The 54,781-nt window shown below is 60.2% G+C and carries 57 protein-coding genes and 1 riboswitch (1 of these 58 cut by a window edge); of the genes, 26 read left to right on the top strand and 31 right to left on the bottom strand.

What is annotated here, in order from left to right; genetic code table 11:
* Positions 1 to 79: 79 nt before the first annotated feature.
* Positions 80 to 487 (bottom strand): RNA-binding S4 domain-containing protein, encoded by a 408-nt coding sequence (locus DVJ77_RS11895; RefSeq protein ID WP_114845750.1) that lies wholly within the window; start codon positions 485 to 487, stop codon positions 80 to 82.
* Positions 488 to 555: 68 nt separating this feature from the next.
* Between DVJ77_RS11895 and DVJ77_RS11890 the strand changes: the two genes are divergently transcribed.
* Positions 556 to 822, top strand: coding sequence for a hypothetical protein (locus DVJ77_RS11890; RefSeq protein WP_114845704.1), 267 nt, complete (start codon positions 556 to 558; stop codon positions 820 to 822).
* Position 823: 1 nt separating this feature from the next.
* On the opposite strand, the gene DVJ77_RS11885 is transcribed toward DVJ77_RS11890, so the two are convergent.
* A complete protein-coding gene (locus DVJ77_RS11885) occupies positions 824 to 1,726 on the bottom strand; it encodes an AEC family transporter (protein WP_114845703.1) in 903 nt (300 codons plus the stop codon).
* 94 nt (positions 1,727 to 1,820) lie between these two features.
* On the opposite strand from DVJ77_RS11885, the gene DVJ77_RS11880 reads away from it, so the two are divergent.
* From DVJ77_RS11880 to pnuC, 3 genes are all read left to right on the top strand, one after another.
* The gene (locus tag DVJ77_RS11880; protein ID WP_114845702.1) at positions 1,821 to 2,960 is read left to right on the top strand and encodes a phosphotransferase enzyme family protein; all 1,140 of its coding nucleotides are present in this window, start codon (positions 1,821 to 1,823) and stop codon (positions 2,958 to 2,960) included.
* Between the two features lie 78 nt (positions 2,961 to 3,038).
* Positions 3,039 to 3,136: riboswitch (TPP riboswitch) on the top strand.
* Positions 3,137 to 3,191: 55 nt separating this feature from the next.
* A complete protein-coding gene (locus DVJ77_RS11875; RefSeq protein ID WP_380038216.1) occupies positions 3,192 to 5,372 on the top strand; it encodes a TonB-dependent siderophore receptor in 2,181 nt (726 codons plus the stop codon).
* 3 nt (positions 5,373 to 5,375) lie between these two features.
* Positions 5,376 to 5,954 carry a nicotinamide riboside transporter PnuC gene (gene pnuC, locus DVJ77_RS11870; RefSeq protein WP_114845700.1) on the top strand — a complete coding sequence of 193 codons (579 nt, stop codon included), beginning with the start codon at positions 5,376 to 5,378 and terminating at the stop codon, positions 5,952 to 5,954.
* Between the two features lie 4 nt (positions 5,955 to 5,958).
* On the opposite strand, the gene DVJ77_RS11865 is transcribed toward pnuC, so the two are convergent.
* The 3 genes from DVJ77_RS11865 to htpX form a co-directional block, all read right to left on the bottom strand.
* A complete protein-coding gene (locus tag DVJ77_RS11865) occupies positions 5,959 to 6,609 on the bottom strand; it encodes a hypothetical protein (RefSeq protein WP_191983686.1) in 651 nt (216 codons plus the stop codon).
* 152 nt (positions 6,610 to 6,761) lie between these two features.
* A complete protein-coding gene (htpG, locus tag DVJ77_RS11860; protein WP_114845699.1) occupies positions 6,762 to 8,630 on the bottom strand; it encodes a molecular chaperone HtpG in 1,869 nt (622 codons plus the stop codon).
* A gap of 103 nt (positions 8,631 to 8,733) precedes the next feature.
* The gene (htpX, locus tag DVJ77_RS11855) at positions 8,734 to 9,627 is read right to left on the bottom strand and encodes a protease HtpX (protein ID WP_114845698.1); all 894 of its coding nucleotides are present in this window, start codon (positions 9,625 to 9,627) and stop codon (positions 8,734 to 8,736) included.
* Positions 9,628 to 9,826: 199 nt separating this feature from the next.
* Between htpX and gluQRS the strand changes: the two genes are divergently transcribed.
* Both gluQRS and phbB read left to right on the top strand, forming a co-directional pair.
* Positions 9,827 to 10,693: a tRNA glutamyl-Q(34) synthetase GluQRS gene (gene gluQRS, locus DVJ77_RS11850; protein WP_114845697.1), complete on the top strand. Its 867-nt coding sequence runs from the start codon at positions 9,827 to 9,829 to the stop codon at positions 10,691 to 10,693.
* A gap of 151 nt (positions 10,694 to 10,844) precedes the next feature.
* Positions 10,845 to 11,585 carry an acetoacetyl-CoA reductase gene (phbB, locus tag DVJ77_RS11845; protein ID WP_114845696.1) on the top strand — a complete coding sequence of 247 codons (741 nt, stop codon included), beginning with the start codon at positions 10,845 to 10,847 and terminating at the stop codon, positions 11,583 to 11,585.
* A 55-nt stretch (positions 11,586 to 11,640) separates the two neighbouring features.
* On the opposite strand, the gene DVJ77_RS11840 is transcribed toward phbB, so the two are convergent.
* On the bottom strand, positions 11,641 to 12,426 hold the full coding sequence (locus DVJ77_RS11840; protein WP_114845695.1) for a tRNA threonylcarbamoyladenosine dehydratase: 786 nt from the start codon (positions 12,424 to 12,426) through the stop codon (positions 11,641 to 11,643).
* A gap of 189 nt (positions 12,427 to 12,615) precedes the next feature.
* Here DVJ77_RS11840 and DVJ77_RS11835 point away from each other — a divergent pair, with 189 nt between their 5' ends.
* On the top strand, positions 12,616 to 13,005 hold the full coding sequence (locus DVJ77_RS11835; RefSeq protein WP_114845694.1) for a cytochrome c: 390 nt from the start codon (positions 12,616 to 12,618) through the stop codon (positions 13,003 to 13,005).
* Positions 13,006 to 13,047: 42 nt separating this feature from the next.
* Here DVJ77_RS11835 and DVJ77_RS11830 read toward each other — a convergent pair whose 3' ends face one another.
* The 7 genes from DVJ77_RS11830 to DVJ77_RS11800 all read right to left on the bottom strand — a co-directional run bounded on the left by DVJ77_RS11830 (position 13,048) and on the right by DVJ77_RS11800 (position 18,689).
* Positions 13,048 to 13,350, bottom strand: coding sequence for an Mpo1-like protein (locus DVJ77_RS11830; protein ID WP_114845693.1), 303 nt, complete (start codon positions 13,348 to 13,350; stop codon positions 13,048 to 13,050).
* A gap of 15 nt (positions 13,351 to 13,365) precedes the next feature.
* Complete coding sequence (locus tag DVJ77_RS11825) at positions 13,366 to 14,241, bottom strand: pirin family protein (protein WP_114845749.1); 876 nt, start codon at positions 14,239 to 14,241, stop codon at positions 13,366 to 13,368.
* Between the two features lie 5 nt (positions 14,242 to 14,246).
* The gene (locus DVJ77_RS11820) at positions 14,247 to 15,305 is read right to left on the bottom strand and encodes an NADH:flavin oxidoreductase/NADH oxidase (RefSeq protein WP_114845692.1); all 1,059 of its coding nucleotides are present in this window, start codon (positions 15,303 to 15,305) and stop codon (positions 14,247 to 14,249) included.
* Between the two features lie 102 nt (positions 15,306 to 15,407).
* The gene (locus tag DVJ77_RS11815) at positions 15,408 to 16,262 is read right to left on the bottom strand and encodes an alpha/beta hydrolase family protein (protein ID WP_114845748.1); all 855 of its coding nucleotides are present in this window, start codon (positions 16,260 to 16,262) and stop codon (positions 15,408 to 15,410) included.
* Between the two features lie 167 nt (positions 16,263 to 16,429).
* The gene (locus DVJ77_RS11810) at positions 16,430 to 16,645 is read right to left on the bottom strand and encodes a cold-shock protein (RefSeq protein WP_114845691.1); all 216 of its coding nucleotides are present in this window, start codon (positions 16,643 to 16,645) and stop codon (positions 16,430 to 16,432) included.
* Positions 16,646 to 16,924: 279 nt separating this feature from the next.
* Positions 16,925 to 17,134, bottom strand: coding sequence for a cold-shock protein (locus DVJ77_RS11805; protein ID WP_114845690.1), 210 nt, complete (start codon positions 17,132 to 17,134; stop codon positions 16,925 to 16,927).
* A 313-nt stretch (positions 17,135 to 17,447) separates the two neighbouring features.
* Entirely contained in the window at positions 17,448 to 18,689 is a 1,242-nt protein-coding gene (locus DVJ77_RS11800; protein WP_318530918.1) for a winged helix-turn-helix domain-containing protein, read from the bottom strand.
* Between the two features lie 200 nt (positions 18,690 to 18,889).
* Between DVJ77_RS11800 and DVJ77_RS11795 the strand changes: the two genes are divergently transcribed.
* Positions 18,890 to 19,261 (top strand): hypothetical protein, encoded by a 372-nt coding sequence (locus DVJ77_RS11795; protein WP_114845689.1) that lies wholly within the window; start codon positions 18,890 to 18,892, stop codon positions 19,259 to 19,261.
* A gap of 116 nt (positions 19,262 to 19,377) precedes the next feature.
* Positions 19,378 to 20,475 (top strand): phospholipase A, encoded by a 1,098-nt coding sequence (locus DVJ77_RS11790; RefSeq protein ID WP_114845688.1) that lies wholly within the window; start codon positions 19,378 to 19,380, stop codon positions 20,473 to 20,475.
* Positions 20,476 to 20,486: 11 nt separating this feature from the next.
* On the opposite strand, the gene DVJ77_RS11785 is transcribed toward DVJ77_RS11790, so the two are convergent.
* On the bottom strand, positions 20,487 to 21,671 hold the full coding sequence (locus tag DVJ77_RS11785) for an FAD-dependent oxidoreductase (RefSeq protein WP_114845687.1): 1,185 nt from the start codon (positions 21,669 to 21,671) through the stop codon (positions 20,487 to 20,489).
* Between the two features lie 104 nt (positions 21,672 to 21,775).
* On the bottom strand, positions 21,776 to 22,258 hold the full coding sequence (locus DVJ77_RS11780) for an FKBP-type peptidyl-prolyl cis-trans isomerase (protein WP_114845686.1): 483 nt from the start codon (positions 22,256 to 22,258) through the stop codon (positions 21,776 to 21,778).
* Positions 22,259 to 22,504: 246 nt separating this feature from the next.
* Here DVJ77_RS11780 and DVJ77_RS11775 point away from each other — a divergent pair, with 246 nt between their 5' ends.
* The 3 genes from DVJ77_RS11775 to DVJ77_RS11765 all read left to right on the top strand — a co-directional run bounded on the left by DVJ77_RS11775 (position 22,505) and on the right by DVJ77_RS11765 (position 26,856).
* Positions 22,505 to 23,785, top strand: coding sequence for an MATE family efflux transporter (locus DVJ77_RS11775; RefSeq protein WP_225427963.1), 1,281 nt, complete (start codon positions 22,505 to 22,507; stop codon positions 23,783 to 23,785).
* 108 nt (positions 23,786 to 23,893) lie between these two features.
* Positions 23,894 to 25,417, top strand: a complete 1,524-nt coding sequence (gene dacB, locus DVJ77_RS11770) for a D-alanyl-D-alanine carboxypeptidase/D-alanyl-D-alanine endopeptidase (protein WP_225427962.1) — start codon at positions 23,894 to 23,896, stop codon at positions 25,415 to 25,417.
* Between the two features lie 128 nt (positions 25,418 to 25,545).
* Positions 25,546 to 26,856, top strand: a complete 1,311-nt coding sequence (locus tag DVJ77_RS11765; RefSeq protein ID WP_225427961.1) for a hypothetical protein — start codon at positions 25,546 to 25,548, stop codon at positions 26,854 to 26,856.
* Positions 26,857 to 26,901: 45 nt separating this feature from the next.
* On the opposite strand, the gene DVJ77_RS11760 is transcribed toward DVJ77_RS11765, so the two are convergent.
* On the bottom strand, positions 26,902 to 27,384 hold the full coding sequence (locus DVJ77_RS11760) for a glutathione peroxidase (RefSeq protein WP_114845682.1): 483 nt from the start codon (positions 27,382 to 27,384) through the stop codon (positions 26,902 to 26,904).
* A gap of 106 nt (positions 27,385 to 27,490) precedes the next feature.
* Between DVJ77_RS11760 and DVJ77_RS11755 the strand changes: the two genes are divergently transcribed.
* From DVJ77_RS11755 to DVJ77_RS11745, 3 genes are all read left to right on the top strand, one after another.
* Positions 27,491 to 28,501: a methionine ABC transporter ATP-binding protein gene (locus DVJ77_RS11755; RefSeq protein WP_114845681.1), complete on the top strand. Its 1,011-nt coding sequence runs from the start codon at positions 27,491 to 27,493 to the stop codon at positions 28,499 to 28,501.
* Positions 28,498 to 29,208 (top strand): methionine ABC transporter permease, encoded by a 711-nt coding sequence (locus DVJ77_RS11750; protein WP_380038234.1) that lies wholly within the window; start codon positions 28,498 to 28,500, stop codon positions 29,206 to 29,208. The genes DVJ77_RS11755 and DVJ77_RS11750 overlap by 4 nt, the downstream gene beginning before the upstream one ends.
* 781 nt (positions 29,209 to 29,989) lie before the next feature.
* Positions 29,990 to 30,787 carry a MetQ/NlpA family ABC transporter substrate-binding protein gene (locus DVJ77_RS11745; RefSeq protein WP_114845680.1) on the top strand — a complete coding sequence of 266 codons (798 nt, stop codon included), beginning with the start codon at positions 29,990 to 29,992 and terminating at the stop codon, positions 30,785 to 30,787.
* On the opposite strand, the gene pncB is transcribed toward DVJ77_RS11745, so the two are convergent.
* Both pncB and DVJ77_RS11735 read right to left on the bottom strand, forming a co-directional pair.
* A complete protein-coding gene (gene pncB / locus DVJ77_RS11740; RefSeq protein ID WP_114845679.1) occupies positions 30,784 to 31,980 on the bottom strand; it encodes a nicotinate phosphoribosyltransferase in 1,197 nt (398 codons plus the stop codon). The genes DVJ77_RS11745 and pncB overlap by 4 nt on opposite strands.
* Before the next feature lie 291 nt (positions 31,981 to 32,271).
* On the bottom strand, positions 32,272 to 32,652 hold the full coding sequence (locus tag DVJ77_RS11735) for a YbbN family protein (protein WP_114845678.1): 381 nt from the start codon (positions 32,650 to 32,652) through the stop codon (positions 32,272 to 32,274).
* Between the two features lie 118 nt (positions 32,653 to 32,770).
* Between DVJ77_RS11735 and DVJ77_RS11730 the strand changes: the two genes are divergently transcribed.
* Positions 32,771 to 33,613, top strand: a complete 843-nt coding sequence (locus tag DVJ77_RS11730) for a c-type cytochrome (RefSeq protein ID WP_114845677.1) — start codon at positions 32,771 to 32,773, stop codon at positions 33,611 to 33,613.
* Here the strand turns inward: DVJ77_RS11730 and DVJ77_RS11725 are convergent.
* From DVJ77_RS11725 to DVJ77_RS11710, 4 genes are all read right to left on the bottom strand, one after another.
* Entirely contained in the window at positions 33,602 to 34,885 is a 1,284-nt protein-coding gene (locus DVJ77_RS11725) for a dicarboxylate/amino acid:cation symporter (protein ID WP_114845676.1), read from the bottom strand. The genes DVJ77_RS11730 and DVJ77_RS11725 overlap by 12 nt on opposite strands.
* 92 nt (positions 34,886 to 34,977) lie before the next feature.
* A complete protein-coding gene (locus tag DVJ77_RS11720) occupies positions 34,978 to 35,994 on the bottom strand; it encodes an aminopeptidase (protein ID WP_225427960.1) in 1,017 nt (338 codons plus the stop codon).
* 77 nt (positions 35,995 to 36,071) lie between these two features.
* Complete coding sequence (locus tag DVJ77_RS11715; protein WP_114845674.1) at positions 36,072 to 36,446, bottom strand: LptM family lipoprotein; 375 nt, start codon at positions 36,444 to 36,446, stop codon at positions 36,072 to 36,074.
* Positions 36,447 to 36,553: 107 nt separating this feature from the next.
* Positions 36,554 to 37,159 carry a rhomboid family intramembrane serine protease gene (locus tag DVJ77_RS11710; RefSeq protein WP_114845745.1) on the bottom strand — a complete coding sequence of 202 codons (606 nt, stop codon included), beginning with the start codon at positions 37,157 to 37,159 and terminating at the stop codon, positions 36,554 to 36,556.
* 155 nt (positions 37,160 to 37,314) lie between these two features.
* Between DVJ77_RS11710 and DVJ77_RS11705 the strand changes: the two genes are divergently transcribed.
* Both DVJ77_RS11705 and DVJ77_RS11700 read left to right on the top strand, forming a co-directional pair.
* Complete coding sequence (locus DVJ77_RS11705; protein ID WP_114845673.1) at positions 37,315 to 38,199, top strand: PhzF family phenazine biosynthesis protein; 885 nt, start codon at positions 37,315 to 37,317, stop codon at positions 38,197 to 38,199.
* Positions 38,196 to 38,666: a YaiI/YqxD family protein gene (locus DVJ77_RS11700; protein WP_114845672.1), complete on the top strand. Its 471-nt coding sequence runs from the start codon at positions 38,196 to 38,198 to the stop codon at positions 38,664 to 38,666. Before DVJ77_RS11705 ends, DVJ77_RS11700 begins: the two co-directional genes overlap by 4 nt.
* Positions 38,667 to 39,027: 361 nt before the next feature.
* Here DVJ77_RS11700 and DVJ77_RS11695 read toward each other — a convergent pair whose 3' ends face one another.
* The gene (locus DVJ77_RS11695; protein ID WP_114845671.1) at positions 39,028 to 40,221 is read right to left on the bottom strand and encodes a BaiN/RdsA family NAD(P)/FAD-dependent oxidoreductase; all 1,194 of its coding nucleotides are present in this window, start codon (positions 40,219 to 40,221) and stop codon (positions 39,028 to 39,030) included.
* A 98-nt stretch (positions 40,222 to 40,319) separates the two neighbouring features.
* On the opposite strand from DVJ77_RS11695, the gene DVJ77_RS11690 reads away from it, so the two are divergent.
* A complete protein-coding gene (locus DVJ77_RS11690) occupies positions 40,320 to 40,802 on the top strand; it encodes a YajQ family cyclic di-GMP-binding protein (RefSeq protein WP_114845670.1) in 483 nt (160 codons plus the stop codon).
* Between the two features lie 37 nt (positions 40,803 to 40,839).
* On the opposite strand, the gene DVJ77_RS11685 is transcribed toward DVJ77_RS11690, so the two are convergent.
* From DVJ77_RS11685 to DVJ77_RS11675, 3 genes are read right to left on the bottom strand one after another with little or no spacing between them, the layout of a single operon-like run.
* Positions 40,840 to 41,529 (bottom strand): DUF1345 domain-containing protein, encoded by a 690-nt coding sequence (locus tag DVJ77_RS11685; protein WP_114845669.1) that lies wholly within the window; start codon positions 41,527 to 41,529, stop codon positions 40,840 to 40,842.
* On the bottom strand, positions 41,526 to 41,846 hold the full coding sequence (locus DVJ77_RS11680; RefSeq protein WP_114845668.1) for a GNAT family N-acetyltransferase: 321 nt from the start codon (positions 41,844 to 41,846) through the stop codon (positions 41,526 to 41,528). The genes DVJ77_RS11685 and DVJ77_RS11680 overlap by 4 nt, the downstream gene beginning before the upstream one ends.
* A 57-nt stretch (positions 41,847 to 41,903) precedes the next feature.
* Positions 41,904 to 42,980 (bottom strand): 3-deoxy-7-phosphoheptulonate synthase, encoded by a 1,077-nt coding sequence (locus DVJ77_RS11675; protein WP_114845667.1) that lies wholly within the window; start codon positions 42,978 to 42,980, stop codon positions 41,904 to 41,906.
* Between the two features lie 243 nt (positions 42,981 to 43,223).
* Here DVJ77_RS11675 and DVJ77_RS11670 point away from each other — a divergent pair, with 243 nt between their 5' ends.
* The 3 genes from DVJ77_RS11670 (at position 43,224) to DVJ77_RS11660 (ending at position 46,937) form a co-directional block, all read left to right on the top strand.
* Complete coding sequence (locus DVJ77_RS11670; protein ID WP_114845666.1) at positions 43,224 to 44,147, top strand: oxygenase MpaB family protein; 924 nt, start codon at positions 43,224 to 43,226, stop codon at positions 44,145 to 44,147.
* A gap of 95 nt (positions 44,148 to 44,242) precedes the next feature.
* Complete coding sequence (locus DVJ77_RS11665; protein ID WP_114845665.1) at positions 44,243 to 46,117, top strand: 3'-5' exonuclease; 1,875 nt, start codon at positions 44,243 to 44,245, stop codon at positions 46,115 to 46,117.
* 154 nt (positions 46,118 to 46,271) lie between these two features.
* Complete coding sequence (locus tag DVJ77_RS11660; protein WP_114845664.1) at positions 46,272 to 46,937, top strand: SH3 domain-containing protein; 666 nt, start codon at positions 46,272 to 46,274, stop codon at positions 46,935 to 46,937.
* A gap of 19 nt (positions 46,938 to 46,956) precedes the next feature.
* Here DVJ77_RS11660 and DVJ77_RS11655 read toward each other — a convergent pair whose 3' ends face one another.
* A complete protein-coding gene (locus DVJ77_RS11655) occupies positions 46,957 to 47,418 on the bottom strand; it encodes a hypothetical protein (RefSeq protein WP_225427959.1) in 462 nt (153 codons plus the stop codon).
* Positions 47,419 to 47,450: 32 nt separating this feature from the next.
* Positions 47,451 to 49,010, bottom strand: a complete 1,560-nt coding sequence (locus DVJ77_RS11650; RefSeq protein WP_114845663.1) for a protein adenylyltransferase SelO — start codon at positions 49,008 to 49,010, stop codon at positions 47,451 to 47,453.
* Between the two features lie 414 nt (positions 49,011 to 49,424).
* On the opposite strand from DVJ77_RS11650, the gene DVJ77_RS11645 reads away from it, so the two are divergent.
* Entirely contained in the window at positions 49,425 to 50,015 is a 591-nt protein-coding gene (locus DVJ77_RS11645) for a DUF1415 domain-containing protein (RefSeq protein ID WP_114845662.1), read from the top strand.
* A gap of 56 nt (positions 50,016 to 50,071) precedes the next feature.
* Positions 50,072 to 50,407: a YkgJ family cysteine cluster protein gene (locus DVJ77_RS11640; RefSeq protein ID WP_114845661.1), complete on the top strand. Its 336-nt coding sequence runs from the start codon at positions 50,072 to 50,074 to the stop codon at positions 50,405 to 50,407.
* Positions 50,408 to 50,443: 36 nt separating this feature from the next.
* Here the strand turns inward: DVJ77_RS11640 and DVJ77_RS11635 are convergent, their stop codons facing one another.
* Both DVJ77_RS11635 and DVJ77_RS11630 read right to left on the bottom strand, forming a co-directional pair.
* Positions 50,444 to 51,157, bottom strand: coding sequence for a pseudouridine synthase (locus tag DVJ77_RS11635; RefSeq protein ID WP_114845660.1), 714 nt, complete (start codon positions 51,155 to 51,157; stop codon positions 50,444 to 50,446).
* Entirely contained in the window at positions 51,154 to 52,233 is a 1,080-nt protein-coding gene (locus DVJ77_RS11630) for a class I SAM-dependent methyltransferase (protein ID WP_114845659.1), read from the bottom strand. The genes DVJ77_RS11635 and DVJ77_RS11630 overlap by 4 nt, the downstream gene beginning before the upstream one ends.
* Positions 52,234 to 52,318: 85 nt before the next feature.
* Between DVJ77_RS11630 and DVJ77_RS11625 the strand changes: the two genes are divergently transcribed.
* Positions 52,319 to 52,729 (top strand): hypothetical protein, encoded by a 411-nt coding sequence (locus tag DVJ77_RS11625; RefSeq protein WP_114845658.1) that lies wholly within the window; start codon positions 52,319 to 52,321, stop codon positions 52,727 to 52,729.
* 6 nt (positions 52,730 to 52,735) lie between these two features.
* Here DVJ77_RS11625 and DVJ77_RS11620 read toward each other — a convergent pair whose 3' ends face one another.
* Entirely contained in the window at positions 52,736 to 53,602 is an 867-nt protein-coding gene (locus tag DVJ77_RS11620) for an RluA family pseudouridine synthase (RefSeq protein WP_114845657.1), read from the bottom strand.
* A 69-nt stretch (positions 53,603 to 53,671) separates the two neighbouring features.
* Between DVJ77_RS11620 and DVJ77_RS11615 the strand changes: the two genes are divergently transcribed.
* A protein-coding gene (locus DVJ77_RS11615; protein WP_318530917.1) for an NfeD family protein crosses the window boundary here: on the top strand, positions 53,672 to 54,781 show its 5' portion. Its footprint extends 303 nt past the window's final position; 1,110 of the gene's 1,413 nt are visible here — the first part of the coding sequence; it begins with the start codon at positions 53,672 to 53,674; its stop codon lies off the right edge, out of view.

Below are 54,781 nucleotides of genomic sequence, written 5' to 3'. Positions count from 1 at the left end.
TTTCTTTGAGCAAGCAAAGAAAAGTGACTCGACCACCGGCAGGTGGCCGAAAGCCCGCCGCAGGCGAACAACCCAGCCCTCACCCCTGATCCTTCAACCGACGCAACTCCCGACGCCCATGCTTATCCGGCTTCAACACCGGCCGCAAAACCCCACCCCCCATCAAGCGCCGCTGCTCCTGCCGCGCCAAGCGAGCAGCCACACTGGCTTCGCTCTCACGATAAAGCGTCTGCGCCACACTGGCCGGGCCGCGCTGTTCGGCCAAGGCCAACACCTCGACCTCCAACCGCTCCTCACCCCGCGTGATCTTCAACAGGTCGCCCATATGCAATGCCTTGGCCGGTTTGCAACCACCGCCATTGACGTCGATCTTGCCGCCATCAATGGCCTGCTTGGCCAGACTACGGGTCTTGAAGAAACGCGCAGCCCATAACCAGATGTCAGCGCGGACCTCCTTGGGCTGATTGAATCCAGGGTCATTGAACATTTTGCGGTTGAACCGAAAGTTGCCTGTCGATGGCATTATCTTGCCACCTTGTCTGGCAGAAACAGGTCATGGACTTTGTAACAACGCCCTCCGTCGCGTGGATCTTGCCTTTTGTCATCGGGTTTCTGCTTGCCCGTGGCATCTATCGAAAACCATACGACACTACGCCAGCACCTCAGCGAACCGACATCACCGACGCCCAGATCGAAGCCGAGGTACGCGCTAAGCGCCTGGTGGAAGCCATCAGGCTCTATCGCCAACGGAGCGGCTGCAGCCTTAAAGAGGCCAAATCGGCCGTCGAAGCCATGGCTCGCCAAATCCACCCGCACGGCTAAGCTAACCACCCAACCACAGGTTACCCAGCGGCACCGTCAACAGCGACAGCACAATGCCAGCCCCCAGTACCGTATTGGCCAGCGGCGGCTCCAGCCCATATTCGTCAGCGAGAATCGCCGCCGAAATCATCGGCGCCATGGCGGCCTGCAGCACGCCTATCGTCAGGGTCAGGCCACCTACCCCGGCGGCGCTGCCGATCAGCCAGCACAATAGCGGCGCCAGCAGCAACTTCCAGCCCAGGCCCAGCGTGATGGCTCCGCCCATCCGATGACCTGAGTGAAGCTTGAACTGCAGCCCGACCGAGAACAGTGCCAGCGGTGTCAGCGTGGCGCCTATCGGTGTAAAGACGCTATCCAGCAATGGCGGCCAACCACCCAGCGCGCCGACACCGATGCCGACGATCAGGGCTATAAAAGCAGGAAAACTCAGAATCCGGCGGACGATTTGCACCGGCTGCGGCCGCCGCCCGGCATATAACGAGGCCACCACGATTCCAGCCGATGCCAACAGCAGAAAACTGCCCAGTTGATCGGCGACCACGGCCAAGCTCAAGCCTTCTTTGCCGTGCAGTGCCTGCATCAACGGATAACCAATGAATGAGGTATTGCCCAGGCCGCAGACCAGGATCAACGCGCCGATGCGTTCGCGCGACCAGCCCCATCGCGGCCCCAGCAAGCCGAACAGCAGCCAGGCACCGCCGAATACGACCCACATCGCAGCCACTGGAAACCATAGCTGCGAATCAAACTTTACGCGCGGCATCAGTTCTAGCACCAAGGCCGGTAGGGCGACGTAGATCACCCACCAGTTAATGCCCGCAACGATGCCGACCGGCGGGTTCGCAAAGCGTCGAACCAACACACCCAACGCAAGACAGATAAACAACGTCAATAAAGCACTCATCGAAAAGCATCGCTCCATCGGTGGCGCTTATCGTCGCATAGCCACCGCAATCGTCGAGAATAGCGAGCATGTACCGCCAGATGACTCTCTCCCGATGACGGACTCCCCGCACCGCGTCCATGGCCTGGCTGCCGACCAGGTCGTACCCGATTGGCCGCCCCTGCTTGAAGCAGAGGTGGACATGCTGCTGGCAGGCTATCCACAGTTGGGGCCGGTCGATGGCATCGCCTGGCACAGCCCACGCCCGTTGTCCGCCGCTTGTCTGGCACACACGGGCGCGGGCACGGTTTTTATCAAACGGCATCATCAACGTGTACGCACACCCTCAAGCCTGAGCGAAGAACACCGCTTTCTGGAACACCTTTACCGCGCGGGCGCCGCCGTTCCACGAGTGCTCGCTAATGCGCAAGGCGCCACCGCCGTCGCCCTGGGCGAATGGACTTACGAGGTACACGCGCAAGCCGTTGGCCTGGATCTCTATCGCGATAGCGAATCATGGTCGCCGCTAGATGACCTTGCCCATGCACGCGCCGCAGGTGCCGCACTCGGTCGCCTGCATCGCGCCGCCACAGGCTATGACGCCCCGCAACGCAGCACCCATCTGCTGGTGGCACGCAACGAACTCATCGCGGCCAGCGACCCGGTGGCGACACTCGCCGCGCAACTTCCGCAGCGGCCGGGGCTGGCGGATTATCTGCACGCGCGCGATTGGCGCGCTGAACTCCGTGCTCTTATCGACACCCGGCACGCCACGCTGCCATCGCGGCTACAACGTGAGTCGAGGTTATGGACACACAATGACTGGCATGTCTCCAACCTGTATTGGAGCGATGCCGGCTCACAGGCATCGGTAAGTGCAGTACTGGACTTCGGCCTGGCCTCGCCGACCTGGGCGGTGTTCGACCTTGCCACCGCCATTGAGCGCAACGCCATTGCCTGGCTGACCTTGGCGCAAGGTCACGCCCTGGCCTATCCGCAAACCGCGCTGGCCTTGTTATCCGGGTACCGGGAAACCGCCGCTCTCAGCGCAGACCAAGTGCATTTGATCGCCGACCTGCTGCCTTTGGTTCATCTCGATTTCGCGTTGTCTGAAGTGGAGTATTTCCATGCCATCACTTGCTCGCCAGCAAATGCGGCAGTGGCTTACGACACGTTTTTGCGCGGTCACACACAGTGGTTCGACACGACGGATGGGCGCGCCTTGTTAGAGGCACTGCACGATGACGCGGTTTAGATGGCTCTTTGGCCGTGAACGGGAGGGAGAAAAGCACCCCATTTAGGCAGCCAGACCGTATCCGTGCTTCAATACGCGCTCTAGAAGCGGGGGTGCCGGGCTTTTTGCCTGGCTGAGAGAGTCCCTTGGAACCTGATCCGGTTAACACCGGCGTAGGGAGCTTTAGCAGTTGCGCGGAGCCTCGCTCCACGCCGCTCGCCGTCGCTTCGTTCTCTTTGCATAACGATGACGATGACCCGGCGATCCCACTCCCCTATCTTTCTCACCGCCCTGCTCTATGCAGTCGGCGTTGCTCATGCGCAAGATTCAACCGATACCGCACCTGCTAAATCCGTAGTGCTGGCACCCGTGGTCGTAAAGGCCGACGGCGGTGACGGCTATGTGGTAAGCCAGAGCCAGGCCAACAGTTTTGGGCAAGCCTCGCTGCAAGACACACCCGCGACGATCAACGTGCTTAGCCGTGATCTGCTCGATGACCGCCAGCCACGCAGCTTGAGCGAACTGGCACGCAGCGATGCCTCGCTGGGCGATAGCTATGCGCCTGTCGGCTACTACCAGAACGTGGCGATTCGCGGTTTTCCGCTAGATCTGGCTACGGGCTATCGCTTCAATGATTTGAGCATCACCGGCGAGCAGACGATGGCGCTGGAAAACATCCAGCAAGTGGACATTCTCAAGGGTGCAGCCGGACTTGATGCCGGGGTGCTCGCGCCCGGCGGAGTCATCAACTATGTCGGCAAGCGCGCGGCCAACGTGCAGACGGCCACACTCGGTACCGATTCACACGGCTCGCGTTATGGCGCATTGGATCTTGGCCGTTGGCTGACCCCCACTTTCGGCCTGCGCTTCAACACCGCTTACGAAGGCACCCATGCCTATGTGCAGCACTCGAATGGACGCCGCAATTTTTATGCGATCGCCGCGGATTGGCTGATTTCGCCCAAGGCGACCCTGCAACTGGACGCCGATTACCAGGCCAGCGCGCAGCGCTCGGTGTCCGGCTATCAATTGCTCGGCGGCTCGGTATTGCCGCTGCATCCAAGTCGCACGCTCATGCTCGGCTATCAGCCATGGCAACAGCCGGTGAGCATCCACGCAGCCAATTTCACCGCGCGTTTTCACTACCAGTTCAACGACGATTGGCAGGCACGCGTCGATGCAGGCCACAGCCGCAGCGTGATCGACGATAACGTCGCCTTTGCCTATGGCTGTTTCTATGCACCTGCCTGTGCCAGCGGCGCTACACCGGGTTACTTCTTTGCGCCCGATGGCAGCTACGACATCTACGACTACCGCAGCCCTGGCGACACGCGTCAGAACGATGAGCTGCGCGCGCAAGTGCAAGGCCACGTCGACACCGGCGCCGTCACCCACGATCTCACCGTCGGCGCCGATGTGCTGCGCCGTGGTATCGACCAGCGGCCGTATGTCTACGACTACGTGGGTACCGCCCCAGGCGATCAGTCCGAACCACCGTATTTCGCACCTTCGCCAAACCAGCCCGGCCCGTCGCAACAACGCTTGAGCAGTTGGCAGCGCGCCGTATTTGCACTGGATCGAGTGCGCCTGAGCCCGCACTGGCAGCTTTTGGCCGGCGGCCGTTTTGTACACATGGACGAGCGTGACTACGACGCCAGCGGCGCGCCGCAACGGCATACCCGCCTCAATCATTGGTTGCCGCAAACCGCCTTGTTATGGCAACCCGATGCCAAGCTCACCGCTTATCTGAGCTATACGCAAGGTCTGGCCCTGGGCATGCAGGCACCGTACTGGACCGCCAATGGCGGCAGCTTTCTACCACCGCAGTTATCCCGGCAGTGGGAAACCGGCCTGAAATATGCCGCCAGCAATGCGCTGCAATTGGACGCCGCGCTTTTTCGCTTGTCCCAGCCTTATCAGTACGCGCAACCGGACAGCACCACGCAAGGCTTCAGCTTCGTACAGCGCGGCCAACAGGTGCACACCGGTATCGAGCTACAGGCCAATGGCAGGATCAGCGAATCGCTGCATCTGGTAGCGAGCATCAGCATGATTCATGCGCGTGCGCAAAACACCGGCACGCCCAGCTACGAAGGCCATCAAGTGGTCAATGTGCCGAAGCTGCGCACCAGTGTGTATGCCGACTACCGGCTGCCCTTCGCGCCTTCGTGGGGCCTGCTCGGCGGTTGGCGGTATGCTGCCCAAAATGCCGCCACGCCCGACGGACATACTCATGTCCCGGCCTATCATTTGTTCGACGCCGGCCTGCGTTATCAAACGGTGTGGAACGGACACGCGCTGAGCTTGCGCCTCAGTATCGACAACGTATTCAACCGCTTCTATTGGCGCGATACCGGCAGCTCAGGCGGCGACAGCTATTTGTTCCCTGGTGCGCCTAGATTGGCGCGGTTATCGCTAAGCTATGCGTTGTAACCAATGACCGCGCTAGAACTGCTCGCCGCACTGCTCAGCGCCTGGGGTGTATGGCTCACTACACGCCGCAACCCCTGGTGCTGGCCGATAGGCTTGGTTTCCGTGCTGCTCTACGGCGGCATTTTCGTCGATGCCAAGCTGTATTCCGATGCATTGCTGCAAATGATTTTCGCCTTCTTTCTGGTTTATGGCTGGCAATGCTGGCGGCAGCATCTTGGCAACGATGGCCGTGTCCTGGTCGCATCGCTATCTCGACGGCGTGCCTTGTTGGAGCTAGCCATGGGCAGCATCGGCGCGCTCTTGCTGGGTGCCGCCATGCACTTCTACACCGATGCCGCACTGCCCTGGCTCGATGCCGCGCTGACCGCTTTCAGTCTGGTGGCGCAATGGTGGCAGGCGCGTCGTCATATCGCTGCCTGGTGGCTATGGATTGCGGTAGATGTGCTTTATGTCGGCGTGTATCTGTACAAGTCCTTGACGATCACGGCGGTGCTTTATGCCGGCTTCGTTGCCCTGGCTGCGCTGGGCTGGTGGCGTTGGCGGCAGGCTTCGATACAGCAAACCCAGGCAGGCTTCGGCTAAGCCTTCAACGGGTGGCTGCATCGACAAGCCGCGCTCGACTTGCGCGCAGCCGATGCCAATACATGATCGCCAGCACCAGCATCACCAACAGCCCCAAAGAGGAAGGCAGCACCTGGCTCCAAGGCTGCAGGTTTTTGAACAAATTGCCCATGCCCGCCGAGAACATGGCGAAGTAGCAGCCAGCCATTTTCAGCCCATGATCCAGCGGCCGAATACGTTGCAGCCAGACCTTCGCCCATAACGGGCGCGAGAGATCGTAGAGCGCAATACTCGCCAGATAGCCCGCTGTGGAATAGCCGATCATCGGCGACCACGAAGCGGTTCCGGCATTCATTGACGCAATCAGCGCCGCACAGCCCGCCAAGGCAGCCATGGCAAGTAAGGCATCGATGGTATTGGGGCCATGTGTGCGCAGGGCGAGTGCGCGCAGGCTGGCGATGTACTGATAACCGGCGGAAAGCGAAGCCGCCAGCAAAGCGATCGGCTGCCGGTACGCAACATCCGCGATCAGCGCAGTCAACAACACCATTGAAGCCAGCCCGACAAAAATCAGGCCGAATCGACGATGTACCGCAGCGCCTTTAATGGACAACAGCGGTACCAGACCAACAAGTAGCCCGCATACGCCCAGGCTGACATGCAGCGCAACATTCATGGCGTGCCCGTGCATGAAAGCCCCCGCTCTCGAAGTACAGGCAACTTAGCATGGCACCCACTCAAGTCCCGATGAGTGCCAAGAGTCTGACAATCCCCTTCTCCCCTAAGGCAAAAAACACAGGGAGAAGGGGATCGCCGTCCGGCTGGCAATCAACCCAGCAACACCCGGTTCATCCGCTGCACAAAAGCCGAGGGGTCGGGCAACGGCGCTCCGGCCGCGATCTCAGCCTGCTCCAACAGCAGCGTTGCAAGATCCTTGGCCTTGTCGGTATCGCCCTCGCCTTCGACGCGTTTCAGCAAGGCATGCTGCGGGTTGATCTCCAGCGTCGGCTTGCTTTCGGGCATGTCGTGGCCCGCTTCGCGCATCAGGCGGGCCAGATGCGGCGCCATCTCGTAGTCGCTCAGCGCCAGGCATGAGGGCGAATCGGTGAGACGGGGTGACACGCGCACGTCGGAGACGCGGTCGCCGAGCAGGTCTTTGAGTTTCTTCAACAGCGGCTCGGCGGCCTTGCTCGCCTCTTCCTGCTGCTTTTTGTCGGCCTCGTCCAACGGCAATTCGCCCTTGGCGACGTTTTTCAGTTTCTTGCCGGCGTATTCATTGAGGCTGCCCAGCATCCATTCGTCGATGCGATCGGACATCAGCAGCACTTCGATGCCCTTAGCCTTGAACGCCTCCAACTGCGGGCTGCCGATGGCAGCAGCGTGGCTGTCGGCGGTGATGTACCAGAGCGTGTCCTGGCCCAGCGCCATGCGGCCGATGTAGTCGTCCAGCGACACGGTTTGTGCGTTGCCCTCGCCCTTGGTCGAGGCAAAACGCAGCAGCTTGGCGATGCGCTCGCGATTGGCGTGATCTTCGGCAATGCCTTCTTTGAGTGTGTTGCCGAAGGCTTTGTAGAAGGTGGTGAATTTCTCCGGCTCATCCCTTGCCAGCTTCTCGATCAGGTCGAGCACGCGCTTGACGCAGGCGGCCTTGATGCGCTCCAACTGGCGATTCTGCTGCAGAATTTCGCGACTGACATTGAGCGGCAAATCATCGGCGTCGACCACGCCGCGCACGAAGCGCAGGTAGTTCGGCAACAGCTCTTCGGCGGCATCCATGATGAAAACGCGCTTGATGTAGAGCTTGAGCCCTTTGCGCTCATCACGTCCGCCCATCATCAGATCGAACGGCGGTTGCGCCGGGAGATAAAGCAGCGTCGTAAAGCTCTGGCTACCTTCGACGCGGTTATGCGTCCAGGCCAGCGCATCGTTGAAATCATGGCCGAGTGCTTTGTAGAAGCTCTGGTAATCCTCGTCGCTGATCTCGCTCTTGGGCTTGGTCCACAGCGCCGACGCGGCATTGGTGGTTTCCCATTCTTCGCCAGGCTTGCCATCCACCTCCTTGGGCATGCGGATCGGAAAAGCCACGTGGTCGGAATAACGCGTGATTAGCGACTTCAGCGTCCACGGCTTGAGGAATTCGTCCTCGTCCGCCTTCAGGTGCAGGATCACCGCGCTACCGCGCTCGGCCAGCTCCACTTGCTCCAGGCTGTAGTCGCCCTTGCCGTCGCTTTCCCATTTCACGCCCTCGCCCGCCGGCTGATCGGCACGGCGGCTCAGTACGGTGACGCGATCGGCGACGACGAAAGCCGAATAAAAGCCCACGCCGAACTGACCGATCAAGCGTGCATCGGTTTTCTGTTCGCTCGACATCGCTTCCAGGAAGCGCTTGGTGCCGGAGCTGGCGATGGTGCCGATATTGGCGATCACTTCATCGCGATTCATGCCGACGCCGTTGTCACGCACTGTGACGGTGCGGGCATCGGGGTCCCAGCTCACATCAATATGCAATTCGGCATCGCCGCTTAGCAGCTCCGGCTTGGCGATCGACTCGAAGCGCAGCTTGTCGCAGGCATCAGAGGCGTTAGAGATCAACTCGCGCAAGAAAATCTCCTTGTGCGAGTAAAGCGAGTGAGTGACCAGGTGCAGTACCTGGGCGACTTCGGCTTCGAACTTGCGGGTTTCGGTGGTTGCAGTCATGCGCTGAACTCTTGAGTGTATTGAATAGAAAACTAAAACAAGAAGAGCCGGTCAGACCGGCCCTCACCCCGCCCCCTCCCTCATCAGGGAGAGGGAAAATACGTTAGGCGTGCGGCGATGCGTTTTGCAACGCGGCGATGCGCTCTTCCAGCGGCGGATGGCTCATGAACAAGCGCTTGAAGCCGGTCGCCAGATGGCCGGAAATACCAAACGCAGCCATGGTTTGCGGCAGCGTGCTTTCGCCATGATTGGCTTGCAGTCGCTGCAGCGCGGAGATCATCGAGTTGCGGCCAGCCAGTTGGGCACCCGCCGCATCGGCGTGAAATTCGCGCCAGCGTGAAAACGCCATCACAATCATCGAGGCAAACAGGCCAAAGACCATTTGCAACACCATCACGGTCACAAAAGAGCCGATACCGCCGCCTTTGTCGCGTCCGCCGGAGAGCCAGCTATCGACCATGCGCCCGACCACTCGCGCAGCGACAATCACCAGCGTGTTCACCACGCCCTGAATCAAAGTCAGTGTCACCATGTCGCCGTTGGCGACGTGGCCGATTTCGTGACCGAGTACGGCCGACACTTGCTCGCGATCCATCTGCTGCAGCAAACCGGTACTCACCGCCACCAAGGAGCTGTTCTTGGTCATACCGGTAGCGAACGCGTTCATTTCCGGCGCGTCGTAAATAGCCACCTCGGGCATGCCGATACCGGCGTTCTGCGCATGGCGGCGTACGGTTTCAACCAACCAGCGCTCCGTCTCGTTCTGCGGCTGCACGATCACCTGGGCGCCGGTGGATCGTTTCGCCATCCACTTGGACATAGCCAGGGAAATAAAGGCGCCGCCCATGCCGAACACCGCGGCGTAGATGAGCAGGCCGCCCATGCCGCCATAGCCACGGCTGGCGGCCCACTGATCGACGCCGAACAAATGGCAGACGATGCTGAGCAGGAAAAGAACGGCGATATTGGTAAGCAGGAATAATGCAATGCGACGCATGGCTGTCTCTCGGGCAGTCACGAAAAGGGGTGCGGCAATGGCCACTGTTGAAGAATCGTGGTTGCAGGGCGCAGTTTCAAGGGCTGTTCTATCTATAAGGGCCTGTCTAAAAGCCCGCGAAACGTCGAAGCCGTAGCCACGATGACCCACAGCACGGGTTCTGTACTCAAAAACCCGGATCTATCCGTAAAATGCCTGAATGAGCTACCGCGGACGTTTCGCCCCCTCTCCGACCGGCCATCTGCATTTCGGTTCCCTGGTTGCCGCCTTAGGTAGCTGGCTATGCGCACGGCATGCCGGCGGCCAATGGCTATTGCGGGTAGAAGACATCGACCCACCCCGTGAACAGCCCGGCGCGGCGGCAAGCATACTCGCCGCCCTGCCCGCATTCGGCCTGGTCGCCGATACGTCGCCATTATTTCAATCGCAGCGCATTCCCGCCTATGACGCCGCCTTCGAGCAATTGCGTTCGGCCGGGCTGATCTTTCCTTGCAGGTGCAGCCGTCATGACCTGTCCCTGGCTACCGGCTTACATCGTGAAGGCCGGTGCGTAGCCAAGCCCGCCCCCGGACGTTCGCCGGCATGGCGTATGCGGGTACCGGACGCGGAGGTTTCGTTCGACGATGCGCTGCAGGGTCCGCAACGGCAGAACTTGCATGAGAGCGCCGGCGATTTCGTCATCAAACGTGTCGAGGGCTTTTACTCCTACCAGTTAGCCTGCGTGGTCGATGACGCCTGGCAAGGCATTACCGACGTGGTGCGTGGACATGACCTGCTCGACTCCACGCCAAAGCAAATCTGGCTGCAACGCTGCCTGGGCTTGCCGACGCCGACATATCGACACTTGCCGCTGGCACTGGATGAGAGCGGCAACAAGTTATCCAAATCCGCGCGAGCCTATCCGGTGGATCCAGCCCAGCCGTTGCCAGCGCTGCATCAGGCATTGGCCTTTTTGGATATCGCGGTACCGAGCGATATCCAAGACGTCGATGCATTACTGGCACAGGCGCTGATGTCATTTGATCCCGCTTTTTTGCCGCATTGCAGCGGTCGCTCGGCCGCATAACCGGCTATAAGACAGATGGTTCCACTGGGCTTGCGAAACGCAACGACTGACCATGCAGCGATGGGCGCTGTCATGACTGGACGCTAACGTGAGACGGCTCGGCCGTGCCGGCCGGGACGAGGACAAGCTCAGTAATTTACGGAGAAAATGCATGACTCAACGCACGGCATTGGTCACTGGCGGTACTGGCGGCATCGGCAGCGCGATCATTCGTTATCTGGCCAAGCAAGGCCATCGAGTTGCCACCAATTTTCGCGATCAGGCCAAGGCAGCCGCCTGGCATGAAAACATGGCCCGTGAAGGCATCGACGTACTGATGGTGCCTGGGGACGTCTCCGACCATACCGCTTGTGAAGCGATGGTCGAGGCTATTCAAAGCAAGCTTGGCCCGGTCGAGATCCTGGTCAACAACGCAGGCATCACGCGCGACACCACTTTCCACAAGATGAGTTACCAACAGTGGACCGACGTGGTGAATACCAACCTGAACGCCTGCTTTAACGTCACCCGCCCGGTGATCGACGGCATGCGCGGGCGCAAATGGGGCCGCATCGTGCAGATCAGCTCGATCAACGGTCAAAAGGGCCAGTACGGACAGGCCAACTATGCGGCGGCCAAGGCCGGCATGCATGGCTTCACCATTTCGCTGGCGCAGGAGAACGCGAAGTTCGGCATTACCGTCAATACCGTGTCGCCCGGCTACGTCGGCACCGACATGGTGATGGCGGTGCCAGAGGAAGTGCGAGAGAAGATCGTGGCGCAAATTCCCATCGGTCGCCTCGGCAAACCGGAAGAAATCGCCCACGCGGTGGCCTTTTTCACCGGTGAGGAAACGAGCTGGATCACCGGCACCAATTTGTCCATCAATGGTGGGCATTACATGGGCTGGTAGCACTTGTTGCCGGCAAGCGCCGCGCTCGTGCGGCGCTTGCCGGATCAAGGCATCCCTAGCGATCGAGCAACTTCTCCAGCACCTTGCCCACCGCTGCAAATGCGAACGCACCCGTAACATGGGTGGCGGCGCCGAGGCCGCCGCCACAGGCCAGATTCAGCGCGTCACCACCAGGGGGACGATTTCCGCAAACGCTGCCGTCGGGTTGCGGGTATTGCACGTTCTGCAGCGAATACACCGCGGACACGCCAAAGTAGCGCTCTGGATTACGCGGAAAACCGAAATCCTGGCGAAGTTTTTTGCGGATCAAGCTGAACATCGCATCGTGTTCAGTTCGCGAAAGATCACGCACGCGAATCTGGGTCGAGTCGGTACGCCCACCGGCAGAGCCAACCGTCACCATCGGCAGCTTGCGCCGACGGCACCAGGCGATGGCCTCCAGCTTTACCCGGAATGCATCGCAGGCATCGAGTACCACGTCATAGCCACGGTCGAGCAGCTCGTCCAGCGTGGATGGGGTGAGAAAGCGTTCGATCGCATCCAACTGGATCGACGGATTGATCGCCAGTGCGCGCGCCGCGATCACCCCGACCTTGGATTTGCCGAACTCGCCATCCAGCGCGTGCAACTGGCGATTCGTATTGGACACGCAGATCTCGTCGGCATCGATCAAGGTCAATCGACCCACGCCACTGCGAGCCAATGCCTCGGCGGCCCACGAACCCACGCCACCAATGCCGATCACGCCGACATGGCAGCCAGCAAGCTTGTCCAGGCTGCCGACGCCATAAAGCCGCTCTACCCCTTGAAAGCGCTCTGCAGGAAAATTCGTTGTGCTCATACCGATGTACGCCAATCAAATACGCGGCGCTGCACGCCCGCGAAGGCAACAAGGCTGATGGTTTTCCTGCACATTACTAAGGCATTCCAATGGATCGAAGATGTAGCATTTTATCCGTGAAACGCGCCACTTACGCGGCGTGCCCCGTGATAACCTCGCGACCTGCCTGAATCAGCCTGGATAAAACGCATGCGTGTAGCTCTTTTGATGGTGCTGGGACTGGTGATCGGCATCGTCGGTACGGTATTTGCGATGAACGCGCTGCGCGAACGCAACCCCTTTCCGCATGCGGTCATGGTGGTGATGAGCCATCATCTGGGCGAGTTGCGCACGGCGGTCAAAGCGCAACGTTGCGATACCAACCAAACCCGCGAGCACTTGACGGCCCTGTTATCGATGTCTGCCGATGTAGCGCCGGCCTTCCCCGGTGTCGAACAACCCTTTATCGAGGCGGCCGACCATTTGCATGGTCAAGTGCAAACAGCCTTGCAAACCGTGCCCGCGGATTGTGCCGCGCTCACTGCAGCCATCAAGCCGATCGGCGATGCCTGCCAGTCCTGCCATCAGAAATATCGCTGAGCCACGGCCCTAGAGCGCGATTGGCCCCCTCGGCTGGCACCCTCAGAACGACACTTTCCCGCGCAGCATCTGCCAATACATCACCCAATCGCCCATCAAGCTGTATAGCGGTTGCTTGAACGTGGCGGGGCGATTTTTCTCGAAGGCAAAGTGACCGATCCAGGCGAAGCCGTAACCCGCCAGCGGGGCCAACCATAGCCAACGCAGATCGCCGCTGACCACGGCGGTCAGTAGCACCAGCAGCACCAGCGAGCTGCCGATGAAATGCAGGCGCCGGCAGATGCGGTTGCTGTGCTCGCTCAGGTAGTAAGGATAGAACTCGCGAAAATCGGCGTAACCAGACATATCGATCTCCTGAAGCTAGCGCTCAGGCAATGGAATATATTCCGCATCGTCGCCTACGACACGACCGAAGCGCTGCGCTACCCAATCCTCTTTAGCCTGTTCGATGCGCTCACGCGTGCTGGCGACAAAATTCCACCATAGATGCCGCTCGCCATCCAGCGGCGCGCCACCGAACAGCATCAATCGACTGGCCCTGCCCGCACGTACCGATGCCGCCTGCGGCCCTGTCTGCACCGCCATTTGCGCGGCTGATACCACCACGCCATCCCAGCTCACTTCACCATCGATGACATGAATACCGCGCTCGATATGCTCCGGCGGCAAATGCAGCTCGGCACCGGCCTCCAAGCGCGCTTCCAGGAAAAACATCGGCGCGAACACTTTCACCGGCGAGCGTCGGTCATAAGCACTGCCCGCAATCAGCACCAGCTCGATACCCGGCTGATGGATGCGCGGTAATTCGGCTGCATCGTGATGATGAAACTCCGCCGCGACTTCTTCGTCAGGCTTGGGTAAGGCGACCCAAACCTGGATGCCATGCAGTTGCTGACCATCGCGGCGTTCTTCCGGCGGCGTTCGTTCGGAGTGCACGATTCCGCGGCCCGCAGTCATCCAATTCACTTCGCCCGGACGGATGTCGGCCAAGCTGCCGAGGCTGTCGCGATGACGGATAGCGCCATCGAACAGCCAGGTCACCGTAGCCAGGCCGATGTGCGGATGCGGCCGTACATCCATGCCCTTGCCGGGCGCGAACGCCACCGGGCCCATATGGTCGTAGAACACGAAGGGGCCCACGTGGCGCGCCTGCAGCACCGGCAACAAGCGGCGCACCTTAAAGCCATCGCCCAGATCATGCAGGCGACCGTCGATCAAGAGAGGGTGTTGTTCCATGATGTTCACCAGGCCCGTTGATATTGTGTTGGCGCCGATACCTGTACGCCCAGTGCTTTGGCTGCACGTCGAGGAAAATACGGATCACGCAGGCTTTCACGGGCGATCAGCACGACGTCGGCGGTTTCCTCGGTGACAATCGTTTCAGCCTGCTCAGCCTCGGTGATAAGCCCTACGGCGCCGGTAGCGATGCCGGCTTCGCGGCGAATACGCGCGGCAAACGGCGCTTGATAGCCCGGACCCAGCGGGATCTTCACATGGGGCACCAAACCACCGCTGGATACATCGATCAAATCGATGCCCAAGGGCTTCACCAACCGCGCCAATTGCACACTGTGTTCGACATTCCAGCCGGCCTCGGCCCAATCCGTCGCAGAGATACGCAGCCACAGGGGCAACGCTTCGGGCCACACTTCACGTATCGCCACAACCACTTCACAGACCAATCGCGCGCGATTTTCCAGACTGCCGCCGTACTCGTCCGTGCGCTGATTGCTTAGCGGCGACAAAAATTGATGCAACAGATAACCGTGTGCGGCATGGACCTCGATGAGCTGGAATCCCGCCAGCAGCGCGCGCTCGGCAGCCGCACGAAAATCGGCAATCACCTGACGGATACCGGCAAGATCAAGCGCTTGCGGCAACTGCCAATCGTGATCGAAAGCCAGCGCTGAAGGCGCGACCGTCGCCCATGCGCCCTGCTCCGCACTCAACGAACTACCGCCCGCCCATGGCGGCAAGGCGCTGGCTTTGCGCCCGGGATGCGCCAACTGCACGCCGGCAATCGCCCCCTGAGCCGTAATGAAACGGGTTACCGGCCGCCAGGCGTCGAGTTGGGCCTGATTCCACAGGCCGACATCCGCCGGTGAAATGCGCCCTTGTGCAGAAACCGCCGTGGCCTCGGCAATCACCACCGCCGCCCCGCCTACCGCGCGACTACCCAGATGGACCAGATGCCAGTCATCAGGCATGCCCTCGACCGCCGAGTATTGACACATCGGCGCTATCACCAGGCGATTACGCAAGCTCAGGCTGCGCTGTTGTAACGGAGTAAACAGATTCATAGGTACAAGTTCATCTTCATCGGTGTTGCCACATGCGGGAGTCGTTACTAAGTGTCGCCATATAACGGTAGTTCAAGAGGCTAGAGCTTCGCCTACCCCTATTTAGCGCAATGTGGCCGCGCTCTTCATCATCCACTGGGCGATGCGCTCAGCCATGACGTCGGGTGATTTCATCCAGCTAAAGTGATCCGCCGGGGTACCGCCTAGATCCAGTGGAGCAAGAATGCTCTGCTCACGCGATGCCTTAGGCATCTTGCCAAGCAACCAGTCCATTGAAGCTGGCGGCCCCAGCCAATCGTCGCTCAAGCTCAAACCCAGCACGGGCTGCTCCAAGGCCGATAGCTGTCGCTCAAAATCTTCAGCCATGCCTTTTGCTGCATAACGCCCGGTGCGCCCGCTGCGTGCCCAGTCCGCGATGACCCCGCGAGCCTCGTTTCCGGCAAAGCCAAGTTGACGACCAGGGAGCCTGCCAATTAGCTGAGCAAGCCATGGCGCGAGTACACACGCCAACCCGATCAACCAGCCTTGTTTAAAGCGCCGCCAAAACGGCGATCCGCTGGCGACCAGCGCCAGACCCGCAAACTCACGAGGATGCAAGCTGGCATAGAGCGCCGAGAGTTGCCCACCCAGACTATGACCACCCAGCCAGCAGCCAGTCCGCGCTGGCAACTGCGCCTGCGCCGCGGCGAGTCCGGCCGGCAAATCCAGGGTGAGCAGTTCGTTATAGGCCCAATCACTATGCCGGCCCGCACGCCGATTGCTGGAACCGATACCACGCCATTCGTGCAAGGCCACCGCGATACCCCGCGCGGCTAATGCTTCGGCCAATGGCAAGTAGTGCTTGGCGGCCACTCCCATCGCCGGCAGCCAATACAGCAGATGACGAATCTCACCGGGCGGGCATAGCCATAGCAATTCGCTGGTTGCACCGTCACCGGCGACTATCGGCAGGGTCATGCGAGTCAACGTCTGAGCATCGTCACGATGAATAGTTTGCTGCACAAGAACATCCGATAGGCTCAGTTGGCACGAGACTAATGAATTGATGGCGAAACCACAAAAATACGCGCCCACAAAAAAGGCCGGCATACACCGGCCTTTTCAGATTGCTCAGCAGCGGCTACTTACCTTGGCTCGACATCATCTGCCTGCAGGCCTTTCTGGCCCTGCACTACTTTGAAATGCACGGTCTGGCCTTCTTTCAGGCTTTTGAAGCCGTTGCCAGTGATCGCGCGAAAATGTACGAAAACGTCAGGTCCGCCTTCCCGACTGATGAAGCCAAACCCCTTGGCATCATTGAACCATTTGACCGTACCTACCTCTTTATCACCATCCGACATGACTCACCCCGAATACACTCGATACTGAGACAAGCCGACCTCCCCCTTCCGGCCGACGACTTACTGAACATGCGGAGTGAAGGTAATGTGAAAATCGATACTTTCGAATCGCGCCGCAAATACCCAAGTAATCCACAAGTTCAGTGGGCGGAGCATAACGGATTTTTGGAGTGCCAGAAGTACTGCTTCAAGTACGAATTAATCCTACCGTTTAATGTGAAAGCGGCATAAAAAAAGCCAGGCTTGTGCCTGGCTCTTTAGATCACGATTTAAAGACGATCAAGCAGCCTGAACTTCTTCAGCCTGCATGCCTTTCTGGCCTTGCACTACCTTGAAGGTGACCTGCTGGCCTTCCTGCAGACTCTTGAAACCATTGCCCTGGATCGCGCGGAAATGCACGAAAACATCCGGGCCGTTATCACGGGCGATGAAACCGAAACCCTTGGCATCGTTGAACCATTTCACGGTACCGAGCTGACGATCTGACATGTAAAACTCCACTTAAGCACTTAAGGTTTTTTTTAGAGAGACTCGACCCTTGCCACACGCATTGGCCGATTTGACTGGTGTGCAAGGAAACCCTAAGGACGAGGCGATGAGGCAGATCGCAGATCGGCTGCATCGGGTCACAAAACTCTGGTGACCCCGGCAAACACAGTGTCTGAATATTACTGCAGAATGCTTGCCGCGACGCTCAGGTTCCCGCAGCCTTAATGCATAAACTCATGTATACGCAGAGTGAGCATCTTGGGCTTATTCGAATCTGTAGGTAGCCATTCACCCAACCAACAGACATACATGTTTAGCCACGCCATAGCGCCCGCAAGGCCGCAGCAATACCTGCTGGCCGGCAACGCCCCAGACGTATGCGCGGGGTACCGTGCCAGTGCGCCATATCGGCAACGGCCCCGGCTAGGTCTTGCAGTAGTCGCGTCGTCGGCTCGATATCCGGCTCTAGATACATCGCCTTGATCTCGAACTCACCTTGCGCGCGATGTGCCTTGGCGTCTAAACGACCGATCAACCGACCACGATGCAGAATCGGCAGTACGTAATAGCCGTAACGGCGTTTCGACGACGGCGTGTAGCACTCGATGGTGTATTCGAAACCGAACATCGCCAAGACCCGTGCACGATCCCATACCAAGGGATCAAAGGGCGACAGCAAAGTAGTGTGGGTAGCGCGCAACCGCCCGAGCGATGCTTGTGCAAGCAACTCGGCATGATCGCAGTGCACGTAGCCAGGAGCATCCCAGCCCTCCACGGTGACCTCGACAAGCTCACCATGAGATACCAGCGGCGCCAACTCTTTGGCCGTCACGGCAGGTTTCAAACGATAGTAATCGGCGATCCAGCGCGCCTGGCTTATACCTAAGGCTCGTACGCTGTCGAGAATAAAACGCCGGCGTAGCTCGACGTGACTTAATGTCGCCTGCGTAGCATCAAGCGGTGGGTCGAGCCGTGCCAGCACATTCGCGCTCAAGTCATAGACGCGTTGAAAACGCTCTCGCCGCGTCACCATCAATTCGCCCAGAGCAAAACATGCCTCCAGCCAACGCTTCTCTGGTTTCCACTCCCACCAACCGCTTGCGCCACGCGTAGTCTCCTCACGAGCGAAGTCGGCGGCGCGCACTGGCCCGGTGTCGCGGATGCGGACAAGCAGGTTATCCATGCTTTGCCGGTGTTCCATCTGTACCCGCTGGGCATGTCGATGCGCCCAATGCGGCGCCCGCTGCTCGCGCCAGGCTTGATGCAGCGCGTAGTCGGCCGCACACACGAAGCAGGCTTCATGTGCCCACGTCTCGGCCAGCTTGCCCTGTGCTAACGCATCATCGAGCCAATTCGGTTCATAAGCACCCAACCGCGAATACAGCACAAGATAGGGGCTGCGCGCGACCACATGGATGCTATCGATCTGCAGCAAACGCATGCGCTCGATAGCCGCAACCACATCGACACTACGAGCGCGACGAGATGATCGCTTTAACAAACCTTGGGCGGCCAGTTGCAGGCACCGTGCCTGACTCAAACGCAATATCGTCATTTATGAGACAGGCTCAGTTGAATGGAGATGTAACGATAACGAAGACTTCACACGATGCGGCCACGCGGGGGGTATTTTCCCGAACGCCGATAAATTATCTCCATACCGTCGATAGCGAGTGCAACATATTACTGCTGTAACAGCACTAACTCAGGGAGGCCTGGTCACATATCGTCCACGAACGAAATGGAGTATCGACCATGAAATCCAAAACACTGATATTGCCTGTTCTTGCCACTGGTACGCTATGGTTCGCCGGCACGCTCCTCGCGCAGAATCAGTCGGTGTCGGTACCTCAGCACACTCCTCCGACGAAAGTCACCAACACGCTGGACGGCTCCCAGTTCACTAGCCCGCAAGGCGTGCCGGTGACGATCAATTCAAGCATGCCGCCAGTCCCCACCTTAGATTCGGCGCCCAGTTTCGAACAGCTATCTGGCGGCGGCAAATCCATCAGCGAAGATCAGGCGAAAGCTTACCCGCCGCTGGCCAACGACTTCATCTACGCAGACAAGAACCGTGACGGCCACATCAGTAAGAGCGAGTACGAACTCTGGCTGAAGCAAAAGTGAGTCTGGCCTTAGAGTTCTGTGCATTCGCATCCATGCGATGGGCGTCGCCGGCTGACCGCTAACGGCTAAACTGAGCGCCTCGCGCCTGTAAGCAGGCGCTCTCGTGGAATAGCCCGATGAAGCGACCAGCCGCCGTCCCGGCGATGATTCTGATAATCGGCCTGGCCGCTTTGTCAGCCCCTGGTCATGCGCAGCATATGGATCCGATGGATATCCGTGCCTGCACCGCGATCGAAAGCGATTCACAGCGGCTGATCTGCTATGACCGCGCTACCGGACGAATGAATCTTCCCGCCGCACAGAAGAAAACCGAAACGCCTGTTTCGGCCAACGACATGCTCGACAAGGATCGCACTACGCGGCAGGTATCCACGCAGGACAACGGCACCACAACCCCTCCGCTCTCGTTGCTCGATTCACGCTGGGAGCTATCCCCGGAGAGCAAGCTGGGCACGGGCAATATCCGGGGTTACAAGCCCGTCTATGTCATGCCGATATTCGCCACCAGCCATCAAAACTCCAAACCGAACAGTCCCAATCCCGACAATACGGTGAGCCAGGCGCAACAACTGCAAAACATCGAGATGAAGTTTCAGCTCAGCCTGAAAACCAAGGTGTGGCAAGGTGTCTTCGGCGATGTCGGCGATCTGTGGATCGGCTATACGCAGTCCTCGCGCTGGCAGGTCTACAACAAAGCGGTATCGCGCCCATTCCGCGAAACCAATTACGAGCCCGAGGCGCTACTGGTATTCAACACTCACTATCAGCTACTCGGCTGGAATGGCCGCATGCTCGGTATCGGCATCGACCATCAATCCAATGGCCAATCCAATCCGCTTTCGCGTAGCTGGAACCGAGTGATGCTGCCCATCGGCTTCGATCGCGATGGCTGGAGCGTGACGGTGCGGCCATGGTGGCGCATCCCAGAGGACAGCAAGACCAACGACAACCCGAACATCAGCGACTATATCGGCCGCGGCGATGTACAGATCGTGCGTGAATGGAACGGCCAGGAACTGGGCCTGATGCTGCGCCACTCGCTGCGCGGCGGCAGTCGCAGCCACGGTGCCGGCCAGCTCACCTGGAGCTTCCCCGTGGCTGGCAACCTGCGTGGCTATATGGAGCTGTTCAAGGGCTATGGCGAAAGCATGATCGATTACAACCACAACGCCACTTATCTTGGCTTGGGCGTGTCGTTGCTTGACTGGTATTGAGGCAGCGCGGCTCAGCGCCACCAGGCTTTTTTCGTACCGGTGAGAATCTTCAGCATTTGTCCGCGGGCCAGGGGCAACCTCGCCAGCGGACCAAAGCCGAGATCGCGCAACCCCGCCAAACTATCGCGCCGGGATTGGAACAACGGCGTCAACCAGCGGCTCAACCCCTGATAGACGGCTAAATGATGGCGGCGTCGACGGCGGTAAGCATGCAGGGCCGCTTCGATGCCTTGATGGGCGGACAGGGCTTCGGCCAAGGCTTCGGCATCGAGCAGCGCCATATTTACGCCCTGCCCTAATTGCGGGCTCATCGCATGCGCCGCGTCACCGATAAACACCACCCGCCCCTGTGCCGGTGCGCGCAGCACAACATCGCGATAGCGCGCACGATGCAATTGCTCCGGCGATTGAATCCCAGCCAGCAGTGGCAGCGCCTCAGGCCACACCGCAGCAACACGCTCATGCATGCGTTCTAGCGCGGCCTGGTCGAATGCATCGACTTGATCGCCTGGCAGGCTAAAGAAGAAAGTCAGCCAACGGCCATCGCAGTCTGCGCGCCGCCCTACCGGCAATAGACCGATCATCTCGCGGGTACCGGCATAGCGTTGCTGCAGTTGCGTGCTGTGCGGCCAGGCTTCAGCCGGCAATAAGCACCACACGGCACCCCATGGGTAGATCGACTGGCGCTTCGTCAGTGCCGGCATACTCTGACGCAGACGCGAATGCGCACCGTCGGCAGCGACAATCAGATCGAACGGGCCATGCACGTTACCGGCGCTATCGCGCAGCACATCGCCACCATCGGCAAGCGCCTCGATGCAAACCCCGGTATGGATCCGCGACACGTCGGCATAGGCATCGCGCAATACGGTAAACAGGCTGCCGCGGGTCAGGCCGAGACCGAAACAGCCCGGCGCGTGCTCGGCATAACGCATATCCATTACCGGACGGCCGCTGCCGTTGCAGCCGTACAAACGCTCGATACGCTGACCGCGCGCCAGCACCTGTTCACTTAAACCGAGCCTGGCCAACACACCCAGGCCAGTCGGCTGCAGCAGAAAACCAGCGCCGACCGGCCCTGGCACCGGCGCTTGTTCAAACACACTCAGCCGGTGACCCTGTGCAGACAGGAGCAAGGCCGCCGCCTGACCGGCGACACCGTAGCCGACAATGGCAATGCGCAAGCTTCCTTGCATGGGCGCGCCTTGAAAGACCTCAATTCAATGAAGGTTGCGGCGTCAACCGCAACCTTCCCTAATCTACGAGTACCCGTTCCCCGAAGGAAACGTTGAGCGCACTCTTAGTGGTGATGGCCGCCTTCGCCGTGCACGTGACCATGCTCAAGTTCTTCTTCGCTGGCTGCACGCACGTCGGTGACTTCAACCGCAAAATGCAAGGTCTGGCCGGCCAACGGATGATTGCCGTCAATATGGACCTTGCCGTCTTCGACCTTGGTCACGGTAACGTTGATGACGCCCTGTGGGCCACGGCCCTGAAACTGCATGCCCGGCTGGATATCTTCCACGCCCTGGAACGCTTCCATCGGCACTTCCTGCATCAGCTCGGCCTGGTGTTCGCCATAGCCTTCAGCCGGCGGCACGTCGACCTTGAACTGGTCACCGGCCTTGCGGCCTTCCATCGCGCTTTCCAGGCCCGGCACGATCTGCCCGCTGCCATGCAGATAGGTCAACGGCTCGCGACCGTCCGAACTATCGATAACCTGACCTTGATCGTCGGTCAGCGTGTAATGGAAAGAGGCGACGGTGTTTTGGGCAATCTGCATAACGTGCTCACAGCAAGATAAATGGGCCGGCGTCGACCGGTAGAAGCGGCGCAGTCTAACATTCAAGTCCGCAGAGGCCGAATCAAGCGACCCGATGGCATGCGAGAGCCTGTTCAAGTCTCCCCATAGCCCGCCGGGAGACTTGAACAAGCTCTTAGAATAATGCCGCCCTGCCACTCACCTTGCGCCATGCCTTCACTACTCGACTCCTGGCGCCATCGCCCCACCCACCAACGGGTCTGGGCCATGGCCATACCGATGATCCTGTCCAATCTCACGGTGCCGCTGGTCGCGCTGGTCGATAGCGCGGTGGCCGGCCATCTGCCGCAAATTCAGGATCTGGGCGCTGTTGCCGTGGGCAGTGCGGTGTATGCCTTGCCGGTGTGGAGCCTGGGTTTTCTGCGCATGGGTACCACCGGCTTTGCCGCACAGGCCGCAGGTGCGGGCGATGGCTCGGCATTGCGCACCGTACAGGCACAAGCACTGCTATTGGCGGCGCTGCTGGGGTTGGTCGCGAGCCTGTCCATGCTGCCGCTGCTGCCTTGGCTGCTGAGCTTGATGCATTCGAGCCCGGCACTGGAAACACGTAGCCTGGATTATCTGCATCTACGCTTGCTTGGCCTGCCGGCGGCACTACTCAATTACGCCCTGGCCGGCTGGTTTATCGGTGCACAACGGGCGCGCACGACACTAGCCCTGCTGCTGGTCACCAATCTGGTGAACATCGTGCTGAACTTGTTGTTTGTGCTGGGCTTCGGCTGGGGCGTACAAGGCATCGCACTGGCGTCGGTCAGCGGCGAATGGTGTGGCGCGATCTATGGCCTATGGCGTGCGCGTCACGCCGTGCGAGGCCTCACCGGGCGAATCGACTGGCCAGCCATGCGCGGCCTGACGCATTGGAGCCCGCTGCTAATGGTCAACCGCGATATTTTCCTGCGCACCATCGTGCTTGAAGGGGTGTTTTTCAGTATCTCGCTACTGGGCGCCAGGCTAGGCGATACCACCGTCGCGGCCAATGCCTTGCTATTGAATGGCCTGATGCTGACCGCGTTTGGCCTCGATGGACTGGCTAATGCGGTGGAAGCGCTATGCGGCCATGCCATCGGAGCGCGCGACCGCGACGCCATGCGCCGGGCCTTGGTCGTCGCCGGCGGCTGGTCATTCCTGGGCAGCCTTGGCTATGCGTTGCTGTTTGCGCTCGGCGGCCGCCTGTTTATCGATCTGCAAACCAATCTGCCCGAGGTACGCGCAGCGGCGTATCGCTGCCTGCCATGGCTGGCCGCATTGCCGATCATCGGGGTATGGAGCTATTTGCTCGACGGCTTGTTCATCGGTGCTACCAGGGCTCGCGAAATGCGCGACAGCATGTTGGTATCCGTGCTGTTGTTTCTGCTGCTAGCGTGGCTGGGTCGCAGTTGGGGCAATCATGGCCTGTGGCTGGCCTTTCTTGCCTTCATGGCGATGCGCGCCCTGAGCCTGGCCTTCATGGGCTGGCGTATCCAGCAGCGTAGGGCATGGATGGCCTGATCGACTAGGCATGATCTGCTGGGCCTGATCTGCGGGCCTGATCCATTGAGCCTGATCCTGGGCAATACTTGGCCCATGAAACACTTTTCGCTGGGCCGGCTACGGTCATTGACTCGCCTAAGCTTGCTGCTTGCCGCAGTGCTCGCACTGCCGGTGCACAGCGCGTCAAAAATCGCCGCGGACAAAATCAGCCCCACCCTGTCGCTGGCTGCACAGATCGACGAACACATCAGTCAGCCGCGCTTCGCCGCGGCCAATTGGGGCATCGTAGTGATCTCGCTCGATAGTGGCCGCACACTTTACGCCCATCAAGCGGATCAGCTATTCCAGTTGGCCTCAACCGCAAAGCTGTTCACTGCCGCACTGACCTTGAGTGAGCTAGGCGCAGATAACCGCATCCCCACCCGCCTGCTGGCCGGCGATGGCTTGCATCATGGACAGCTCGACGGTCCACTGATTCTGTATGGCATGGGCGACCCCACACTTGGAGCGGACGCCTCGACCCTGCATTGGGCGGATCAACTGGCGATGCAGTTGGCCGACCGTGGCGTGCGCCTGGTCCATGGCGACCTGATCGCCGACGACAGCTATTTCGCCAGCCCGCCGATGGGTTCGGGCTGGGAGGCGATCGACTTGCAAAGCTGGTTTGCGGTGCCTGCCTCCGCACTGAGCGTGCAGGACAATCAAGTCGAGATCACGGTAAGCCCCGGACACGCTGAAGGAGCATCCGCGACCCTGGCGTTCGATCCACCGATGGCGATACCCGCGGTCATCAATGGACTGGTAACCAGCGCACCACGCAGCCGCAACGACATCAACCTCTATCGCGCGCCCGGTGGCGACACACTACATGCCTTCGGCAACATCGCCGCGCGGGCGCCAGCACAAAACTACAAGCTCGCCGTACCCGACCCCGCCCTGCTCGCCGGCACGCAATTGCTGCAGGCACTGACACGTCACGGCATTCGCGTGGACGGCAAGCTGCAAACCTTGCATTGGCCGCAAAGCAGTGCGCACTTGCGTGAGGGCATGACCACCCTTGCCGAAGTGCTGTCTCCACCGCTGGGACAAATTCTTGAGCACGGCCTGAAGCGCTCGCAAAACCTCTACATGCAGAACCTGCTGCTGCTCGCCGGAGCCAAAGCACAGGCCGATGCGATGCAAGACCCGACGCCGCCAAGCGGCTTTGTCAGCACCGAGACCTGGGGTATTCGTGCCATGCGACAGTTACTCGACCGCATCGGTATTCCGGCTTCGGCCAGCCTGATCGAAGAGGGTACCGGCCTGTCGCGGCGCAACCTGGCTACACCGAGCGCGATGGCTCGCCTGCTCGGATTTCTCGCCACCCAGCCTTATGCCGCCGCATTGCGCGACATGCTGCCAATCGCCGGGGTGGATGGCACCTTGCAATGGCGCATGCGCAATACGCCGGCAAGCAACAACGTGCATGCCAAAACCGGCAGCATGAGCCAGGTCAACGGCCTGGCCGGCTATGTCACTACCGCGGAGGGAGAACACCTCGCGTTCGCCATCATGCTCAATAACTACGAACCGCCTAGCGGCGCACCCAGCGCAAGCCGCGATCTGGATGCCATCGCGATACTGCTGGCGAGCAGGCACGGCCGCGATTGAAGGGACGTCAAACGGCGTCCCTGCTGTTTGCATTGCGTCATGCTACAAACCGCCGCTTAAGATAGTGTTCACGTACCGGCGACAGCCCCCATCGTCAACCCAATATGTCGATACGCAGCAGCTTATGCATGGCCTTGTTGCTAACCATCGTGCCCGTCATCGCATCCGCGACAGACGGCCCCAAGCCCGCCGACTCCACCCTCGCTTTTTTCCGCCAACTCAATGCCCAGCCGAATGAGCTGGCTCGCGCCGCCTACCTGACCGATCAAGCGGCACAGCTCTCGCCGGCGGATCGATCCATCGCCATGCAGTTGCTCGCCGGCGCCGAAAGCGAGCTTGGTCTGTACAACGAAGCCATTCGGGATTTTCCGCTGGCCCCCCACTTGCCGGACAACCCCAAGCTTCCAATAGCTGCCGAATGGCACGTTACCGATGCGGTCGATACGATCGCGAACCTGGTCGCCAAACGTCGCATCGTGCTGATAAACGAAGCCCATCACGATGCACACACCCGGCAGCTCACACTCGCCCTGCTGCCACGGCTGCGTACCCTGGGCTTCACTCATTTCGCGGCTGAGGCACTCAGCGAAGAAGACGCCGCGCTGATGCAACGCGGCTACCCTATTGCGACAAGCGGCACAGAGTATCTGCACGAACCGCTATATGGCGAAATTATCCGCACGGCGATCCGGCTTGGCTTTGTCATCGTGCCTTACGATTCCACCGCCACCACAGTAACGGAGCGGGAGGCCGGTCAAGCCGATCATCTGTATCAAAAAATCTTCGCCAAAGATTCCAACGCACGGGTATTCGTCCACGCCGGCTATGCGCATATCGACAAGGCAAAGGGGCGTTTGGACCATACCGTACCGATGGCGATGCACTTGCAAGAAGCGACCGGCATCGAGCCGTTTTCCATCGACCAAACCGATTTTCGCGATGTGGACTCGGGTAATGAGATCGATCCCTACCATCAAATGATCGCGGCCTTCCACCCGCAACACCCAACGGTGCTGCTCAACAACGCCGATGGTCACGCATGGAGTATCGACCCGAAGAAATTCGATGTCAGCGTCATGCTGCCACTGGAAGTCGACCGCTCCGCCAACACCGACACCTATAAGGCCGCGTGGGCCACCTTCGGCATGGAAGGTATCGCCGTGAAACAAGTGCCGCACGCCGAGCCGCGCCCCAAGTGGCTCAGTCTCAACGGGCAACGCCACCCGCTACCGATCGATACAGCGCTTTGCGCCAAGAACATACCCTGCGTCATTGAAGCTCACTACGCGGCAGAACCTGATACTGCAACGGCAGCCGATCGCTACATGTTCATCGAGGCCAACACCGCAAACACGCTTTACCTTTTCCCAGGGCACTACCGGCTACGCGCCTGGGGGGCGAATGGCAAGACCCTGGGCGAAAAATCGATTGAGCTTTGATAAGAGCCGGACTCAGGCGATGCCCGATGTTGGGCATCGCTTTGCTCAGCCCAACCTACCGGCGAGGTCCTTGTTGATTTTCTCGGGGGTATCGGTGGGTGCATAGCGCTTCACGACCTGGCCGTCGCGATCGACCAGAAACTTGGTGAAGTTCCATTTGATCGACTCGCTACCCAGAATGCCCTTGCCCTGTTTTTTCAGCCACTGGTACAGCGGATGAGCATGCTCGCCGTTGACCTCGACTTTGCCAAATAGCGGAAAGCTCACGTCATAGCTGGTCGAGCAAAAATTCTTGATTTCGGCTTCGTCACCCGGCTCTTGATGGCCGAACTGGTCGCAAGGGAAACCCAAGACCGCCAGGCCCTGCCCACCATGCTCGCGCCACAACGCCTCTAATCCGGTGTATTGCGGCGTGAACCCGCACTTGGACGCTACATTGACGATCAACAAGGTCTTGCCCTGCCATTCACGGAGGGAACGTTCGTTGCCATCGATGTCGCGCACGCTGAAATCGTAGACCGTGGTCATGACTCGAAGCTCCACTGCTTATGGGATCGCCGCAGTTTAGCCCCGTACTGGCATGGACCGCATCTGACATAGAATGGGCGTTCCGAGCACCAGTCCAAGGTCCGTCGTGATCCGTTTCGTCGATGTCCACAAGTCCTACCGCGTCGACGGTAAGGATATTCCCGCGCTGCACCCCTTTAGCCTCGACATCAGCGATGGCGAGGTTTTCGGCATTATTGGTCACTCCGGCGCCGGTAAATCGACGCTTATACGGCTTATCAACCTGCTCGAACGGCCCAGCGGCGGCCGCATCCTGCTCGGCGACACCGAGCTGACCGCGCTGTCGGAAGCCAGCTTGCGCGAACAACGCCGCCACATCGGCATGATTTTTCAGCATTTCAACCTGCTCGCCTCACAAACCGTGGCGGACAATGTCGCGTTTCCGCTGCGCCTGGCCGGGGCACGCGAGCCGGCGACCATCCGCGCCCGCGTCGACGAGCTGTTGGCACGGGTCGGTCTGACCGAGCATGCCGACAAATACCCCTCCCAACTGTCCGGCGGCCAGAAGCAACGCGTAGGCATCGCCCGCGCCCTGGCCAACCGGCCCTCGATCCTGCTTTGCGACGAGGCGACCAGCGCACTCGATCCGCAAACGACAGCGTCGGTATTGGAGTTGCTGGCCGAGATCAACCGCGAACTGAAACTGACCATCGTGCTGATTACTCACGAGATGGACGTGGTGCGCCGGGTTTGCGACCGCGTCGCAGTACTCGATGCCGGCCGCATTGTGGAACACGGTGCGGTGGCCGATGTATTCCTGCACCCGCAACACGCGACCACCCGGCGCTTCGTCAATGAGGCCCTGCCCGAAGAGGTCGCTGGCGAGCAGTCCTTGTATCAGCACGTTCCTGGGCGAATTCTGCGTCTCTCGTTCCGAGGCGAAGCTACGTGGTCGCCGACCTTGGGCCGGGTAACCCGCGAAACCGGCGTGGATTTCAATATTCTGGCCGGTCGTGTCGATCGTATTAAAGACCTGCCCTACGGCCAGCTCACTTTGGCGATGCACGGCAGCGGTGTGGATGCTGCGCTGCAGGCCTTGCGTCAAGCGGGTATCGAAGTAGAGGAGTTGGCCCGATGAGCATGATGATGTCGACCTTCAGTGCAACAGCACCCGTGCTGCAACACTTGTTTCCAGACATCGAAGACTGGAGCGAGCTTGCCCAGGCCTGCCTCGATACCTTGCTGATGCTTGGTGGCTCGCTGACGCTCACCGTGCTTTTCGGCTTGCCGCTGGGTGTGCTGCTCTATCTCACTGGCAAGGGCCAACTGCGCGCCATGCCCAAACTCTACGGCGCACTCTCGCTCACAGTGAATATCCTGCGCTCGCCGCCTTTCATCATCTTGATGATCGTATTGCTGCCACTGACCTCACTGCTCGTCGGCACCAAACTCGGCATTCGCGGCGCGATCCCGCCGCTGGTGATCGGCGCCGTGCCGTTCTTCGCACGCCTGGTAGAAACCGCTTTTCGCGAAGTTGAGCACGGTGTCATTGAGGCAAGCCAGGCGATGGGTGCCACTACATGGCAAATCGTGCGCCATGTGCTGCTGCCTGAGGCGCGTGTCGGCATATGGGCCAGCGTCACCGTCACCGCCATTGCCTTAGTCGGTTATACCGCCATGGGCGGTGCGATCGGTGCGGGTGGCTTGGGTGATCTTGCCTATCGTTATGGTTATCTCAGCAATAAGCCTGACTACATGATTGTTACGGTGTTGCTGCTGATTGTGTTGGTGCAGATTCTGCAGGTGATTGGCGATCGGATTGTGGGGTATTACGGGAGGCGCTGATTCGCTTTTCGCTTTTCGCTTGTTGGTGATGGGTTGGGGTTGTCGCGACCTGGATCGCCTGCGGCGGGCTTTCGAACCCCTGCCGGGGTCCGAGTCACTTTCTCTTGAGTGGCCAAGAGAAAGTAACCAAAGAGAAGGCCACCCCGCGCGCCGCCCTTCGGGTACGTGAGGGTCGGCCGGGCTTTTCGACAGTGCATCCGTGCACTGGCGAAAAGGACTCGGCATCCTTGCCGAGTCCCCTGCGGGCCTGATCGTCCGACCCTCACCGACGCACAGGGGCTCCGAGGTCAAAGGCCAAGATCAAGTGCAACGTCAAAAGCTGCGAGCGTTGCTCTTGCCCCTCCCCTGCTAGCAGGGGAGAGAGAGCCACGCCGCCTCACCATCTCATTATTCGGCGACTGCCTGCAGTCGCTCAAGAGTGCGCGCAGGACGCGCGCTGCTCTTCGGGGCCCCTTTGCAGCGGTGAGGCTTGGACGACAAGGCCCGTAGGGGCATCGACATGGATGTCGATGCCTTTTCGCCAGGGCAGGAAGCCCTGTCGAAAAGCCCGGCCAAGCCTCACGCACTCGCAGGGCAGGATGCCCGCAGAGCGCTGCATGGGGGTGGCCTTCTCTTTGGTTACTTTCTCTTGGCCATTCAAGAGAAAGTGACTCGGACCCCGGCAGGGGTTCGAAAACCGCCGCAGGCGACAACCTAGCGACACCCCCAACCCAGCCCCCCCTCTTTGCATCCAGCCATATGGACGGCTACGCTGATGCATCGCACAAAACCACGGCACCCCATGATAAAGCTACTTGCCCCCCTCGCCGCCCTGCTCCTGCTAGCTGGCTGCTCGTCTTCTGCACCCGGCCAGGCCGATACCCAGAAGCTCATCATCGCCGCCACCGCGATACCTCATGCGGAGATCCTCAAGCAGGTCAAGCCGATCCTGGCCAAGGAAGGTGTCGACCTGGAAATCAAAGTGTTCGCCGACTACGTGCAGCCCAATACCCAGGTGGACGAGAAAACCATCGACGTCAACTATTTCCAGACCAAACCGTATCTGGATGCGTTCAACCGCCAGCGCGGCACGCATCTGACCATCATCACCGGTGTGCATATCGAGCCGTTCGGTGCGTATTCGCGCAAATACAAATCGATCGATCAGCTACCCGACGGCGCTAACGTCACCCTGCCGAACGACCCCAGCAACAATAGCCGCGCCTTGCTGCTGTTGGCCAAGCACGGGCTCATCACGCTGAAAGACCCGAGCAACGAGCTGTCCACGCTGAAAGACATCATCGCCAACCCCAAGCAACTGAAGTTCCGTGAGCTGGAAGCGGCGATGTTGCCGCGCACGCTGGACGAGGTCGATCTGGCGCTTATCAACACCAATTACGCACTCGCCGCCGGCCTCAACCCCACCAAGGACGCGTTGCTGATCGAGGACAAAGACTCGCCCTATGTAAATTACCTGGTCGGCCGCCCGGACAATAAGGACGACCCGCGTGTGCAAAAGCTGGCCAAGGCACTGACCAGCCCCGAGGTAAAGGCGTTTATCGAGCAGAAGTATCAGGGCGCCGTATTGCCCGCGTTCTAATGCGTGTCCTCCTCGAGCGGCGCCGGGATCTGGAACACTTGCCGTAGATAAGTGACGTAGGCCGAGTCCTCGCACATGTTCTTGCCCGGCGAGTCGCTGAGTTTGGCGACAGGCTGGCCGTTGCAGCGAATCATCTTGATGACGATGTTCAAGGGTGTCGGGCCAACGTCGTTGGTGAGGTTGGTACCGACGCCAAAAGCCAACTGACAGCGATCGCGAAAGTGTGCATACAACTGCATCACTTTGGGAATATTCAAGCCATCGCTGAACACCAGCACTTTGCTGCGCGGATCAACGCGGTTGGCGGCGTAGTGCGCTAAGACGCGCTCGCCCCAATCGAACGGATCGCCCGAATCATGACGGGTGCCGTCAAACAACTTGCAGAAATACATATCGAAGTCGCGCAGAAATGCACTGAGGCCGTACACGTCCGATAAGGCAATGCCGAGATCGCCGCGATACTCCTTTGCCCAGGCTTCCAACGCCGCCACTTGTGAATCACGCAGCCGCGGCCCAAGTGCCTGGTGTGCTTGCAAGTATTCGTGCGCCAGCGTGCCTAGCGGCCTCAACTCAAGCTTTCGAGCCAGCCACACATTGCTGGTACCGGTGAGCTGCGGGCCGAGCCCATCGCGCAGAGCAGTCACCACCTCTTCATGCCAGGCACCAGAAAAGCGCCGACGTGTGCCGTAGTCGGCAATGCGGCACTCTTGGTAACCCGCGGAATCGCGCAACAGCGCGATCTTTTCGTGCAGTCGCCGCCGCCCTTCGCCCAGATCCAGCGCGGGTTGGGTGTTGCGAAAATAAACTTCGTTGACGATCGCCAGCAGCGGCACTTCGAACAGAATGGTGTGCAGCCATGGTCCGTTGATACGGATCTCGATCTCGCCATTGCCTGCAGCCGCAGGGGCTATGTGCACATATTTGGCATTGAGCTGAAACAGGCCAAGAAAATCGACGAAGTCGCTTTTGATGAAGCGCCAGCTACGCAGATAGTTCAGCTCATCCTCGCCGAAGCGCAGGCTACACAGCGCAGCCAGCTCGGCGCGGATCTCGTCGATATAAGGCACCAGATCGATGCCTGGGTTGCGGCATTTGAATTTGTACTCGACCTGCGCAGCCGGATACTGATGCAACACCACTTGCATCATCGAGAACTTGTACAGGTCGGTATCGAGCAGCGAGGTGACGATCATCGGTCGCTCATGGCTATCCAGGAAGCCGATGATTATCCCTGCGAAAGCGCGCCAGGGAATGACATCCAGAAAATAAAACAAACGCCATAAAAAAACCCCGGCAGCCAGGGGAGGATCTGCCGGGGTTTGTCGGGTCGGCGTCCTGGGGGGAGGATAAGTGCCGGCCCCTCAGTGGCACGCTAAGCGGCGCCACTTCGGGTCGCCATCACGGCGATCAGCAACATAGATACGACCGATACCCTGAAAGTTCAAGCCGCTCAGATGAATGTTTCTTCATCTTAGGCTTCATATTTAAGGAATGCTCAGTTGATTTAACTGTTTTTCAACAGCATCGACAAAGGCCTGCGCACCCGGCCAACTCGTGATGCGCCCAAGCTTACGTGCGCCGGCGAACACGAAGAACGCCGGAATGCCATGCAAACCAAAGCGCGTGCCCATCGCTGGATCATCGTAGACGTTATCGTGCAACCAACGCACCTGCGGCCACTGGAAACGCTCTGCGGCCAACAACATGGCACGTTTGGCTATATCGCAATTGGGGCAGTCACGCCCCCACAGAAACAGAATATTGAGCGGATGTGCATCCTCAGCCAGCACGGCATCCAACGAGGCGCTATCCACGCGCTGCATGGGAAATTGCTCAAAAAATTGCGGTACGGCGGTATCAGCCATGCGCTTTGTCCGGTCAGAAAACTAACAGATGCGGCCGGATGCGCTGATTTCGAGAGCGAAGTAGCGCACCACCACCCACTCAAGGCATGCTCTGCTCCCCACTCGGAAGGAACCGCCCATGCGACCGTTGCTGCGCTGCCTCTATCTTCTCGTGTTGTGCTTCCCGCTCTCGGGCCTCGCCCTGCCCGCCCAAGTAACCGAGTTAAAGATCGACCTTGGTCATGGCCCGCGCACTTACAACGCAACCCAACTGCTTGCCCGCCGTGATGTACGCAGCGTTGCGATTCCAGACGATGTCGCTTTTAAACAATTGATGCATTACCGCGCCGTTCCGCTCAAAGCGCTGCTCGACGGCATCGTGCGTGGGGATCATCTGCAATTCGTCGCCTCCGACGGTTTCGCTGCGGAAATCCCTGCTACGGCCCTCTTGAACGATCTTGGTAGCACGCCCTGGCTGGCTGTCGAAGACCCTGCGCATCCCTGGCCGACATTGACGGGCAACAAAGGCAGCGTCGGCCCGTTCTATCTGGTGTGGGCCAACCCCGAGGCTGCCGGCATTGGAACGGAACAATGGCCTTATCAAATAGTGTCGATCCACAAATTGGCCGATATCGCGCAGCGCTTTCCGGTGATCCTGCCCGACTCTGCGTTGCCGACCGCCAGCCCGGCGCGGCGCGGCTTTGTCGTGTTTCAACGCAACTGCTTTACCTGTCATACGCTCAATGGCGCGGGTGACGCCAAGCTGGGGCCGGATCTCAACATCCCGCATAACCCAATCGAGTACATGCGCGCAGATCTACTGCGCGCGTATATCCGCAACCCGCAATCGCTACGTCACTGGCCGCAGGCAAGAATGCCCGGATTCGACACAAAAGCATTATCCGATGCCGACCTCGACGATTTACTGACCTATCTGCGCCATATGATTGACCGCAAGGCGCGGTATGACTCACCCCGCTGACTCACCCACCTGCGCCTGCTCCACACCGAGATTACTGGAAGCGCGGTTGTAGACCGCCATATCGAGCAAGCCTTGCTCGCGCGCGACCAGCACTGGCACCAGCATCTGCCCGGTGACATTGGTCATGGTGCGCATCATGTCGAGGATGCGGTCAATCGCCACAAGGTAGCCGATACCCTCCACCGGCAGACCGGCCGAGCTGAGCACCAGGGTCACCATCACGATGGCCGTGCCGGGTACGCCGGCGGTGCCGAATGAACCGAGTACCGAGGCAAGCAAAATAATGAAATATTGCGACACCCCCAACTCAAGCCCGAAATACTGCGCCACGAAAATGGAGCTGATCGCCGGATAGATCGCGCCGCAACCATCCATCTTGATGCTGGCACCCAGGGGTACCGCGAAGGCCGCGTATTCTTCTTTCACGCCGAGATTATGGGTAACGCTGCGCAAGGCCACCGGCATCGAGGCAAAGCTGGATGACGAGGTAAAAGCCACCTGCATGGCCGGCAAGACGCCGCGGAAAAATTTGCGTGGGCTCAACCCATGCGCCAGCAACAGACCGCCATAGACCACCACGATCTGCACCGCGCAAGCCACATACAAAGTCAAAACGAACTTGCCCAGCGGCAACAGCTTCTCAAAGCCGTAGCCACCGACCAGGGCGGCAATCAGGCCAAAGGTGCCCAGAGGGGTCATTTCCAGGACAAAGCGCGTGACCTGGATCATCGCCTCGTTGCCCTCGCTCATCAACGCACGCAAACGCGCCGACTTTTCGCCGATCTTCACCAAGGCCAGCCCAAGCAGGCCCGCGAAAAAGATCACCTGCAAGATTTTGCCTTCGGAAAGCGCTTTAAACGGATTAGACGGCACCACATCCAGCAGCACTTGCACCGGTGTCGGCACCACCTTGACCTTGTAGTCGCTGGCCATCTGCAGTTGGCCCACGCCAAGACCGGGATTGGTCAGATGCGCCACCACCAGCCCAACGCATACCGCCAGTGCGGCGGTTATCGCAAACCACAAGAAGGTGCGTCCGCCCAAAGCCGCCATGCGCTGCACGCCGTGCAGGCTCGACACGCTATGCACCACGGCGAAAAACACCAGCGGCACCGCGATCATCTTAATCAGGGTGATGTACAGATCACCCAGCGGTTGGAACCAGGTCACCGCTTGCGCACCGGTCGCCCAACCTGCCAACGCACCAAGCACGAAACCGGCAAGCACGCGTTTCCAGAAACGGATGCCAAGCCACCAGGAAATAATCTGCACTGCGCGTCTCCGCCAGGATTAAGCGCTCGAAGATACACGAAGTTTGGCCGTCCATATGGGTATGGCGCGACATCGCGAACGGCCCAACCTCCCTACTCGGCCGTATGGAGCAAGCCTTGCAAGGCTTGCTCACGTTGATCCTGTGGCAAATGACCGAGTTCACGCACCCGCGCATAGAACGCGGACCAGTCAGCCCCCGCCTGTCCAAACAACGCCGCAAAAGCCGGCTGCCAACGGTCGTACAAGCCAAACGGCAACAAGCGCGCGTTATTGATCGGCGCGGCGACCCAGGCGTCATAGCGATGCTCGTTCGGCCAATCTTGCTCGCGCCATTGCCGGTAGCGCATCCGAAACGCCTCGATTTCGCGTTGCTTTCCCTCGGCCATCGCGGCTTGATCCACCCCGCTGGCATATAAGGTTTGCAGGCGATCGCGCAGATCGAGCGCCATCTGCGTAAAGGCCTTATCCATCGCCTGGCTGCGCACATCCGACGGCGGCAGGCCACGCGATTGCCGCCATGCCCGCAAACCCTCGGCCTGCACAAATCCGGCGAAGGATTCGTTGAATGCGCTGTCGTCCTTCACGTAAATCAACTGGTGGGCCAGTTCGTGGAAGATGGTGCCCGCCAACTCGTCATCGTCCCAGCGCAGCATGCTGCTCAAGACTGAATCGGAGAACCAACCAAGGGTGGAATACGCCGGCACCCCGCCGACCCAGACATCGTCGCCTTGAACCTGCCAGCGGGCCGCTTCTCGCCGCGCCTTGGCCTCATCGAAATAACCGCGATACGCGACGCAGCCGGCAATCGGAAAACAATGCTGCAAGGGCGCCACCGAATACGGTGGTGCGACAAATACGTTCCACACCACATAAGGGCGGTGCAGCTCGACATAACTGGTGTAGCTACGGTTATCGGGTAGCCCAAGGTGCTCGGAGGCATAGCGACGCGCCTGCAACGCCAGCTCCAGCCGGGTCGCAAGCTTGGGGTCGGTTGCCGGGTCGCCTATCACTTTCGCTACCGAGCGCCGGTGCAAGACCAGCTCACTCTGCCCATGTGCCACATGGGCGTAGTAGCCTAGGCTGCTACAGGCGAAAAGCAGAAGGCTCACCGCCGCGATGACGATGAGCCTTAGAAGGGTTGAGCGTTGCGGCATGGAAACGAATGGGACCATGCCGCGATTGTGCCTCAGTGAGAGCCTCTGCCATCGTGCCAATCGCCATGCCTGCCCTCTCGACCACCCCCGCGTCCACGCCCACCGTCGCCGCCACGCCAGTGGCCCCGGTCATGACCCCAGTCGCGGCCGCGGTCCCAATCATGGCCGCGCCAGCGGGAGCCGCCATACCACCCCACGCTCACGCCAGGGGCATAGCAGCAGCCGTAGTAGCCACCGTAATAACTGGGGTAGTAACCGCTGTCATAGACGACGGCGCTGCGATTGCCGTAGTACACGTCGCCGCTATAAGCCGTGCTGCGCACGTAACCGTAACCCGGATCGTAATAACAGCCAGACAACATTGCGGTGGTGACCACCAAGGCCAGACCGGCAATGAGACGTTTCATGATGCACCTCCGCAGGAGTACGGCACCACGCTAGACCTATGCCGTTAAATGCCCACTGAGCGTAGGCCGGTTCGCCGATAGGCATTTACCGGCCAGCTATCTAGTACTCAGAACCGCGGTTGTGAGAGCTGATTGAGAAAGTGCGACAGCACCTCGTGGCGAACCAGCAAGGTAAAGGCCACGCCATAGGCGGCTCCCCATAAATGCGCGCTGTGATTGACATTGTCCTGCCCGCGGCGATCCATGTAGATGGAATACGCCGTGTACAGCACCGCATAGATGATCGCCGGCATCGGTACCACCAGCACGATGATGCGCGACCAAGGCTGCAGCAAGATAAAAGCGAACAGCACGGCCGACACCGCGCCCGAAGCACCCAGGCTGCGGTAATTCGCGTTATGGCGATTCTTCATATAGGTCGGCAGGATCGAGACCACCAGCGCGCCGATGTAGAACAGCACGAAACCAAGAGTGCCAAGCTGCGCCGTGTAGAAGACCTCCATCAGCCGGCCGAAAAAGTACAAGGTGATCATATTGAACAACAGATGGCCGAAATCCGCGTGGATCAAGCCATAGGTCACCAGCCGGTGGTATTCGCGACTGCGCTCGATCGCCGGCGGCCACAGAATCAGGTCATTCATCAAGCGACTGTTTTTAAACGCCATAAACGAAACGATGCAGGTAATGGCGATGAGAATGAGGGTAATCGGCATACAGAGAGTCAATCGCGATGGGCCAGGATGCAGCATCTTGGCGATCACGCGGCAACTTGTCGACTTTTCAAAAAAGTCACGCTGCACTGCCCATACCCCGGCGACAGGACTATGATGCGCGGCTTTAACGCGGCTACTGCCGCCTCTTGGCCCTCATGTCTCCCATTCGTTATCTGCATCTGGACGTCTTTGCTGCCACGCTAGGCGGCGGCAATCATCTTGGCGTAGTGACCGACGCCACCGGCTGGAGCGATGCGCAGATGCAGCGCTTTGCCCGCTGGACCAATCTGGTCGAAACCACTTTTCTGCTGCCGCCGACCACGCCATCGGCCAGTTATCGCGTGCGTATCTTCACCCCACACAAGGAAATACCTTTCGCCGGCCATCCCAGCATCGGCAGCGCCCACGCCGTGCTTGCCTGCGGATTGGCCCAGCCGACCGACGGCTTGCTATGGCAGGAGTGCGCCGCAGGCGTACTGCCGATCCGCGTCGAAGGCGAAGGTGCGTCGCGCCAGTTGCTGTTGCAATCGCCACCCGCAAAAGTGATACGGCAAGGCGTTGATGCACATCCACACCTGGCGGCTGCGCTAGCCGGCATCGACCTGGGCGTGCTGCCGCCGGCCTTTGTCGAAGGCGGACGTCATTGGTGGCTGGCCGAATGCGCGGATGAAGCCAGCCTGCGCGCGTGGCAACCCGATCACAGCGCCATCGCCGCTCTGGCCAAATCCACCGACAGCCTTGGCATCTGTGTGTTTGCGCGTTGCACGAACCCTGACTACCAGCTCGTCGTGCGCGCACTTCCAGCCGGTGTCGGCATCGTGGAAGACCCCGCTTCCGGGGCGGCCAATGGCCTGATCGGGGCCTATATCGCGCATGCCGAACCGCATGGGCCATTAGCCCGTGGCTATGTGGTCAGCCAGGGTCGTGAGATCGGCCACGATGCACGCTTGTTGGTGCAGATCGAGGGCGACATCGTCTGGGTCGGCGGATACACCCATACCATCGTCGACGGCACGCTGCACTGGACCGCTACCGAGTGAGCATTGCGCCGCAAATCTGGGTGGATGCCGACGCCTGCCCCGTCGTCATCAAGGAGATCCTGTTTCGTGCCGCCGAGCGCGAACAGGTCACCGTCACCCTGGTTGCCAACCAATGGCTACGCACGCCACCCTCCCGTTTCATACGCTCCGTGCAAGTACCGGGCGGCTTTGACGTGGCCGATAACGAAATCGTGCAACGCGTTACCGCCGGCGATCTGGTGGTAACCCAAGACATCCCGCTCGCGGCCCTGGTGATCGATAAAGGCGCCCTGGCGATCAACCCCCGCGGCGAGCTGTACACGCCCGAGACCATTGCGCAGCGCTTGACCATGCGTAACTTCATGGACGAACTGCGCGGCTCAGGCATCGACACCGGCGGCCCCGCAGCGTTTCATCCACGCGACCGCCAGGCCTTCGCCAATCAGCTCGACAGTTGGCTTACGCGTCGGCGGCAGATGAAATCGTAGAGCGAAGGCTTGCCGCAAGCCCGCCCCCCTCCCAACCTCCCCCTGCCAGCAGGGGGAGGGGCAAAAGCAACGCTCGCAGCTTTTGACCTTGCTTTTGATCCAGTTCTTGACCTTGGGGCCCCTGTGCGTCGGTGAGGGGCGGACGATCAGGCCCGCAGGGGACTCGGCATGGATGCCGAGTCCTTTTCGCCAGTGCATGGATGCACTGTCGAAAAGCCCGGCCGGCCCTCACGTACCCGAAGGGCGACTCACCGGGGTGGCCTTCTCTTTGGTTACTTTCTCTTGGCCACTCAAGAGAAAGTGACTCGACCACCGGCAGGTGGCCGAAAGCCCGCCGCAGGCGAACAACCCAGCCAAAACACTAAACCACCTCCCCCGCCGCATACCCCGAAGCCCAAGCCCACTGAAAGTTATACCCTCCCAGCCAGCCGGTAACATCGACCACCTCGCCGATGAAATACAGCCCCGGCACCAGCTTCGACTGCATCGTGCTCGACGACAGACCATCGGTATCCACCCCTCCCAGGGTCACCTCGGCCGTGCGATAACCCTCGGTGCCACTAGCCGTGATCGGCCAGTCATGTAGCTGTTTGCCGATCTCATGGAGTTCGGCCTCGCGGTATTGCCGCATCGGGCGGCTTTCAAACCAAAGCTCGCACAACCGCTGTGCCAGGCGCTTGGGCAGCAGGTCGGCCAACACGGTTTTCAGTTCTGCGGCAGGCCGGGCCGCACGCTGCTCATTGAGCCAGGCGCCGGCATCCTGGCTCAATAAGGGATGCGCAGGCAGCAAGTCGATACGCAAATCATGTCCGGGCTGCCAATAAGAAGAAATCTGCAAAATCGCCGGCCCGCTGATACCTCGATGGGTAAACAGCATGCCGGCGCGAAATTCCCTTTTGCCGACGCGGGCTTCTACCAGCGGCAACGCCACGCCGGCAAGGTCTTGATAGTGCTCTTGATGCTTACCGCTCAAGGTCAACGGCACCAGGCCGGCGCGGATCGGCAGCACCGCATGGCCGAATTGCCGCGCCAGGTCATAACCCAAACCGCTAGCCCCCATGCTGGGTATCGATAAACCACCACTGGCTACCACTAGCGATTCGGCATGTACCTCGCCATGGACCGTAGTCACGCTGAAACCCTCATCGGTCTTGCGAACCCGCGCAACGGCACAACTGGTTTCGATCCGCACGCCAGCGGCAGCGCATTCGTCCAACAACATACGCACGATCTGTTTGGAGGAATCGTCGCAAAAGAGCTGGCCCAGCTCCTTCTCGTGATAAGCGATGCGATGTTTTTCGACCAGCGCGATGAAATCGGCCGGTGTGTAGCGTGCCAAGGCCGACTTGGCGAAATGTGGATTGGCCGACAGATAGTTGGCCGGCGTAACGCCGAGATTAGTGAAATTACAGCGCCCGCCGCCGGACATCAGGATCTTCTTGCCGACCTTGTTCGCATGATCCACGACCAAGACACGACGACCGCGCTGGCCGGCGGCGATGGCGCACATCAGCCCGGCCGCACCCGCGCCGATCACCAATACATCCACTTTCACGCAATCACCAGCCGCATACCATGCTCCAAGACGCCAAGCGGTGCATTATCACCGCATCGCTTACACTTTCCGTCTCGCACGCCACCTGAGTCTTTGCCATGCCCTCCTTTGACGTAGTCTCCGAAGTCGATAAGCACGAGCTGACCAATGCGGTCGATCAGGCCAATCGCGAGCTGTCCACCCGTTTTGACTTCAAGGGATCGGATGCCACGTTCGAGCTCGATACCTTCACGATTACCCAGGTCGCGCCGAGCGAATTCCAGCTCCAGCAGATGCTGGACATCCTGCGCGGTCGGCTGGTTGCGCGAAAAATCGACATCCGCGCGCTGGATATTGCCGACCCTGAAGTAAACCTCGGTGGCGCCCGCCAGAAAATCACCGTGAAGCAAGGCATCGAACAGCCGGTTGCCAAGAAATTGGTCGCCTCGCTGAAAGAAGCCAAGCTCAAGGTCGAGGCGCAAATCAACGGCGACAAACTGCGCATCACGGGCAAGAAGCGCGACGATCTGCAGTTGGCGATGGCTACGCTGCGCAAGGCCGACGTCGAATTACCGCTGCAGTTCGACAACTTCCGCGACTAAGCCCCCTATTTCCTCTCCCTGTTGGGGAGGAAATCGCTCAAGCCTGCCCGGCCACGATATTCACGCTCAACGCGATGATGAATACATTGAAGAAGAACGCGATCACGCCGTGCAACAAAGCGACACGGCGCAGATAACGACTGGTGATCTGCACGTCGGAGACCTGAAAGGTCATGCCGATCACGATCGCGAAATAGGCGAAATCCCAATAGTCCGGCCGCGGCGTTTCGGGAAATTGCAGCCCCTCGTGTTGCTTGCCGAATTCGCCGTAGTACCCGTGCGCGTAGTGCATGGCGAACATGGTGTTCATAAACAACCAGGACAGCACAATACTGACCACGGCCAGCACGATCGGCTGCACGCCACCGCCTTTGACCGCGTGCAGCTCGGTGCCTAATGCCACCAATACCACGACCGTAAACGCCACGCTGCTCCACAAAACACCCCATCGCCCGGCATCTTGCACGCGCGCCTGGCTGCCGATTTTTTCCGGCGTGGCCTTGGTGAACAGCCAGGCGATCATGCTTAGAAAAACCACGGCAGCCAGATCGAAACCCAATAGCCAGGCCAGCGACGGGCGCAATCCGAGCCACATCAACAAGCCGCTGGCAACAACGAAGATGCCGCCGGACAAGGTGAATCGCGGCCGTGCCCTTAAGGCATGCAGCGGGCGCCAGCGCCGCTTGCGCGTTGTCGCGGGGCCAAGCGGGTTCGGTGCATCACTCATGCAAGCAGATCCGCATAGTCAGGGTGACGCTGTACCCACGTGGCGGAGTAGGAGCAAGCCGGAATCACCTTCCAATGCTCTGCCCGTGCAACGTCCATGGCGTTGCGGACCAGCTCCGAAGCAATCCCCCGACCGCCTACAGCGGGCGGCACCACAGTGTGGGTTATCGTCATGACGTTGCCGGCCAAGGTGTAATCAAGAATGCACGACACCCCATCCACCTCGACTTCGAAACGATGCTCGCTAAGGTCGTGGCTGATAGTGAATGGCGTGCCTTTGGACGGAATGCCCTTGGACGGAATGTTCTCGATCGACATACGGCGGCTCGACGATAGATGGTGGGCGCACAGCATAGGTCACAGTCCAGGGATGCGTCAGCCATTCGCCGCCAACGCATGGAGTGGCCGTCGCTCGCGTACCGCCTTGGCCAGGCGCTCCAGCACCTGCACCGACGGCTCCCAGCCGAGGCAGCCATCGGTAATGCTCTGGCCGTAGACCGGCTCGCGGCCTGCCTCAAGATCTTGCCGGCCGCCGATCAGATGGCTTTCCACCATGACGCCGATGATGCGCTGCTCGCCAGCTTCGAGCTGCGCGGCGATGTCATCGATGACCTTGGTTTGGTTTTCGGCTTGTTTGCCGCTATTGGCATGACTGGCATCGATCATGACCCGCTGCGGCAACCCCGCCTTGCCAATGGCCGCGCAGGCCGCCGCAACACTGGCCGCATCGTAATTGGGCGACATACCGCCACGCAGAATCAGGTGGCAGTCCTCGTTGCCCGTCGTCGCCGCGATGGCGGCTTGGCCGTCTTTGGTCACCGCCATGAAATGGTGCGGCTGCGAGGCCGCCTGCACCGCATCCACCGCGATCTTCACATTGCCGTCGGTACCGTTCTTGAAGCCGACCGGGCAGGACAGCCCCGAGGCCAGCTCGCGATGCACCTGGCTTTCAGTCGTGCGCGCGCCAATCGCGCCCCAAGCGACCAAATCGGCAATGTATTGCGGGGTAATCATGTCGAGAAATTCGCAACCGGCCGGCAAGCCAAGCTCATTGATGTCACGCAACAGGCCGCGCGCCATGCGCAGCCCTTTGTCGATCTGGAAGCTACCGTCCAGATCAGGGTCATTGATAAGCCCCTTCCAGCCCACCGTGGTGCGCGGCTTCTCGAAATACACCCGCATCACGATCTCCAGCGCATCGCCAAAGCGCTCGCGCTGCGCCAGCAGTCGTTTGGCGTAGTCGAGCGCGGCGTGGGTATCGTGGATCGAGCAAGGGCCAATCACTACGATGAGGCGATCGTCGGTACCGCTGATGATTCGGTGCAAGGCCTCGCGCGAGGCAGCTACGGTGGTGGCGACACGTTCGCTGATTGCGCCATCGCGCATCACTTCGGCGGGTGTACTGAGTTTGGTAATCGCACGTATGCGCAGGTCATCGGTATGGCAAGTCACGTCGGGCTCCTTGGGTGGGGTCCAGTGGCTGCCATGAAAAAAGCCGCCAGTGGAAGGCTGGCGGCTTTCGGGGTGTTGATCTTAAGTGTCTTTACGACGATCGCGCCCGTACCTCCGCCTGTGGCTGCGGATAGGTATAAAACCAGAAATACAGGTTGGCGGGGGTGAGCGTCATGGCTGCTAGTGATAACACAATCTGCCGGGAGCGCAAACTATAGGGATGCTCTCAGATAAACTTACGCCATGTCCTCTCCCTGGCAATTACTCACCCGCCCGGCCCGTGAGCCGATTCGTCGCTGGGTATTGAGCGCCTTCCCGCGTCAAAGCAGCAGCCCCATCGATTACGACCATCCGCACGGTGACCCCGGCCTGTTTGGACCCGACAGCGCCGTTTGGCGGGTGTACTCGGACTTCCCCGGCATGCTGGCGGGCGGCTTGGCCGCGTTGATGTTGCAAACCTTGCATCCGCTGGCGCTGGCCGGCGTATGGGATCACTCGAATTTCCGCGGCGACCTGCTCGGTCGCCTGCGCCGCACCACCGCCTTTGTCGGCGGCACCGCTTATGCACCGCGCGAGCAGGCCGAGGCACTGATTGAACGGGTTCGGCAGATCCACACTCAAGTACGCGGCCAGGCGGAAGATGGGCGGCCATACGCAGCCGACGACCCGGATCTATTGACCTGGGTTCATGTCACTGAGGCCTACAGTTTTCTGCAGGGGTATCGCCTATACAGTCCCAGCCTGCTGCCCGCCCATGCCGCCGATGGTTACTACGACGAAGTGCGCCGTATCGCCGAGGCGCTGGGTGCGCGAAACGTGCCACGCTCGGAGGCCGAAGTCAGTGCCTATCTACATCGGGTACAGCCCGAACTGGAGTACAGCGAGCGGTCGCGCATCGTGCTGCAGGTGTTATCGAAAGTGCGGCTGCCGGTACCTGCCGCCGGCCTGACTCGCGATGTGTTCTTGCATGCCGGTGCCGCCCTGCTGCCACCGTGGGCCGCCACCATGCTGCGCCGCACACCGATGCAGCAGGCCCAATCGCGCTTGGCCGCGCGCGCACTGCGCTCGCTCGCGCCGGCGTTTCGTGCCGCGCTCAATGACGGCATTGCGAGCCGGGCCTGTGTTCGCGTCGATGTATCACCGAAAATCTTGTTGCATTGGGGCTAGCGACGCTCTGACCTGTTCAGCGCGGGCACCAAGGATTGACAGCTTGCAACGTTCAGCTAACGTCATCGGCTGGAGACCACCACACAGGTTCCAGGATGGCCAAGCTCATTCCCAGCCGCAACAGTTGCCTGCCGCGCATGATGAGCGGCGAGAAGCGTGTTTCCGAGCGGCTCGAACAGAAACTCGAAGACGATTACCTGCTCTGGTACGACGTACCGATTGGGCTAAAGCAACGCCGCCCGGATTTCGTCGTATTCCATCCACGCCGCGGCTTGCTGGTGCTGGAGGTCAAGGACTGGAAACCGGAAACCATTCAGCAGGCCGATCCCACGCAATTCACCCTGTTGAGCGCCAACAGCAGCGTGAAGGAGCACAACCCGCTGATGCAGGCGCGCGATTACGCGACCGAGATCTACAAAGTGCTGCAACGCGACCCTGCGCTGCGCTATCCGGCAGGCCACCATTACGCCGGCAAATTATTAATGCCGTGGGGCTATGGCGTGGTGCTGAGCAATATCAGCCGCAAACAATTCCTGGCCGCCGAACTGGAAGCGGTGATTCCTGCCCACCTGGTGATCTGCCAGGACGAGATATACGAGGCGGTCGAAGCGGAGGCTTTTCAAGAGCGGCTGTGGGCGATGTTTCCGCAGGTGTTCCCCACCACACTGACGCTGCCGCAGATCGATCGCGTTCGCTGGCATTTGTTTCCCGAGATTCGGGTGGAGCCGGGCGACGGCCAATTCGGCTTGTTCGCCAGCACCCACACCAGCGACGCGCGCGCGCTGGAAATCCCCGACCTGATTAAAGTGATGGACGCGCAGCAAGAGCTGCTTGCGCGCTCATTGGGCGACGAGCACCGGATCATTCACGGTGTTGCCGGCTCCGGCAAGACGATGATCCTCGGGTTTCGCGCCATGCAACTGGCGCGCGCGCTATCCAAGCCGATTCTGGTGCTCTGCTACAACAAGACCCTGGCGGCCCGACTCGATCAGTTGATGGGCGAGCGCGGACTCAGCGACAAGGTGCAGGTATACAACTTTCATAAGTGGTGCCGGAAAATGCTGACGGCGTACCACGTCCCCTTGCCGCCCGATGGCGACAATTTCTCCGATGACCTGCCGCCGGCGGTGATAAAAGGTGTCGACAGCGGCCAGATTCCGCGCTTCCAATACGGCGCCGTGCTCATCGACGAAGGCCACGATTTCGAGCCCGACTGGTACAAACTCATCGTGCAGATGATCGATCCGAACACCAATTCATTACTGGTGTTGTACGACGATGCACAGAACATCTACGGCAAACCCGGCCGTCGCCAGATCAGTTGGAAAAGCCTCGGCGTGCAGGCGCAAGGCCGTACCACCATTCTCAAACTCAACTATCGCAACACCCTGGAGATCCTCGCCGTCGCGCGCGGATTTGCCAACGAGCTGTTGCGTGAACGCAGCGATGAAGACGACGGCGTACCGTTGATCGCACCTGAAAGCGCGGGCCGCCGCGGCGCCTTGCCCGAGCTGATTCGCGTTGAACGGGCCGCCGATCAATTGCCGGCCATCATCGACCGGCTGCGCCACGAACATGCCGATGGCCGCCCGTTCTCCGACATGGCGGTGATTTACCGCAATGGCTGGGAAGGCGAGAAACTGCACGAAGCCCTCAAGCGCGCCGAAATCCCCAGCCGCCTCGCCGACAGCAACGGCAAAAGCTCCCTGTTCGTCGTCGAAGACACCGTCAAATTGGTCACCATGCACTCCAGCAAAGGCCTGGAGTTTCCCCTGGTGATTATTCCCGGTCTCGGCTCTTTGCCCAAGCCTGGCAAGGATGAAGTCGATGAAGCCCGCCTGCTCTATGTCGCCATGACTCGCGCCACCGAGCGACTAGTGCTGATTCACCACGAAGACTCGATATTCAGTGCGCGCATTCGCGTGTCGATCAATGAAGTGCAAGGACAATTGGAGCAACTCGTCGTCTAACAAGCCCGCGTCGCGGGCCGGTAAACAGATCTCTAAAACCCGCTTGCAGGCCGATGACAACAAGATCAAAGTGAGCCGCCGCTCCGCAACACCAGCGCTCCGCAATACCCATAAGACCGTTGATAGCTGGACTCTCCTTTGAAAGGCACCGTCGATGAAACGTCTTGTATGGCTGGCCTGGTTATCGCTCGCGTTCGCGCTACCCGCACTCGCCCAAGCTGAAGAAGGTGTCGTCACCGGCAATGTGAATCTACGTGCCGGCCCGCATATCGAATACCCGCACATCGGCGTACTTCCTGCCGGTACCCGCATCAATATTCAGGGCTGCACAGAACACTACGAATGGTGCGATGTGATCGTCGGCGGCGATCGCGGCTGGGTCTCCGCCAATTACATTCAATACGTGTATCAAAGCCAGCCGGTGATTGTGGAGCAATACGGCAGCCGCATCGGCCTGCCTGTCGTCAGTTTTGTCATCGGCACGTATTGGGGCAACTACTACAGCAACCGCCCGTTCTACCGCCAGCGCGACTATTGGTATCACCGGCCGATCCGGCCTCGCCCGCCGCGTCCGATCCGGCCACCACCGCGACCGCATCCCGGATGGGGCCATCAACGCCCACCGAGACCTGGAATTCGTCCACCCCATCCAGGCAATCGGCCAGGCCAGGGCAATCGCCCACCTCCCGGACAAGGCAATCGACCGCCGCCGGATCCAGGCAACGGTGGCCGCCCGCCGGGCCAGGGTAATCGCCCCAACCCAGGCAACCGGCTACCTCCCGGCGCGCAAACGCGGCCCGCGCCGACAAGCGGCAACTAGGCCGATGGGTGCAGGCAACTCACGGCCAAGGCCACCAGCCATGCCGCGATTGCGCATAACGATCGGCGGCACGCTCAAACCGATTGCGCACACTGATACCGCCGCATAGCAGGTACAACGGTAAGAACAGCGGTCCGAGCACCATGTATTGGTAAACATGTGCGCGTTCGTGATCGGCCAGGCTCACCGATGCCTCGGTGCACAAGCCCGCACGATGCGCGTAAGTTAGGCAACGCACATCCAGGTCGTCACCCGTGTGCACAATGACATTGCCCAAGGTCAACGCACCGCCCGCGCCCCAGGGCCAACAACGAAACACTACCGCCAGCTCTGCCTCGCGCCAGCTCATCCGCGCGCCAAAGGCGAGCCCGAACAAGCCCACCAGCAGGCCGATCAAAGTATTGGGCAAAGTCCACAACGCCCCTAGACCAAACAAGCAGACCTGAGTGATGGATCGCATCCCGGCAAGCTTTGCAAGCATGGCCTAATCCCTCGTCTTTTGGCCCTAGCGTGTCACGAACTGCAGGACAACATCGAACAGCCTGCTTTATGCCGTGCCCAATCCGGCCGCTTCTGCGCATAGTGCTCACGCCCAGACTGATCGTCATAGGGGCGCCGCAGTACATCGAGCAATTCGTTGATGCCTTGCACATCGCCTTGCTCGGCACGATCGATCGCCTGCTGCGCAAGATAATTGCGCAGCACGTAACGCGGATTGGCCGCGTGCATGCGTGCACGGCGCTGTTCGGCCGATAGCGGATCGTCCGCCAGACGTGCCGCGTATTGCGCCAACCACGTAAGAAAAGCCGGCTCGGCTTCGCGCCGTTTCGCGTCGTCGTAAAACGCCTCCTGCAACGGCACCAACGATGGTGCGCGTGGATCGACCTCGCTCAATTCACGAAAGAACAAAGTCATATCGACCTCGGCTTGCTGCAACAACTCGTGCAGCGTTTGTATCAAGGCCTCGTCGTCATCGCGACATTCGGCCAGACCGAGTTTGGCGGCGATAGTCATCCGATTCGCCGCCGCATAGACCGCCGCATAACGATCCAGCCCTGCCTGCAGCGGTTCAACGGTGGCGAACAACGGCGCCAAGGCTCCGGCCAGCCGGCTCAAATTCCACCATGCCACATTCGGTTGCTGACCAAAGCGATAACGGCGGCGACTGGCATCGGTGGTGTTGGGCGTCCAATCCACATCGAAGTTATCCACCCAGCCATAAGGGCCGTAGTCGATAGTGAGCCCAAGAATCGACATGTTGTCGGTGTTCATCACGCCATGTACAAACCCCACTCGCATCCAATGCGCGATCATCACCGCCGTTCGCTCGCATACTTGCCCGAACCACTCGGCGTAAAGCGTCTCACCCGTACCTTTCAGCTCGGGAAAATCGCGACGAATCGTGAAATCGACCAGTTGCCGTAACAACAACACATCGTTGCGCGACGACGGCAACTCAAAATTTCCGAAGCGGATAAACGATGGCGCTACGCGACACACAATAGCGCCCTGCTCATCGCGCGGATGGCCGTCGTAAAACATGTCGCGCACCACCGTGTCGCCGGTAGCTACCAGACTCAGTGCACGCGTCGTTGGCACACCAAGGTGATGCATCGCCTCACTGCACAGAAATTCACGTACCGACGAACGCAACACCGCACGCCCGTCCGCTCCGCGTGAGTAGGGTGTGGGCCCGGCACCTTTGAGCTGCAACTCCCAGCGCTCGCCAGCCTGATTGACCACTTCACCCAGCGACATCGCCCGACCGTCGCCCAATTGCCCGGCCCAAACACCAAACTGATGCCCGCCGTAGTTCGCCGCATATGGCTGCATGCCCGCGAGCAAGGCATTGCCGCCGAACGCCTGCGCAAACTCCGCACTGGCGATATCCGCAGCGTCAAACCCAAGTATCCCGGCCATCTCAGCCGAATAAGCCAACACCCGCGGAGCCGCCACCGGAGTCGGCTCCGCCAACGAATACAGCGCCCCCTCCACTTGCCGCACTCGCGCCCCCTGCTCCGCATCCCCAGGCAGCTCGCGGATAAAGGCATTGTCGAAACGTAGTGCGTGCATGCGACCTGACCTGTAGATGACGCCATCGATATGGGGCTGGATCAGCACCGACCAAGCTGGAGCGGACTCATTACAACTCCCTTCCCTTGCTAGTTCCGAAAAAGGGACTCCCTTCGGTCGCAGGGAGGATTGGGAGGGGGTTCAATCTTGCGGCAAGATTGAACCCCCTCCCAGCCTCCCCCTGCAAGCAGGGGGAGGGGTATAACGCTCGCGCTTTTGACTGCGTCGGTGAGGGTCGAACGATCAGGCCCGCAGGGCGATTCACCAGGATGGCCTTCTCCGTTGGTTACACCAGCAAGAGAAAGTGACTCGGACCCCGGCAGGGGCCCGAAAGCCCGCCGCAGGCGAACCAGCCCGCGATGACTCAACACCCCAACCGCTATAGTCACACTCCCCCATCCCCGATTAAACCGCATGACCCAACTCCACTCAGCCAGCCCCTTCATCACCGCCGGCATACAAGCAGACGACCTGCCGTATATCGAAGCCACCCGCCGCTGGGTCGAGCGCGCCGTAGTCGGCTTGAATCTGTGCCCCTTCGCGCGAGCACCGCTGGTCCAGCAAAAGATCCGTTTCGCGGTAAGTCATGCGCGTGATGCCGATACCCTGCTCGACGATCTCTGCGGCGAGCTGCAAAGCCTTGCTGCTGCCGATGCCGGCGATTGCGAAACTACCTTGCTGATCCATCCATTCGCGCTTGGCGATTTTCTCGACTACAACGACTTTCTCGACGTCGCCGACGCTGCCGTGGAAACGCTGGGGCTGGAAGGCGAATTGCAAGTCGCTAGCTTTCATCCCCAGTACCAATTCGCCGACAGCGCCATCGACGATATCGAAAACTTCAGCAACCGCTCGCCCTACCCCACTTTGCACCTGCTGCGAGAGTCCAGCGTCGAGCGCGCGATGGATGCGATGACCGATACCGATGAGATCTTTCGTCGCAATGCCGACACCTTGAAACGGCTTGGCCCGGAGGGCTGGCAGGCCTTGTGGCGCAACGATTGAGGGCTAGCCGGCAGGCCCGTTCATGCTCGCCTGAGTGATTGCCGTCATACTGACGAGTGAACAATATCCCTGACCCCTACGCAGAAAGCGTAGATCCGAGCGTGCAATGCACCTCGTGTGAAGCTGTCTGCTGCCGCCTCACTGTCGTCTTATTGCCCGACGATCACGTGCCGGAATGGCTGATCCATCGCGATGAACGCGGCATGGAAACTCTCGCTAAAAACGAGGAGGGCTGGTGCCTTGCCGTGGATCCCGACAAACTTTGCTGCAGCATCTACGAAGAGCGTCCCACCATCTGCCGAAAATTCGCCATGGGCAGCCCTGGCTGCCGCGACGCTCGACTGGAATGGCGCAATCATTACTCCATTCCGACACCCGTCGTATTGATCTGATCGAAGCGATGGCGAATGCGCTGAAGCTGCGCCTGCTTAATCAGCAGGTGCAGCAGCAAAAAGCAGCGCTACATCGTTGGCATCCAGCGCTCGCCACTCACCGAGCGGCAGATCGCCGAGCGTGAGGCCGCCCACTGAAACCCGATGCAGGGTTTCCACGTGATTGCCTACGGCGGCAAACATGCGGCGTACCTGGTGATAGCGCCCCTCGATCATCGTCAACCTGGCCCGTCGAGGCTCCAGCACCTGTAATTGCGCGGGTGCCAACGGCTCCTTCTCTGATTCCAGCATCATGCTGCCACTGGCGAATAGCGCGGCCTCGTCGCCACGCAGGTCTTGCGCCAGCGTCGCCTCATACACCTTGCTCACTTGCGCGCGCGGCGAAATGATTCGATGCAAGAGCGCGCCATCGTCGGTAAACAGCAGCAAACCCGAAGTCTCGCGGTCAAGACGGCCTACGCTGGATAACACCGGATCGCGCATGCGGTAGCGCAGCGGCAGCAAGTCGTACACCACCCGCCCGGCATCTTTGCGCGAACAAGTAACCCCCAGCGGCTTGTTCATCATCAAGGTCAAGCCGATCGGCGGATCGAGCGGCTCGTCGTCAACACGAATGTGCTCATGCGCCACTTTGTCGTCCGCGTACAAGACCTCGCCGTCCGGGTCGGTGATACGGCCTTCGCGAAACATCGACGAGACGTCTTTACGGCTGCCATAGCCAAGATTGGCAATCAGCTTGACCAACTTCATACGCGCACCCCACTTGCTTGAATCACTTTGAAACCTTCTTGTATTGCTACGGTATGTACTGCGGAAAAACGCGCGGACAGCGTCGCTTCGTATGGCAGGTGCCGGTTCGCTACCAGCCAGAAGCTACCGCCCGGCTGTAAAGCATCGGCGGCGGCGTGAATAAACGCACGCCCCAGATCGGGTAGATCGGCACGCCCTTGATGAAACGGCGGATTGCTGACGATAGCGTCGTAGTGCTGCGGTAACCCGCCGCTGGCGACATCGTGCCAGTGCAAGGCAAAGCTCGCATCGTTGCCGCGCTCACGCACCGCGTTCGCCAGATTGATCCGCGCCGGCGCCAAAGCGCGTGCTTCGGCCTCGTACAGGTCGATCGAACTGACTTGCGGGCAACGGGCTAGTACCTGCGCCGACAGATAGCCATAGCCCGCCCCCAGGTCGGCGACGCGCCCACTCAACGTCGCGGGCAAATGCGCGGCGAGCAAGGCCGATGCCGTATCCACCCGATCCCATGCGAACAGACCGGGTCGGCTGACATAGCCTGCCGCGTTCTGTCGCGGCACATCCAAGGCAAGCCATTCGTCCAGCAGCGATGGATCGGCCGCACCTTGCAACGGCTGCGTCCAAAACACCCGGCATTTGTGCTTGGACAAATGGCCGACCGCGCCGGCCAGCCGGGTCAAATCCGCCTCGCCCGATTTCGCACCTTCGGTATTGGGCATGCTCGCCAGCACCACACCGCCAGGCGCGGTCTGTTGTACCGCCCGCGCGAATAACGCACGCGCCTCGTCACGCTGCCGCGGCGGCAATATCAAGACCAGCGGGTAGCGCTCGTTTTCATCCGAATCGCCCGTACTAACGTGCAAACCGGCACGGATCAACGCATCGGCGAACGGTTTAAAGCTCTGCTGGCATAACCAGCCTGGCTGCGCCATCTCGCGCAGGCGAAAACCATCGCGCGCGCGCAGAAACAACACGCGTCGGTCGGCCGGCATGCTCAGCACGCCGGTCGTAAACGGAACAAACAAGGCATCCAGTGCCACGTCATTAGCGGCAGCGGAGAAAACGGCAGCAGTCACGCGCTGGCCTTTAACTGGGAAAACCCGGTCATTTTACGCATCCCACGGCATGGCTGCTCGGCTATACATGAGTTAACGTTTACCCATGGCCCGAATACTCGCCCTGTGGGTGCTGCTGTTGCTACCGATAGCGCTAAGCGACCGGCAGCACGTCCCCGCACCCATGGCCGATCCGGTCGGCTTTGTCGGCTCCTATCGCAACGGCACCGAACGGCTGAACATTAGCCTCGATGGCGATGTTTACTGGCTGAACATCGACAGTCACGGCAGCGCACACGCCTGCTCATTCTCCGGCCATGGGGAACTGCGCGACGGCCTGCTGCAACTATCACTGGAAAACTGGCGACCCCACGCCACTCTGACCGTGCGCAAAGCCGACGACCGTGGCGTTGACGTATTGAGCGAACAAGAAGACGACCGCTTCAGCTTGATGTATTTCTGCCGCAACGGCGCCTCGCTGAGTGGTCACTATGCGCCAGCAATGCCGTTGCCCTGATACCAGCTACGCCAGCCTGAGCCGGCTCTCGAAATGTCGTTGCTCGCCACTCAAGGGATCGACAAAACTCAAGGCCTGCGCCAGCAATTGCAGTGGCCGGCAGTAATCGTCGTCGGCCTGCTCGGCCAGCGTGGGATAGAAAGTGTCATTGAGGATAGGTGCGCCGATCGCCGCCATATGCACACGTAGCTGGTGCTTTTTACCCGTCACCGGCTGCAAAGCGTAACGCCAATAGTGCTCGCCACGTTCGATGACATCGATCAGTGTCTCGCTGTTCGCTTCACCATCGGCCTCTCGCATGCGAAAAAATGGCTCGCCCGCGACGATGCGCGATTGGCGGATCAACGGAAACGATTGCCGCGGCAACGCCGATGCCAACGCCTGATACTGCTTGACGATGCGGCGCTCGCGAAACAGCGCCTGATACGCCGACCGACTCGCCGGATCGGCCGAGAACAGCACCAGGCCCGCGGTAACCCGATCAATACGATGCAGCGGCACTAGCTGCGGGTTGTCGAACTGGCGGATCAATCGGGTCAGCAAGGTCTCCTCGACGAAACCGCCCGCCGGCGTCACCGGCAGAAAGTGCGGCTTGTCCGCTACCAGCAGATGCTGGTCGATATACAGCACGCTTTCGCGAAACGGTATCGGTATCTCATCCGCTACTTCACGGTAGTACTGCACGCGCATGCCTACCCGATACGGCGTCAACGGCCCAAGCGGCGCACCGTCGGCGCCGAGCACGCGGCCACGCGCCATCCGGTCCAGCCATTGCTCATGGCTGATCGCGGTGAAATGCGCGCACAGGCAATCAAGCACCGTAACCCATGGGCCTGGCGGCAGATGCACGGTGCTGGCGGCGATAGAGGGCATAACCGTGATTTCAGCACGTCTGTCGGGATAAGAGGATAATTGCAACGCCACTACCGGGAGGCGCGGGCCATGACACGATGGCTGAAGACCTTGGGATACAGCGTCATTTGCGCGGCGCTGAGCATGGGTGCGCTGGCCGAAAAAACCGCCGTCAATACCGCGCACCCAGCGGGCTTCGTCGCGCGGATCGAGCTGGATGGCCCGATTGGCCCGGCAGCGGCGGAGTACTTCGATAACGCCATGCAACGGGCAAGCAACGATGGTGCGACCGCCGTGGTATTGCGCCTGGATACGCCCGGCGGCCTGTCTGAATCGATGCGGCAAATCATCGCCAGCATCCTCGCCGCGAAACTGCCGGTGCTTGGTTATGTCGCACCGGGCGGCGCCCGCGCGGCCTCGGCCGGCGCCTATATCTTGTATGCCTGCCATATCGCAGCGATGGCGCCGGCCACCCATCTTGGCGCGGCCACACCGGTATCGCTCGGCGGCAGCACGCCCATGCCCTCGCCATGGCAAGGCGATCAGCCCGCACCGTCGAAATCCACTGATAAAGCCAGCTCCGATAAAACCGCACCGGCCGGCGGCCAAGCGGCGAACGACGCCGAATCCAACAAAGTGCTTAACGATGCCATCGCCTATATCCGCTCATTGGCGCAGCTACGCGAACGCAATCCCGAATGGGCCGAACAAGCGGTGCGTGGAGCAGCCACACTGACGGCTACCGAGGCACTGGACAAACGCGTCATCGATTTTGTCGCCGCCGATACCACTACCCTGCTCACCCAAGCCGACGGTCGCAACGTGCGCGTAGGCACCCAGATGTTGACGCTGAAACTCGCCAACCTACCTGTACGCGACTACACCCCGAACTGGCGCACGCGTTTCCTCGCCATCATCACCAACCCGACCATCGCCTATGTCCTGCTGCTGGCCGGTGTCTATGGCCTGATTCTGGAAGCCTTTCATCCGGGTGCGTTCTTGCCTGGCATCGTCGGCGGCATTTGCTTGTTGATCGGGTTATACGCCCTGCAATTGCTGCCGGTCGATTACGCCGGGCTGGCCCTGATGGTGCTGGGTATCGGCCTGCTGATTACCGAAGTGTTGGTGCCGACGGCGGGGGCGGTCGGCATCGGCGGCGTGATCTCTTTCGTTATCGGTTCGATCATGCTGTTCAACACC

Source organism: Dyella tabacisoli, assembly GCF_003350925.1.
In the GTDB taxonomy this organism is placed as follows: Bacteria; Pseudomonadota; Gammaproteobacteria; order Xanthomonadales; family Rhodanobacteraceae; genus Dyella_C; species Dyella_C tabacisoli.
The sequence above is the reverse complement of the archived record's forward strand: the minus strand, read 5'-3'. Positions and strand labels throughout refer to the sequence as shown.

Excerpts from the sequence above, each read along its gene's own strand:
- DVJ77_RS11705 (WP_114845673.1), top strand. The coding sequence starts at position 37,315 with ATGTCTCCCATTCGTTATCTGCATCTGGACGTCTTTGCTGCCACGCTA.
- DVJ77_RS11620 (WP_114845657.1), bottom strand. The coding sequence starts at position 53,602 with ATGCCCTCTATCGCCGCCAGCACCGTGCATCTGCCGCCAGGCCCATGG.
- DVJ77_RS11775 (WP_225427963.1), top strand. The coding sequence starts at position 22,505 with ATGGCCATACCGATGATCCTGTCCAATCTCACGGTGCCGCTGGTCGCG.
- DVJ77_RS11865 (WP_191983686.1), bottom strand. The coding sequence starts at position 6,609 with ATGAATGTTGCGCTGCATGTCAGCCTGGGCGTATGCGGGCTACTTGTT.
- DVJ77_RS11655 (WP_225427959.1), bottom strand. The coding sequence starts at position 47,418 with ATGCTTGCAAAGCTTGCCGGGATGCGATCCATCACTCAGGTCTGCTTG.
- DVJ77_RS11880 (WP_114845702.1), top strand. The coding sequence starts at position 1,821 with ATGACGGACTCCCCGCACCGCGTCCATGGCCTGGCTGCCGACCAGGTC.
- DVJ77_RS11760 (WP_114845682.1), bottom strand. The coding sequence starts at position 27,384 with ATGACCACGGTCTACGATTTCAGCGTGCGCGACATCGATGGCAACGAA.
- DVJ77_RS11780 (WP_114845686.1), bottom strand. The coding sequence starts at position 22,258 with ATGCAGATTGCCCAAAACACCGTCGCCTCTTTCCATTACACGCTGACC.
- pnuC (WP_114845700.1), top strand. The coding sequence starts at position 5,376 with ATGACCGCGCTAGAACTGCTCGCCGCACTGCTCAGCGCCTGGGGTGTA.
- DVJ77_RS11885 (WP_114845703.1), bottom strand. The coding sequence starts at position 1,726 with ATGAGTGCTTTATTGACGTTGTTTATCTGTCTTGCGTTGGGTGTGTTG.
- DVJ77_RS11710 (WP_114845745.1), bottom strand. The coding sequence starts at position 37,159 with ATGCCGATTACCCTCATTCTCATCGCCATTACCTGCATCGTTTCGTTT.
- phbB (WP_114845696.1), top strand. The coding sequence starts at position 10,845 with ATGACTCAACGCACGGCATTGGTCACTGGCGGTACTGGCGGCATCGGC.
- DVJ77_RS11835 (WP_114845694.1), top strand. The coding sequence starts at position 12,616 with ATGCGTGTAGCTCTTTTGATGGTGCTGGGACTGGTGATCGGCATCGTC.
- DVJ77_RS11730 (WP_114845677.1), top strand. The coding sequence starts at position 32,771 with ATGCGACCGTTGCTGCGCTGCCTCTATCTTCTCGTGTTGTGCTTCCCG.
- DVJ77_RS11765 (WP_225427961.1), top strand. The coding sequence starts at position 25,546 with ATGGCCTTGTTGCTAACCATCGTGCCCGTCATCGCATCCGCGACAGAC.
- DVJ77_RS11660 (WP_114845664.1), top strand. The coding sequence starts at position 46,272 with ATGAAACGTCTTGTATGGCTGGCCTGGTTATCGCTCGCGTTCGCGCTA.
- DVJ77_RS11685 (WP_114845669.1), bottom strand. The coding sequence starts at position 41,529 with ATGAGTGATGCACCGAACCCGCTTGGCCCCGCGACAACGCGCAAGCGG.
- pncB (WP_114845679.1), bottom strand. The coding sequence starts at position 31,980 with ATGATCGTCACCTCGCTGCTCGATACCGACCTGTACAAGTTCTCGATG.
- DVJ77_RS11690 (WP_114845670.1), top strand. The coding sequence starts at position 40,320 with ATGCCCTCCTTTGACGTAGTCTCCGAAGTCGATAAGCACGAGCTGACC.
- gluQRS (WP_114845697.1), top strand. The coding sequence starts at position 9,827 with ATGAGCTACCGCGGACGTTTCGCCCCCTCTCCGACCGGCCATCTGCAT.
- DVJ77_RS11815 (WP_114845748.1), bottom strand. The coding sequence starts at position 16,262 with ATGACCCTGCCGATAGTCGCCGGTGACGGTGCAACCAGCGAATTGCTA.
- DVJ77_RS11875 (WP_380038216.1), top strand. The coding sequence starts at position 3,192 with ATGACCCGGCGATCCCACTCCCCTATCTTTCTCACCGCCCTGCTCTAT.
- DVJ77_RS11825 (WP_114845749.1), bottom strand. The coding sequence starts at position 14,241 with ATGGAACAACACCCTCTCTTGATCGACGGTCGCCTGCATGATCTGGGC.
- DVJ77_RS11665 (WP_114845665.1), top strand. The coding sequence starts at position 44,243 with ATGGCCAAGCTCATTCCCAGCCGCAACAGTTGCCTGCCGCGCATGATG.
- DVJ77_RS11735 (WP_114845678.1), bottom strand. The coding sequence starts at position 32,652 with ATGGCTGATACCGCCGTACCGCAATTTTTTGAGCAATTTCCCATGCAG.
- DVJ77_RS11795 (WP_114845689.1), top strand. The coding sequence starts at position 18,890 with ATGAAATCCAAAACACTGATATTGCCTGTTCTTGCCACTGGTACGCTA.
- DVJ77_RS11670 (WP_114845666.1), top strand. The coding sequence starts at position 43,224 with ATGTCCTCTCCCTGGCAATTACTCACCCGCCCGGCCCGTGAGCCGATT.
- DVJ77_RS11715 (WP_114845674.1), bottom strand. The coding sequence starts at position 36,446 with ATGAAACGTCTCATTGCCGGTCTGGCCTTGGTGGTCACCACCGCAATG.
- DVJ77_RS11680 (WP_114845668.1), bottom strand. The coding sequence starts at position 41,846 with ATGTCGATCGAGAACATTCCGTCCAAGGGCATTCCGTCCAAAGGCACG.
- DVJ77_RS11805 (WP_114845690.1), bottom strand. The coding sequence starts at position 17,134 with ATGTCAGATCGTCAGCTCGGTACCGTGAAATGGTTCAACGATGCCAAG.
- DVJ77_RS11895 (WP_114845750.1), bottom strand. The coding sequence starts at position 487 with ATGTTCAATGACCCTGGATTCAATCAGCCCAAGGAGGTCCGCGCTGAC.
- DVJ77_RS11790 (WP_114845688.1), top strand. The coding sequence starts at position 19,378 with ATGAAGCGACCAGCCGCCGTCCCGGCGATGATTCTGATAATCGGCCTG.
- DVJ77_RS11785 (WP_114845687.1), bottom strand. The coding sequence starts at position 21,671 with ATGCAAGGAAGCTTGCGCATTGCCATTGTCGGCTACGGTGTCGCCGGT.
- DVJ77_RS11820 (WP_114845692.1), bottom strand. The coding sequence starts at position 15,305 with ATGAATCTGTTTACTCCGTTACAACAGCGCAGCCTGAGCTTGCGTAAT.
- DVJ77_RS11830 (WP_114845693.1), bottom strand. The coding sequence starts at position 13,350 with ATGTCTGGTTACGCCGATTTTCGCGAGTTCTATCCTTACTACCTGAGC.
- DVJ77_RS11810 (WP_114845691.1), bottom strand. The coding sequence starts at position 16,645 with ATGTCGGATGGTGATAAAGAGGTAGGTACGGTCAAATGGTTCAATGAT.
- DVJ77_RS11840 (WP_114845695.1), bottom strand. The coding sequence starts at position 12,426 with ATGAGCACAACGAATTTTCCTGCAGAGCGCTTTCAAGGGGTAGAGCGG.
- DVJ77_RS11645 (WP_114845662.1), top strand. The coding sequence starts at position 49,425 with ATGACCCAACTCCACTCAGCCAGCCCCTTCATCACCGCCGGCATACAA.
- DVJ77_RS11800 (WP_318530918.1), bottom strand. The coding sequence starts at position 18,689 with ATGACGATATTGCGTTTGAGTCAGGCACGGTGCCTGCAACTGGCCGCC.
- DVJ77_RS11750 (WP_380038234.1), top strand. The coding sequence starts at position 28,498 with ATGAGCATGATGATGTCGACCTTCAGTGCAACAGCACCCGTGCTGCAA.
- DVJ77_RS11625 (WP_114845658.1), top strand. The coding sequence starts at position 52,319 with ATGGCCCGAATACTCGCCCTGTGGGTGCTGCTGTTGCTACCGATAGCG.
- DVJ77_RS11650 (WP_114845663.1), bottom strand. The coding sequence starts at position 49,010 with ATGCACGCACTACGTTTCGACAATGCCTTTATCCGCGAGCTGCCTGGG.
- DVJ77_RS11890 (WP_114845704.1), top strand. The coding sequence starts at position 556 with ATGGACTTTGTAACAACGCCCTCCGTCGCGTGGATCTTGCCTTTTGTC.
- htpX (WP_114845698.1), bottom strand. The coding sequence starts at position 9,627 with ATGCGTCGCATTGCATTATTCCTGCTTACCAATATCGCCGTTCTTTTC.
- DVJ77_RS11635 (WP_114845660.1), bottom strand. The coding sequence starts at position 51,157 with ATGAAGTTGGTCAAGCTGATTGCCAATCTTGGCTATGGCAGCCGTAAA.
- htpG (WP_114845699.1), bottom strand. The coding sequence starts at position 8,630 with ATGACTGCAACCACCGAAACCCGCAAGTTCGAAGCCGAAGTCGCCCAG.
- DVJ77_RS11745 (WP_114845680.1), top strand. The coding sequence starts at position 29,990 with ATGATAAAGCTACTTGCCCCCCTCGCCGCCCTGCTCCTGCTAGCTGGC.